This is a genomic window from Nonomuraea sp. GTA35, assembly GCF_041950525.1.
In the GTDB taxonomy this organism is placed as follows: domain Bacteria; phylum Actinomycetota; class Actinomycetes; order Streptosporangiales; family Streptosporangiaceae; genus Nonomuraea.
In genome coordinates this window covers 564,009-620,284 of record NZ_JBGNUV010000004.1, presented here as the reverse complement: position 1 = coordinate 620,284, position 56,276 = coordinate 564,009, and the positions used below count along the sequence as shown (strand labels likewise).

Genomic DNA, 56,276 nt, shown 5'->3' with positions numbered 1-56,276 from the left:
GAAGGTGTACGTGCCGCTCCGGCTGGCCTGCCCCGAATGCGGAAACACCCTCCCGGAAACGCTCGAACTCCCCGACACCGGCACGATCACCACCTTCGCCATCAACAACCTGCCCGACCCCCGGGCTCCCGAGGTGCCGTTCGTGTCGGCGTACATCCTGCTCGACGGAGCGGACATCCCCATGATCGCGCTCATCGGGGACGTGCCCGCACACGAGGTGCGCCAGGGCATGCGGGTCAGGGCGGTCTGGGTCCCCGAGAGCGAGCGCACGGCGTCCATGGCGAACATCCGCTGGTTCGCCCCCACCGGCGAGCCTGATGTGGAGCTGGCATGAGAGACGTGGCGATCGTCGCGTTCGCGCAGACGCGGCACACCGATCACGACACCGGCCTGAGCGAGCACGAGCTGATCCACCCCGTGATCAGCGAGGTCAAGGAGCTGACCGGGCTCAAGCGCTTCGGCTTCACCTGCTCGGGGAGCTGCGACTACCTGGCGGGGGCGCCGTTCTCGTTCGTGTCGGCGCTCGACGCGCTGGCCGCCTGGCCGCCGATCTCCGAGAGCCACGTCGAGATGGACGGCGCCTGGGCCCTGTACGAGGCGTGGGTGCGGCTCCAGCACGGCGACATCGACTCCGCCCTGGTCTACGGCTTCGGCAAGTCGTCGCTGGGCGACCTGCGGACGATCATGACGCTCCAGCTCGACCCGTACTACCTGGCCCCGCTCGGCCTCGACCAGCTCTCCTACGCCGCGCTCCAGGCCGCCGCGGTGGGCGCGGAGCGGCAGGAGCTGGGCGAGATCGTCCGGCGCAGCCTGGCCGACGGGCGGAGCAACCCGTACGCGTTCGACCTGCCCGAACCGGACGATTCCGAGGACTTCGCCGTACAACCGCTCAGGAAGGCGGACGTGCCGCCCATCACGGACGGCGCGGCGGCGATCGTGCTCGCGACCGGAGACCTGGCCGGAAGGCTCCACCCGAACCCCGCCTACATCAGGGGCATCGCGCACCGCACCGAGCCGCACTACCTCGGCATGCGCGACCTGGCCCGATCGGCCTCCGCGGCCGACGCCGGGCGCGCCGCCGGGGTCGGCAAGGGGCCCGTCGAGGTGGCCGAGCTGCACGCCCAGTTCCCGCACGAGGAGATCATCCTGCGCCAGGCCCTGGAGCTGGGCGGCGACACCGTGATCAACCCGTCGGGCGGCCCGCTGGCCGCCAACCCCGTCATGGCCACCGGCCTCATCCGCATCGGCGAGGCCGCGCGCCGCATCCACGACGGGACGGCGAGCCGCACGGTCGCGCACGCCGCGAGCGGCCCCTGCCTGCAGCAGAACCTCGTGACCGTCCTGGAGGCATGACCATGGGTAACCGGTGTGCGGTCATCGGCGTCGGGCAGACGCACTACACGACCAAGCGCAGGGACGTCTCGATCGCCGGCCTGGTACGGGAGGCGGCGCTGCGCGCGCTGCAGGACGCCGGGCTGACGTTCAAGGACATCGACGCCGTGGTGATCGGCAAGGCGCCCGACCTGTTCGAGGGCGTGATGATGCCGGAGGCGTACCTGGCGGACGCGCTCGGCGCGGCGGGCAAGCCGATGATGCGCGTGCACACCGCGGGCAGCGTCGGCGGTTCCACGGCGCTGGTGGGAGCGAGTCTCATCCAGGGCGGCGTGCACGAGCGGGTGCTGGTCGTCGCGTTCGAGAAGCAGTCGGAGTCCAACGCCACCTGGGCGCTGTCCACCCACCTGCCGTTCAGCGCGTCGCTGGTGGTGGGCGCGGGCGGCTACTTCGCGCCGCACATCCGCGAGTACATGCGCAGGTCCGGCGCCCCCGGCCACATCGGCACCCTGGTGGCGGTCAAGGACCGGCTGAACGCGCTGAAGAACCCGTACGCGCACCTCAAGATCCCCGGCATCGACCAGAAGATGGTCGAGTCCACGCCCATGCTCTGGGAGCCCATCCGCTACCTGGAGACCTGCCCGTCCAGCGACGGCGCCTGCGCGATCGTGCTGTCGTCGGAGTCGGCGGCCACCGGCACCCCCGCCTGGGTGCACGGCACCGCCATGCGCTCCGAGCCGATCTTCCGGGCCGGGCGCGACACGGTCAGCCCGCAGGCGGGCAAGGACTGCGCCGCCGACGTCTACCGGCAGGCCGGCATCGCCGACCCGCGGCGGCAGATCGACGTGGCCGAGGTGTACGTGCCGTTCTCCTGGTACGAGCCGATGTGGCTGGAGAACCTGGGGTTCGCGGCGGAAGGTGAGGGCTGGAAGCTCACCGAGTCGGGCGCCACCGCGCTCGACGGCGACACCCCGTGGAACGCCTCAGGCGGGGTGCTGTCGAGCAACCCGATCGGGGCGTCGGGACTGATCAGGTTCGCCGAGGCCGCGCTGCAGGTGCGCGGCATGGCGGGCGAGCACCAGGTGGACGGCGCCCGGACGGCGCTCGGCCACGCGTACGGCGGGGGAGCCCAGTTCTTCGCGATGTGGATCGTCGGACGGGAGAAACCCTGATGGAGTTCAACCACGCTGACCTGTTCGAAGGGCTCGCGGACACGATCGGGGAAAGGACGGCCGTCGTCTGCGGCCAGGAACGCCGCACCTACGCCGAGCTGGAGGCCGAGGCGAACCGGCTCGCCCACTACCTGCTCGACCTCGGGATCCAGCCCGGCCAGCACGTCGGCCTGCACCTCTACAACAGCATCGAGTACGTCACCGGCATGCTCGCCGCGCTCAAGATCCGGGCCGTCCCGATCAACGTGAACTACCGCTACGTCGAGGCCGAGCTGCTCTACCTCTACCGGGACTCCGACATCCGGGCGCTGATCTACGACGTCGCGTTCGAGCCCAGGGTGAGCGCCGTGCTGGACCGGGCGCCGCTGCTGGAGCACCTCATCGCCGCGGGCGGGCGGCCGGCGATCGGGCCGGCGGTGCCGTACGGGACGGCCCTCGAACGCGGCAAGCCGGAACGGGGCTTCGCGCCGCGCTCCGGCCAGGACGTGTACATCATCTACACCGGCGGCACCACCGGCATGCCCAAGGGCGCGATGTGGCACGTCGAGGACCTGTTCATGGGCTTCGGCGGCGGCAACCCCTACGGCGAGCCGCGCGCCACCCCGCAGGAGGTCATCGACGAGGCCGTCAAGGCCAACCCCATGGTGATGCTGGCCGCCTCGCCGCTCATGCACGGGGCCGCGCAGATGGCCATGTTCCTGACCTGGTGGATGGGCTCGACCGTCGTGTTCGTGCGCAAGTTCGACGCCGGCGCGGTGTGGCAGGCGGTCGGCCGGGAACGCGTGAACACCATCAGCATCACCGGCGACGCCATGGCCAGGCCGCTGGCCGAAGCCCTGGAGGGCGGCGAGTACGACGTCTCCTCGCTGTTCGCGATCAGCTCCACCGGGGCGATCCTGAGCGGCGCCGTCCGCGACCTCCTCCAGGAGCTGCTGCCGAACGTCATGATCATCGACAGCTTCGGCTCCACCGAGTCCGGCTACACCGCCTCGGGCCTGGCCGGCTCCTCACCCGAGAAGGGCCTGCGCTACCAGCCGAACTCCGTCGTCAAGCTGGCCGTGCTGGACGAGAAGGGCCAGGCGGTCGAGCCCGGCTCCGGTCAGCTCGGCACGGTCGCCAGGTCGGGGCGGGTGGCGTTCGGCTACTACAACGACCCCGCCAAGACCGCCCGCACGTTCCTCACGGACGAGACCGGCACCCGGTGGCTGCTCACCGGCGACCTCGCCACGGTGGACGCCGACGGCACCGTGAACGTCTTCGGGCGCGGCTCGCAGTGCATCAACACCGGCGGGGAGAAGGTGTTCCCCGAGGAGGTCGAGGCGGTGCTCAAGGGGCATCCGTCCGTGTTCGACGCGGTGGTGACCGGGGTGCCGGACGAGCGCTGGGGGAGCAGGGTGGCGGCCGTGATCGAGCCCCGGCCCGGGGTCGAGCTCACCTCCGCCGAGCTGGACGCGCACTGCAGGAAGCTGCTGTCGGGGTACAAGGTGCCGCGGACGTACGCGTTCGTCGCCCAGATGGTGCGCTCACCGGCGGGGAAGGCCGACTACCGGTGGGCCAGGGAGACGGCGGAGCAGGCGGAGGCGGAGACGGAGGCGGACGGCTGACCTGGTTGATCGACATCCGCTCCGGGTAGGGGCGAGCGGATGTTCGACGACTTCCAGAGCGGCATGATCGGCGTGGGCGAGACGGAGCTGTTCGTCCGGCACGGCGGCTCCGGCAGCCCACTGCTGCTCCTGCACGGTCACCCCCGCACGCACGCGACCTGGCACCGCGTGGCCCCGCTCCTCGCCTCGCACCACACGGTGGTCTGCCCGGACCTGCGCGGGTACGGACGCTCCGGCAAGCCGCGCACCACACCTGACCACGCGCCCTACTCCAAGCGCGCCATGGCCCGCGACATGGTGGCCCTCATGCGGGCCCTCGGACACGACCGCTTCGCCGTGGCGGGCCACGACCGCGGCTCGTACGTCGCCCACCGCCTCGCCGCCGACCACCCCGGCGCGGTCACGCACCTGGTGGTGATGGACGGCATCCCCATCGGCGAGGCGCTGGCCCGCGCCGACGCGAGGTTCGCCGCGGCGTGGTGGCACTGGTTCTTCCTCGGCCAGACCGCCAAGCCCGCCGAGCGGGTCATCAACGCCGACCCCGACGCGTGGTACCGGGGGACGGCCGAGCGGATGGGCCGGGAGAACCACGAGGACTACCGGCGGGCCATCCACGACCCGGCCACCGTCCACGCCATGTGCGAGGACTACCGCGCCGGCCTGACCGTGGACCGGGCCGCCGACGACGCCGACCGCGCCGCCGGCCGCCGCCTCACCTGCCCCACCCTGTTCCTCTGGGCGGCCCAGGACGACATGGAGGATCTCTACGGTGACCCGCTGGCGATCTGGCGCGGGTGGGCCGACGACGTGACGGGCCACGCGATCGACAGCGGGCACCACATGGCCGAGGAGGCCCCGGACGAGGTGGCGGCGGCTCTGCTGGGCTTCCTCCGTCGGTGACCGGGCTTCCGTCAGCTCAGGCGGCGCAGCTCGGCCTCCACCGCCTTCGCGTCGTGCGTCCTGCCGGTCTTCTCCAGCAGCTTCAGCCGGCCGAGCAGCACGTCACGCAGCAGGTCCGGCTCGGCCACCGGCAGCTCGCGCAGCAGGTCGGCGGAGACGCGCAGGGCGGCGTCGGCGGCGTCGTCCCTGCCCAGCTCCTGCTGGCAGAAGCCGAGCCGGGCGTGCGCCACCGCCCTGGTCAGCTCGTCCCGCGTCACCTGGGTGCTGCGGTGGAAGACGAGCCCGGCCTCCAGCGCCCGGCCCGCCTCCATCAGCGCGTCGCCCAGCATGAGCATCGCCCGCGACAGCAGCCCGCCCTGCATCGGGTTGCCCGGCGAGAACCGCTCCAGCGCCGCCACCGCCTCCCGCAGGGGCTGGATCGCCTCGGCCGCCAGGTCCCGCATCCGCAGCGCCGAGGCCAGCGTGAGGCAGGCGCCCGCGCGGCTGGTGTGCAGGGCCTGCGCGTTCATGCCCGTGGTCAGCAGCTCGTCGTAGATCGCGATGGCCTCGCGCGCCCGCGTCTCGGCCTCCGCGCCGCCGTCCAGCCGCAGCAGCGGCATCAGCTCCGAGCTCTGCGCCAGGGAGTCGGCCAGGATCGCCCGGTGCGTCAGGTCGTCCGGGGAGCGTCTGGCCAGCGGGATCAGGCTCTCGACGAGCGTGTTCGCGGCGGCCAGCTCGCCCAGCATCATGTGGCACCTGGCCAGGCGCTGGGTGGCCAGGGCGTGCTTCACGGTGCCCGGTTCGTGGCCGGTCGTGGCGATCTGCGCGTACTCGGCGGCCTCCTGCGGGCGTCCGGCGGCCAGGAGGTCGTCGGCGATCAGCGCGGCGGTCTCGGCCGTGGGCAGCGGCTCGCCCAGCTCCGTGAACAGGCGCAGGGCCTCCACCAGGTGCGCGGTCGCCTCCTGCGCCCGGCCGAACGTCCGCAGCACCCGCCCCTTGACCTGGATCGCCTGCGCCCGCACCCGTCGCGGATCGATCCCGGCCGGCACCTCGTGCCAGGCTTCCGCACCGCGCTCCCCTCGCTCCAGCTCCTCTCGCTCCAGCTCGGGGTGGCTCAGCCCGGGCCGGTCCAGCTCGGGGCGGTTTAGCCCGGCGCGGTCCACCCCGGGCCGGGCCAGCTCGGCGCGGTCCAGCTCGGCCAGTGACCAGGCGATGGCCTCCAGGGCCGCCTGCGGGCGGTCCAGGGCGGCCAGGGTGGAGCCGAGCTGCGCGTAGGTGACGGCGGCGACGGCCGGGTCCTCCAGCTCGTCGCAGAGGTCGGCGGCTCGCTCGCAGTGGGCCAGCGCCTCGACGGCGCGGCCCCGGTCGAGCAGCTCGGCCGCGTAGCGGTTCAGGGTTCCGGCGAGCAACCGGCCCAGGCGCTCACCGTCCAGGCCGGTCGCGCGGTCCTGGTGCTGGGTGAGCAGGTCGATGGCCTGTTCCAGCACGGCGAGCCCTGCCGGGCCCACAGGGAGCCCTGCCGGGCCGGCACTGTCCTGGATGCCGGGCAGGGCGCCGGGCGGAGCGGAGTACAGGGAGCCGCCCTGAGCGCCGTCCCGAGCGCCGTCCCGAGCGCCGTCCTGGGCGGCGGGCAGGGCAGTGAGCAGGGCAGTGGGCAGGGCGGCGAGCGTGGCCAGGGCCGAGGCGAGTGGCTCCCGGTAGGCGGGCGAGACGGGGGCGAGGCCGCGGTAGACGCGCACGGTCAGCTCGCCGATCCGGACGGCGCTCGCGGTGTCACCCGCCCGCGCCGCAGCGGCACCGAGCCTCGCCAGGCACCGGCCGAACCGGTCGTACGTCTCGGGCGCGCCGCTCAGCGGCACCTCTCGCTCCATCGCCTCCGTGAACGCCGTGAGCGGTCCCAGCAGCCCTGCCAGGCCCCCGGCGGGCTCCCCGGCGAGCCGGGCGCCGCCCTCGCCCGCGAACGTGGCCAGCTCGTCCACGACGGCATCGAGCACCGGCAGCCCCGGCAGCGGCCGGAGCCCCAGGATCTGGGCGTACAGGGCGGTCCCCGCGACCGGCCCCTCCTCCTCCACCCGCATCCTGGCCAGCCGCACCAGCGCCAGCAGATGCACCCCGGCAAGATCGGGCGGGACGCTCCCGAGCCGCGCCATCGCCGCGGTCCCCGCCGCCAGCCGGTCGCGGGCGGCGTCGCTCTCGTGCAGCTCCGCCAGGCACAGCCCGGCCAGCTCCAGGCAGGTCGCGGCGAGCAGCCGTTCCTGCTGCGTGGACGGGGACGGGACGAGGCCGAGCGCGCGGGTGACCGACCGGAGCGCTCCGTCCGGGTTCTGCCCGGCGAAGCGGATCCCGCCCTGGAGCCGGAGCGCGCCGGCCAGGGCCGCGGGGTGCTCGGCGTGCTCGGCCACGAGCCGCTCGTACAGCTCGACGACCCGGTCCGCGGCCTCCTCCGCGTCGGACGGGCAGGCGGCGTGCGACAGGGCGACGGTCTCCAGAACCATCAGCCGGGCCAGCTCCGTACGGAACTCCGCGCTCGCCTCGGCGTGCGGCTCGTACGACTCGATGGCCGTGAGCAGGTGCGGGATGGCCTCCTTGGGCCGTCCGAGCCCGACGAGGGAGCGCCCGAGGGCCGCGGCGACCATGCCGACGGCGATCGCGTGCGGCCCGTCGGGGGCGGCGTGCCGCTGGAGCAACTCGGCCGCCTGCACCGCCAGCGCGAACCCGTCCCCCGCCCGCCCCGCGTCCGCCCAGGCCCGGGCAAGCGTGGCCTGCGCGGACAGGTACGCATGAACCTGCTCGATCCCCGGCGTACCGGCGCTCTCGACGGCCTTCCTGCACTCGGCGAGCCGCCGCTCCGCCCGGCCCACGGCTTCCTCCCGGTCCACGGCCTCCTCCGGCTGGGCCATCGACGGTGACCACGGCGACCACGGCAACCACGGCTCCTGGGCGGGGCGGGCGGGCTGCCGGGCGGACTCCAGCCGGATGCGTGCCTCGTCGCGGTGGGCGAGGTAGGAGGAGGCGTCTTCGAGGCACAGCACGTCGTACAGCTCGGCGGCGATCTCCAGGTGCGCCAGGCCGTCCGCGGTCCTGCCCAGCTCGTCCAGGCAGAGGCCGAGCAGCCGCCTGCCCCTCGCCGTGGTGGCCGTGCGCCGCTCGGCCACCACGGCCATCGCCTCCTGCAGCGGGGCCAGCGCTTCCTCGGGGCGGTCGTCCATCAGCAGCAGCTCGCCGAGGTCGAGAAGCCGGTCGGCGAGGGCGGGGCGGTGCTCGTCCGGTTCGAGCGTGACGAGGGCGCGCAGGTTCCGTACGGCTTCAGCGGCGGAACGCGCGGCGGCGTCCAGGTCCTCCATGCGGGCGTGCAGCCTGGACAGCACGGCCGCGGCCGACGCCAGCATGGCGCGCAGCCCCGGCTCCTCGGCGGCCAGGGTCCGCAGGCGGGCGACGGCCTCGGCGGCCGGGGCGCGGGCCTCGGCCGGCCGGTCGTGCCGCTCCAGCCAGGTGGCGGCCAGGTGCAGGTGGTGAGCCACGTCCCTGCTGGTGGGGGCGGCGTTCCTGACGGCGGACACGGCGGCGGCGGCCAGACCCGCGGCCAGGTCGGGCAGCACGGCGGCGGCGCCGATGCCGTCGAACGAGGTCAGCGGCGCCGGCCGCGAGGTCTCGCCCGGGACGACGGTGACCGTGCCGGGCAGCACGGACAGAACCTCCCGCACCTGGGACGCGAACCCGGCGCTCCCGCCCGCCGTCTCGAACGCCTCCACCGCCTCGTCCAGCCGCCCGAGCTCCAGCAACGCGCAGGCGAGGTTGTAGTGAGCCCTGGCGGCGTGCTCCGCGTGGCGGGGATCCTCCTCCGCCAGGATCCGGTACCGGGCCGCCGCCTCCTGCGCGGGCTTGAACGCCCCGCCCGCCTCACCGCCGGCCAGCAGGCACGCCCCCAGTCCGAACAGCGCCTCCGCCCGCCCGGCCGCCTCCTCGTACGGGGGAGCGCCCGCGTACGTCTCCACGGCCTCGGCCGCCGCGACGACCGCCTCCCCGGTCTTGCCCACGGCCGCCAGCGCGGCCGACAGCCACGTCAACGCCCCGGCCAGCGCGAGCCGCCCACCGCCGCCGCGCCGATGCCGTACGGCCAGCTCGGCCAGCGTCACGTTGAGCGCCCGGCATCCCAGCCCGTCCTCCGGCCCGACCGACAGCCCGGCTTCCCGTCCCTCCGGCCTGACCGGCAGCCCGGCCTCTCGCTCCTCCGGCCTGACCGGCAGTCCCGCCTCTCGCTCCTCCGGCCTGACCGGCAGTCCCGCCTCCCGCACCGCTGGCCCGTCCGGCAGCCTGGCTTCCCGCCTCGTCGGCCAGCCGGGCAGCCCGGCCGCGGTCTCCGCGAGCTGCCGGTCGCCGGAGAACAGCATGAGTGCGGCGTTGAGCGCGTCGCCGAGCCCGCTGGTGGGGTTCGCCACGGCCTCGGAGACCAGCTTGCCCAGCCGGCTGGCGACGAGCGACCACAGCGCCTGCCTGACCGGTTCCCTGCCGGCCGACAGCCGCAGGGCGTCCAGCATGCGTACGAGATGGGGGACCGTGCGGCCCTCGTGGTCGTGCAGGGCCAGCACGAGCGCGCCCAGGTCTTCGGTCTCGGCCAGCAGCTCCTCGGCCACCAGATCGGGCCCGAGCGGGGCCGCCCGCCCACCGTGAGAGCCGGAAGAGCTCGGAAAGAGGCGGCCCAACCAGCGGGCCGCGGCGAGGACGCCAGGGTGGAGAGGCGGTGTGCGGTCCGAAGCGCCGGGGTGGGGAGGCGTGCGGTCCGGAGCGCTCGCGTGGAGAGGCGACGTGGGGGCGGGAGCGCCGGCGTCGCTCGGCGGGCCCGGGGCGCGGGCGCGGAGTCCCGGGACCGACGTCAGGAGAACGGGCAGTTCGGCCGGGGCCGGCGCGGTGAGCGTGAGGACCGCCACCGCCTGCCGGGCCGTCGCCTCGCTGAGACGTTCCTCGCCGTCCGGCCAGACGCGCGCCCACTGACCCCGCTCACGCGCCAGGAACCGCCCGACCAGCCCGCCACCGACCCCACCACCTGCGGCCCCGCCAGGAACCCGGCCCGCAGTCTCGCTCGCAACCTGCCTCGCGGCCCCGTCCGGAAGCCGGTCCGTTGCCCCGCCTGTCACCCCGTCCGGGAGCCGGCCTGTTGCCTCGCCCGCCACCCCGTCCGGCTCCCCGCCGGACTCCTCCTCCCCGTCGCGCAACCGCAGCAGCGCGGCCAGGTGGACGTGGAGCGGGAGGCCGTACTCCGGGTCGTCGAGACGCGGCGGGGAGGGGAGCGCGGCCCGGCTCGGCGCGAACGCCTTCATGGCCGCGAGCGCGTGCTCGGTCCGCTCGGCGAGCGTGAGTGGATGGGCGTTGAGCTGCACGGTCGTGGTGTTGAGCCGCCTGAGCCAGCCGCCCGCCGCCGTGTCCAGCCGCCGCCACCACTCGGCCTCGCCGGGCTCGCGGGCCAGCAGCAGGAGCCGTACGCGGGCGTTGTGGCCGTGCTTGGCCAGCCGTCGCACCAGCTCGCCGACCACCGGCGAGGACCGCTCGGGCCGGTCGACCACGACCAGAGTGGGCCTCAACGCCTCGAACGAGGCACGTTCGCCCGACAGCAGGGCAGTCACCGCGTCCAGGGGCAGGAACCCGGCATCCCACCCCGCTTCCACCAGCTCCACGCACAGCTCGCCCGCCAGCCGCGTCTTCCCCGTCCCGCCGCGCCCGCTCAGCACCGCGATCGACAACGGGACGGGCTCGGCGGCCCAGGCCCGCAGCGTGCCCAGCTCCTCGCTCCGCCCCAGGAACGGCACCACCGCGTGCCGAGCCATCAGCAGCACCCAGTCGGGGCAGTCCTCCGGCAGTCCCTCGCGCCCCGGCCCGAGCAGCGCGGGCAGGGCCACCGACCGGTCGCGCTCGGACACGGTCTCCAGCGGCCCCGGCGGCACGCCCGCCAGCTCGCGGAAGCGCGCGTCGCTCAGCAGCGCCGTCACGGGCACGGCCTCCAGACGGCGCCGCGCGTACCCGCCGGGGCCAGGGGTCGCCACGCCGATGAGCTGGCCGGCGGGCTCGGCGAGCAGCGCGGCTCCTGACATGCCGTGCCAGAGCGCGGGCGGCGTCGCGTCGAGCTCGGGCGAGAGCACGCTCACCGCCAGCGCCTTCGACACCGCGCCGGTCGGCGGGCTGACCAGGCCGGACAGCGTCTCCACATCCCGCAGCCCGCCCCGCTCCCCGCCACGTAGGCTGCCCAGCTCCCCGGCTCGCAGGTCGCTCAGCTCTCCGCCATGCAGCGGGCTCCGCTCCCCGACCTGCGGAAAGCCCCGGGCCACGCAGCGCACGCGATAGGAGCCGCCGCTCGCCACCCTGGCCCAGCGGTTGTGCTCGATCCCGGGCAATCCGGCCCAGGCCGCCTCCGACACCCGCAGCAGCACCACGTCCGCGCCGCCACGCCCGTGCCACACCGGCTCCGCCGCGAGCCACCGGCCGGACCACGGGGGCCGTACGTGACAGGGCACGCCGGGGTCCACCACCTGCCCGGAGGTCAGCACCAGGTCGGCACCGATCGCGTACCCGGAGCCGGTCACGCCGACGAGGTCGTCATGACCGGAAAAGACCTCGACGACCCGTTCGAGCCCGAGGCGGTGTGGTGGCGTGTCCATGGGTCCGCTACCTGTCAGCTACGTACGGAAGATAAGCCCCCGATCAGCGCCTGATCTCCTACTCACTATCGCATCAAGGACGGCAAATTTCCCGGCTTGTCAGGCCTTCTCGGTCGTGAGCCAGGCGGCCAGTCCGAGATACATGACACCGCTCCCGACGTCCAGCCGCCGCCGCGCGCGGGCCGAGTGCCGAAGGCGGCCGGCCAGGGCGGAGGCGAGCATCGCGTACGTGCCGTCCGACGCCATGCCGAGCAGCAGCCACACGAGGCCGAACACCAGGATCTGCGGCCCGACCGGCCCCACCGCGGGGTCGGTGAACTGGGGCAGGAACGCCAGGAAGAAGATCGCGGTCTTGGGGTTGAGCACGTTCACCACGAACCCCTCCCAGAACAGCCGCCGCTTCGACTGCACCTTCAGCTCGACGATCTCCTCGCCGCCGCCCTTCTGCATCAGCTTGCGGATGCCGAGCCAGAGCAGGTACGCCACACCCACGTACTTGACGATCGTGAACGCCGTGGCCGAGGCCGCCAGCAGCGCGCTGATGCCCAGCGCCGCGGCGGCGACGTGGACGATCGAGCCGGTGTGGATGCCGAGCACGGAGATCAGGCCGGCCGTGCGACCCTGGGAGACGCTTCTGGTGACGATGTAGAGCACGGCGGGGCCGGGCACGAGCAGCAGCCCGAGCGTGGCCGCACAGAAGACAGCGAGTGTCGAGATATCCGGCATGGGGCAATCGTAGGACCGGCGTCAACGGCATTACCGGCCCTCCGCGAACCCGCGGGCTCGGGCGTCAGAGGCTCTGCCGGAGGGCTGTGAGCAGGGCTTCGGTGGCGGGCGGGTAGGGCGGCTCGCCGTAGACCGCCGCGTACACGTGCCTCGTCGAGCCCGGCACCACCGCCACCTCCACGTCCGGATGCCGGTGCGCCGCCAGCGCCAGCCCGGGCAGCATGGTCAGCCCCAGCCCGGCCGCGACCAGCGCCTGCACGGCCACGATGTCGTCACTGGTGAACGCGATCCGCGGCTCGAAGCCCGCCTTGTCGCAGACGTCCAGCAGGTGGCTGCGGCACCGGTCGCACCCGGCGATCCAGGCGGACTCGGCATGGTCGGTCAGCTCGCCGGGCGCCGTGCCCGACACGAGGTAGCTGGGATCGTCGAGGAGGTGGACCATGTGGATGCCGCTGTCCTCGGGCGCGGTGTCGTCGTACCGGAACATGACCGCCACGTCCACCCGCCCGGCCCGCAGCAGCCGCAGCGCCTCCGGCGGCTCGGTCTCGGTGAGCTGCAGGCGCAGCCCGGGATGCGCGCCGGCCAGCAGGCCGGCGGCCTTCGGGATGAACGTCCCCAGCGCGGAGGGGAAGGCGGCCAGCCGCACCCGCCCGGAGCGCAGCCCGACGTGTGCCGCCAGCTCCTCGGCGGTGGCGTCGAGCCGGCCGATGATGTCGGCGGCCCGCTCGGCCAGCAGCCGGCCCGCCTCGGTGAGCCGGATGCCGCGCCCGGCGCGCTGGATGAGCTTGGCCCCGGTCTCGGCCTCCAGCCGGGCCAGATGGTGGCTGACGGAGGGCTGCGAGTAGTGCAGCTCCTTGGCCGCCGCGGTCAGCGAGCCCCTGCGGGCGACGGCCACGAGCACCCGCAGGCGCGCGACATCCAGCATTCATCAATCATATCTATTGATCGACCAGAAGACTTCTGTTGGACCTATCGGTGGAAATGCAGGACCGTGGGAGGGGAAGGCAAATTACTGATTTTTCCTAGGGGAATCCCATGGATATCGCCGCCACCACAGTCACCAGGCCGGGTCTCGAGCCGATAGTCTCGGGGGTGTCGCGGATCGTCGACCGCCGGCTCGACGGGCACGCGACCGCGCTGGCCGTCGCCGCACTGCTCCGCGAGCGCCTTCCCGGGCTCGACATCCTCACGCCGCAGGAGCGCGCGGGCTCGCCCGAGCGGTACGTCTCCCACATCCTCCACGCCGAGGAACGCTTCTCGGTCGTCGGCGTCGTCTGGCGGCCGGGCCAGGACACGGTGATCCACGACCACGTGTCGTGGTGCACGTTCGGCATCCTCAGCGGCATCGAGGGCGAGACGCTCTACCGCGACATGGGCGACCACCTGGTGCGGATCGGGCGGGCCGAGAACCGGCCGGGCGAGGTCAGCGGGTTCGCGCCGCCCGGCGACATCCACAAGGTGCGCAACACCAGCTCGGAGACGGGGGTGTCGCTGCACGTGTACGGGGCCGACGTGAGCAGGCTCGGCAGCAGCGTGCGGCGGACGTACGACCTGCCGGTCCGATGAGTTCCGCGCGCCCCGCGGGTCTGTCCCTCCGACAGCCGATGCAAGGGAGCGACCATGGAACCCACGACGGAGCTGGACGCCCGTTTCAGCGCCGAGAACGCCGCCGCCACCCCGTGGGCCGAGGCCCGCGAGCAGCTGGAGAACGCTGAGACGTACTGGCTGAGCACCGTGCGCGCCGACGGCCGCCCGCACGTCACCACGCTGCTGGCCGTCTGGCAGGACGGCGCGCTGCACTTCTGCACGGGGGCGGAGGAGCAGAAGGCCAGGAACCTGGAGACCAACCCCAACTGCGTGCTCACCACGGGTGCCAGTGCCCTGCATGAGGGCCTGGACCTGATGGTGGAGGGCGCGGCCGAACGCGTCACGGACCAGGGCACGCTCAAGCGGCTGGCCGACGCGTGGGAGGCCAAGTACACCAGCGAGTGGCACTTCGACGTGGGCGACGGGGTGTTCGTCAACGTCGCAGGGGGAGAGGCCCTGGTGTTCGCGGTGGCTCCGGCCAAGGTGCTGGGCTTCCGCAAGGGCGACTACGCCCAGACCAGGTGGCGGTTCCGCTGAAGCCGCCGACGGGGGCTTCCCCGGCCTCCGGGTGCGACGCCGCCCGTTGGCCACGGGTACCCCGGGCTGTCCATGAGGGCCGCGCGGAGCGGCGGCTGACGCGACCCGGCCTGCTCCGGTCCGTCCGGGGAGCCGTTTCGACGTGGCGCGCACGGGTACGCACGGCGTAGTTGTTGCAGCTCATCGCGGGGGTGTGAGCGGTGTTGACGGTGGTTCGGCGTGCGTCGCGGACACGGAGAGGGCCCGATGGCGGCCCGTACCGGCGACTCCGCTGAGGGCCGTGGCGGCAGGCCCGGGCCACGTCGGCAGCCGGGCTCCTCCGGCGTGCGTCCGTAAGGCCGCGGGGAGTCCGGGATGAGAGCCGCGGCACAGGGGATCGTCTGGGTCGGCGTGTTCCTGGGAGTCTGCGTGGCGCCGCTGGCGTTCGCGTTGATGGGCGTGAGCCGTCCGGGGCAGGGCTTCTGGACCGACTTCTCGGTGGCCCTCGGGTTCGTCGGACTGGCCCTGATGGGCATCGAGTTCGCCCTCGTCGCACGGGTTCGTGCCGTGGCGGAGCCGTTCGGCACCGACGCGGTGATCCAGTTCCACCGGGAGATCGGTTACGTCGGCCTGGCGTTCGTCCTGACGCATACGGCGCTGTCGGGTCCGGGCGTGTTCGCCGCCTTCCCCCTGACCGAGCTGCCGTGGAGAGCCCGGTTCGCCGTGCTCGCGGTGCTGGCTCTGCTGGTGCTGATGGTGACTTCGGTGTGGCGACGACGCCTGCGGCTGTCCTACGAGGTGTGGCAGGTCCTGCACACGGTGATGGCGACGCTCGCGGTCACGGCGGCGTTGGTTCACGTGCTGCTGGTCAACCACTACGTCGACAGCCTGTGGAAGCAGGTGCTGTGGGCGGTCATGTCGGCGGCGTTCGTGGGGCTGCTCCTCTGGATCCGGGTCGTGCGGCCACTGCGGTTGTGGCGACGTCCGTGGGTGGTCGAGCAGGTGGTCCCCGAACGTGGCCGGACCACCGTGCTCGTGCTGCGCCCGCGCGGGCACGAGGGGCTGCGCTTCCAGCCGGGACAGTTCGCCTGGATCACTGTCGGCAGGTCGCCGTTCTCGGTGACCTCGCACCCCTTCTCGTTCTCCTCCAGCGCCGAGGCGGACGGCACGGTCGCCATCGCCATCAAGGCGCTCGGCGACTTCACCTCCAGCGTCAGCGCCGTGAGGCCGGGCACCACCGTTTATGTCGACGGCCCGCACGGGGTGTTCTCCATCGACCAGTACGAGGGCGCCGGGTTCTGCCTGATCGCCGGCGGAGTCGGCATCGTCCCGGCGCTGAGCATGCTCCGGACCCTCGCCGATCGCGGCGACGCGCGGCCGGTCGTCCTGTTCTCCGCCCACCGCGATTTGGACAGCATCCCGTTCCGCGAGGAGATCGACGAACTCACCGGCCGGCTGAACCTGCGGGTCGTGCACGTGCTCGAACAACCGCCGCCCGGCTGGACGGGAGAGAGCGGCTACATCGACGCCGGCACGCTGCGCAGGCACCTGCCGTCCGCCAACCCGCGTTTCCAGTTCTTCATCTGCGGGCCGAACCCGATGCTCGACGCGATGGAGGCCGCCATCCCGGAGATCGGCATACCCGCCGACCGCATCCACACCGAACGCTTCGCATGGGTCTGAGCCGCCCGATCCGGAGGAAGCCGTGCGCCACGCCTACATGACCCGGATGACGGTCGTCGCCGGCCTGATCCTGGTGCTCGCCTGCCTGGCCTTCGCGGCCATCCAGAACTGACCGAGGAGGACCGCCCGATCTGCCCACCCTGGCCGCGGGGGACCGGCGCCAGGCCGAACGGCTGCTGTCACTCGTGAACCGGGGCTCATGAGCGGGGGACGTCGCCCGGCTTGTCCTCGATCCCGGACCTGAGCACCGACAGGCCCACGGCCCCGCCGTCGGCGTCCACCACCTTCACCCCCACGTAGTGGTGGTCGTCCGGATCCTGCTTGCCGTCATGACAGCAGTGATTGCCGCGGGCCGGGCGGCGGTTCCATGAATTTCCGATCAGGACGGTGGCCACCCGCTGAGCCGATCCCTGCGGCGGCCGATCTTGCGGCCCCGTAGGGTGTTGGGGCCACCGTGCCCGGACAAGGAGAGCGTCGTGAACGAAGGAGCCTGGTCGCTGCCGTCGCCCTGGCGGGAGGCGCGCGTCGCGGTCGTGGTGCCGACGTACAACGAGGCAGGCAACCTCGGCGAGCTGACGGAGCGGATCTTCGCGCTGGACCTGCCCAACCTCCGGCTGGTCATCGCCGACGACGACTCGCCCGACGGCACCGGCGCGCTCGCCGACGACCTCGCCAAGCACGCGAACGAGGAGCGCCCCGGTCGCATGGTGGTGCTGCACCGCAAGGTGAAGGAGGGCATCGGGCGCGCCCACATCGCCGGGATGCAGGAGGCGCTCGGGCGCGGCGACGAGTACGTGGTGCAGATGGACGGCGACCTGAGCCACCGTCCCGAGTACATCCCGCACCTGCTCGGCACGATCCTCGCCACGCAGGCCGGGGTGGTGATCGGCAGCCGGTACGTCGTGGGCGGCTCCCTGTCCACGCAGTGGGGCTGGCACCGGCGGCTGCTGAGCCGGTTCGCCGGCCTCTACGTCAACACGATCCTCCACCTGTCCGTACGCGATCCCACGGGCGGCTTCAAGATCTGGCACCGGGACGTGCTCGAAGGCATCGACCTGAACGCGATCCGCAGCGACGGCTACAGCTTCCAGGTCGAGATGAACTACCGGTGCAAGCGGCTGGGGCGGGCGATCGTCGAGATGCCGATCCATTTCGAGGAGCGCAACGCGGGCTCCAGCAAGATCAGCTTCGCGGTGCAGGTGGAGTCGATGCTCACGCCGTTCGCCCTCCGGTTCGGCAGGCAACGGCGGCGGTGACGGATCGCTGGGATTCAGCGGCTCACCGTCGTCTCCTGCCGCACCCGCGACAGCTTCTCGGGGTTGCGCACGATGTAGAGCCGGGTGACCAGCCCGTCGTCGATCTGGCCTGCACGACCCCGCTGCCACCGGCCACTTCGTGACATCCCCGGCCGGTGGCGTACCTCACAGGACCGCGCTGTCACAAGCACCGGGCGGCCGGCATCTCCATGGCGTCAGAACGCCGCGCGAACGATCCGCGTGGCGCACGAGTCCAGCAGCGAGGACGATGTCATGGAACCGCGCTTCAACCTGTTCGCCAACGAGGTCGGCACCAAGATCCTCAAGCGGATCTACAACGTCAGCACGGCGATCGAGCAGTCGTCGCTGCCCAAGACCACGCAGCACCTGGTGATGATCCGCGCCAGCCAGATCAACGGCTGCGGCTTCTGCCTCGACGCCCACACCAAGGACGCCGCGGCCGACGGCGAGAGCTCGGTCCGGCTCAACCTGGTCGCCGTCTGGCGCGAGACCACCGTGTTCACGGAGGCCGAGCGGGCCGCGCTGGCGCTCACCGAGGAGGGCACCCGGCTCGCCGACGCCCACCTCGGCGTGTCCGACGAGACCTGGGACCAGGCCCGCAAGCACTACGACGACGACCAGATCGCCGGGCTGATCGGCCTGATCGCCATGATCAACGCGGCCAACCGGCTCAACGTGATCACGCGTAACCAGGGAGGCTCCTACGAGCCCGGCATGTTCAGCGGAGCGTCGAGCTGAGCCGGCGGCGCGATCCCGGCCCAGGGTCATCCCGATCCGGGGCCGGGGCGGGCGCCGGCGGCCCGCCCCGGTAACCCCGCGAACAGCCGTGGTTACACGCCGAGGGCTGACGGGAGGCTGAGCTCCTGGAGGAACAGGGCCTCCGTGGTGGCCACCCTGCGCAGTTCCTCCAGGTCCACGCGCTCGTTGGGCGCGTGGATCGCCGCCTCCTCGTCCTCCGCCCCGAACAGCAGGATCTCGGCCGCGGGGAACTGCCGGAGCAGCGTGTTGACCAGCGGGATCGAGCCGCCGGCGCCGACGTCGCGCGGGGGGCGGCCGAAGGCGCGCTCCATGGCGCGGTTGAGCGCGGCGCGGGCCTTGCCGCCCGAGTCCGCCTGGTAGCCGGAGCCGACCGTGAAGTCGCCGAACGACACCTGCACGCCCCACGGCGCCACCTGGCGCAGGAACTCCACGACCGCGTTGACCGTCGTCTTCGGGTCGCCGGCCGGAGGGACGCGGACGGTGACGCGGGCGCGTGCCGCGGGCTGGACCGCGTTGACCGCGCCCGAGACCGTGGGCACGTCCAGGCCGGTGACGGTGATGGCGTACGAGGACCACAGCCGGTCCGCGAGCGAGCCGGAGCCGACCAGCGACACCCCTTCGAGCACCCCGGCGGTGCGCCTGAACTCCTCCTCCGACGGCCCCTGGCCGAGGAACGAGCCTCGGGGCAGGCCGGGGACGCGGATGTCGCCGTTGTCGTCGTGCAGCGAGGTCAGCATGCGCATGAGCGCGGCCAGCGCGTCGGGGGCGGCGCCGCCGAAGGAGCCGCTGTGCACGGCCTCCTTCAGGGTGCGGACCTCGATGGTGAAGGCGGCCATGCCGCGCAGCGACGTGGTGACGGACGGGTCGCCGACGCGCGGGTTGCCCGTGTCGGCCACCACGATGGCGTCGGCGCGCAGCAGGTCGGGGTTGCGCTCGACGAACGCCTCCAGCCGGTCGCCGGCGTACTCCTCCTGGCCCTCGATGATGACCTTGATGCCCACGGGGAACCGGCCCTGGAAGGTACGCAGGGCGGTGATGTGGGAGATGATGCCCGACTTGTCGTCGGCGGTGCCGCGCCCGTACAGGCGGCCGTCGATGAGCGTCGGCTCGAACGGCGGCGTACGCCACGCGGCCGGGTCCCCCGCCGGCTGCACGTCGTAGTGGGCGTACAGGAGCACCGTGGGCATGCCGGGAGGCGCGGGGGCCTCGCCGAAGACGGCCGGGAAGCTGCCCTCGACGGCCACCTGCTGCACTCGCGGCAGGCCGGTGGAGCGCAGCAGCTCCTCGGTCATGGCGGCGGCGGCGAACACGGGCTCTTCCGGGTGCCCGGGGAAGGCCACGGAGGGGATGGCGGCGAGCCGCTTCAGCTCCTCTACGGCCTGTGGCATCGCGGCGGCGACGGCGCTCTCGATCTGGTCTGGAGTCACGGAGGGTCCCCCGGGGTCGTTCTTCACCTATTCACAGCGATTCGTCCATTGGATCACAACCGGCCCTGTGCTGCGGAAACGAGATGCTGGGGCGGCCTTGACCCGCGCGCTAATCTACCTGCGGATTTCGTTGTTGTTACATACCGCTTCTGCGGATCCCGATTTTCTTGCATAGTGCTGCGACCGATTCGCTTGGCAAACTCGCAGGTGAAGCGTCACACTGTGGCTAGTTCAGACACGAGGGAAGATAACCATGACGCAGCCGGAACACGACGTCCTGAAGGCCGCGCAGGACAACCTGTGGTTGCACTTCACCAGGCACAGCGCGTACCAGCAGTCCGAGATCCCGACCATCGTGCGCGGTGAGGGGTCCTACGTCTACGACATCCACGGCAAGCGCTACCTCGACGGTCTGGCCGGCCTGTTCGTGGTCCAGGTGGGCCACGGGCGGCAGGAGCTGGCCGAGGCCGCCGCCAAGCAGGCCCAGGAACTGGCGTTCTTCCCGCTGTGGTCCTACGCTCACCCCAAGGCGGCAGAGCTGGCCCAGCGCCTGGCCGCCCACACCCCCGGCGAACTGAACCGCGTCTTCTTCACCACGGGCGGCGGCGAGGCGGTCGAGACCGCCTGGAAGCTGGCCAAGCAGTACTACAAGCTCATCGGCAAGCCGCTCAAGCACAAGGTCATCAGCCGCCAGATCGCCTACCACGGCACCCCGCAGGGCGCTCTGTCGATCACCGGCATCCCGGCCTTCAAGCAGATGTTCGAGCCGCTGGTGCCGGGCTCCGTCCGGGTCCCCAACACCAACCACTACCGCGCCGACGAGATCACCGGCGTCAAGGGCATGACGCCCGAGGAGTACGGCTTCTGGGCCGCCGAGCGGGTGGCCCGCGCCATCGAGATGGAGGGCCCCGACACCGTGGCCGCCGTCTTCGCCGAGCCCGTCCAGAACGCGGGCGGCTGCTTCCCGCCGCCCCCCGGCTACTTCCAGCGGCTGCGCGAGATCTGCGACGAGTACGACGTCCTGCTCGTCTCCGACGAGGTCATCTGCGCCTTCGGCCGGCTGGGCACCATGTTCGGCGGCCAGAAGTTCGACTACGTGCCGGACATCATCACCTGTGCCAAGGGCATGACCAGCGGTTACTCGCCGATCGGGGCGATGATCGCGCACGAGCGGCTGTTCGAGCCGTTCAAGGGGGGCGACACGATGTTCGCCCACGGTTACACGTTCGGCGGTCACCCCGTCTCCGCCGCCGTGGCGCTGGCCAACCTCGACATCTTCGAGCGCGAGGACCTCCTCGGCCACGTGACGGCGAACGAGCCGCGCTTCAAGCAGACCCTCGACGACCTGCGCGACCTGCCGATCGTCGGCGACGTGCGGGGCTCCGGCTACTTCTGGGGCATCGAGCTGGTCAAGGACAAGGCCACCAAGGAGACGTTCTCCGCCGACGAGTCGGAGCGGCTGCTGCGCGGGTTCCTGTCGAAGGCGCTGTTCGACGCCGGCCTCTACTGCCGCGCGGACGACCGCGGCGACCCCGTCATCCAGCTCGCCCCACCGCTGATCGCCGGGCAGAAGGAGTTCGACGAGATCGGAGAGATCCTCCGCGGCGTGCTCGCCGAAGCCTGGGCTCAGCTCTGACACCCCTCAATCCGGTACGACGGAGTGCCGGTTCCCGAAAGGATCCACCGCCATGAAGATCGGCGTTCCAGCCGAGGTCAAGAACCACGAGTATCGCGTCGCCGTCACCCCGGCAGGCGTGCACGAGCTGGTGCGCAACGGGCACGACGTCACCGTACAGCGGGGCGCGGGCCTGGGCTCGCAGATCACGGACGAGGAGTACCTCGCGGCCGGCGCCAAGATCCTCGACAGCGCCGACGTCGTCTGGGCCGAGGCCGACATGGTGCTCAAGGTGAAGGAGCCGATCGCCGAGGAGTACCACCGGCTGCGCGAGGGGCTGGTGCTGTTCACGTACCTGCACCTGGCCGCATCCCGGCCCTGCACCGACGCGCTGCTCAGCGCGAGGACCACCGGCATCGCCTACGAGACCGTCCAGGTGGGCAACGCGCTGCCGCTGCTCGCCCCCATGTCCGAGGTGGCCGGCCGCCTGGCGCCGCAGGTGGGCGCGTACAACCTGATGCGCTTCAACGGCGGGCGGGGCATCCTGCCCGGCGGCGTGCCGGGCGTGGCCCCCGCCAAGGTGGTCGTGATCGGCGGCGGCGTCTCCGGCCTGAACGCGGCGCAGATCGCCGTCGGCATGGGCGCCGACGTCACCGTCCTGGACACCAACATCGACCGCCTGCGCTCCATCGACGCCGTCTACCAGGGGCGGCTCAAGACGCTGGTGTCCACCGCGTACGCGATCGAGCAGGAGGTCCTGCAGGCCGACCTGGTCATCGGCGCGGTGCTGATCCCCGGCGCCAAGGCGCCGACGCTCGTCTCCAACGACCTGGTCGCGCGCATGAAGCCGGGCTCGGTGCTCGTCGACATCGCCATCGACCAGGGCGGCTGCTTCGAGGACTCGCGCCCGACCACGCACGCCGAGCCGACGTACAAGGTGCACGAGTCGGTCTTCTACTGCGTGGCGAACATGCCGGGCTCCGTGGCCAACACCTCCACGTACGCCCTGACCAACGCGACCCTCCCGTACGCGGTGAAGCTGGCCAACCTGGGCTGGCGGGACGCGGTCAAGAGCGACGCCGGCCTGGCGGGCGGGCTCAACACGCACGGCGGCAAGCTCACGAACGAGCCGGTCGCCCAGGCGCTGGGCCTGCCGTACACGCCGGTCGCCGAGGTGGTGTGATGGGGTGAGGGGCACGGCACGGTCGTGCCCCTCACCTGAGGCCACCTGAGGAGGAGCGATGACGCTCGGCATCAGCCAGGTCACCGTCTACGTCGAGGACCAGCAGCGCGCGGCGGACTTCTGGAGCCGCAAGATGGGCTTCGAGATCGTGCGCGACATGCCGTACGGCGAGCACCGCTGGATCGAGGTCGAGCCGCCCGCCGGCGGCACCCGCCTGGTCATCGCCAAGGCCGATCCCAAGTGGCCGGCGCTGGTGGAGGGCCTGCCCAACTACGTGATGTTCCACGCCGACGACATCGTCAAGACGCACCAGGAGCTGGCGGCGCGCGGCGTCGAGTTCACCCAGCCGCCGAACCGGCAGCCGTGGGGCTGGTCGGCCGTCTTCAAGGACGACGACGGCCACCTGTTCCACCTGGGGCAGCGCTAGTCAGCGGATGCCGAGCCGCCAGCGCAGGTCGCGGGCCGTCACCAGGACGTGCTGGAGCTCGCCGGGGCTGGGCCACGGCGCGCTGCCGGGCCGCACCAGGGCCCCGCGCACCGACGCCAGGTGCTCGACCGCGCTGGCGTGCGCCCCGCTCCGCTCCACCAGCCACGCCAGCACGTCCGAATGATCGTGCAGGGGCCGGGTCACCAGGTCCCACGTGGCCAGCACCTCGGCGAGGTCGGCCACCTCGAGCTGGACCCCGTCCCGCCGCCCGGTGGCCGCCGCGGCCAGCTCGGCGCGGGCGGTCAGCTCGGGTTCTGCGGGCCGGGCCCAGGAGGGCGGCGGCGGGTCGGCCAGCCACTCCTGCGCCTCCCCGTGCTCCCCTGCCACCGACAGCAGCCCGCCCAGCTCGACGGCGGCCCTGTGGTGCCCGGCCCGCGCCGCCTGCCTGAACCAGTGCTGCCCGCCCGCCAGGTCGCCGAACTCGGCGATGAGCAGCAGCCCGTAGTTGAAGGCCGACTCGGCGTCGCCGCCGGCCGCCGCCCGCCCGAACCAGTGGCTGGCCGCCGCGGTGTCGTCCAGCTCCACGCAGACGAACCCGGCCATCCGCTGGTCGTAGGCCCGGCCGGCGTTCGCGGCCTGCTCGAACCAGGCCCGCGCGGCCCGCAGGTCGCCCCTGGACAGCGCCACGCCGCCGAGCCGCGAGGCGGCGCCGGGATGCTCGCTCCTGGCGGCCAGCCGGTAGTACGCCTCGGCGCCCTCGGGGTCGCGGCTGGCGTGCAGGTAGAGGCCCAGGCAGTACGCGGAGTCGGCGTGCCCGCCCCTGGCGGCGCACTCCCACCAGTGCACGGCCTCGGCGTCCTGGCCCGCGCAGTACGCCAGGAACCCCAGGTCGTGCGCGGAGGCCGCGTCACCGCCCTCGGCCGCCCTGCGGTGCCACTCGCGGGCCACGCCGAGCTCGCCCGCGTCCTCGCACATCAGCGCCAGCCGGCGGGCGGCCGTCCTGGACCCGGCCGCGGCCGCGCTCTCGAACCAGACCCTGGCCGCCCCGACGTCGCCGCGCTGCTCCAGCAGCAGCAGGGCCAGGTTCGTGGCGGCCTCGGCGTCGCCGGCGCCGGCGGCGGCCTCGTACCAGGTGACGGCGTCCTCAAGGCTGCCGTGTTTCTCGTGCCAGATGCCCAGGTTGTAGGCGCTGTCGACGTTGCCGCCCGCGGCGGCGCGCTCCCACCAGTGGCGGGCGGCCGCGCGGTCGCCGTGCTGGGCGAAGAGCTTGCCGAGCCGGTGCGCGGCCTGGACGTCGCCCGCCTGCGCGGCGGCCATCAGCTCGGGCTCGTCTCCCACGCGCGGCGCCGGTACGGACGGCACCGCCACCTCTCCTAGCCAGGACATGGCGACAGACTGACACGTGATCGCCCGATCGCGAACCGTAATCGCCGAAGCCTCTAGGAGAAGTGGATGAAGCCCGCGTACATGCCCATGCCGCAGACGTACCGCAGGGAGCCCGCGGGCTGCGGCGGCAGCCGTACGGTGGCGGGGAGCGCCACGTCGCGCCCGCCGATCGAGACGGTGCCGGTGCACCCCCGGTCCACCAGCTCGAAGACCACCTCGACGGGCACCCCGGCCCGCGCCGTCACGATGGCGGGCCGGTAACCGTCGCGCGTGGCCCACACGGTGACCGTCTCCGCTCCCGGCCCCGCCGCGGCGGGCGTTCCGGCCTGGGCGAGCCAGCCCCCGAGGCTGACGCCGGTCCCGGCGGTCCAGAGGCCGGCGCCCACGGCCACGATCGCGGCCCACCGGGCCAGCCGGGTCCGGGAGACCCGCCGCAGCACGTACCCGAGCAGCGCGAACGCCGGCGCGGTGCCGACCACGAACCCCGCCATGGCCGCCGCGCCCGCCAGCGGTGAGCCGCTGGAGACGGCGACCATCTCGACGCCGAGCGTCACGCCGCAGGGCACCAGGATGGTGGCGGCGCCCAGCAGCGGCGCCTTGAACCGGGACGGAGCAGGCGGTTCGGGCGCCGAGCAGCCCGTACGCCGCATGAGCCGGATCGCGAAGCCGACGACCGTGACCCCGGCCACGACGAGCAGCACCGCCCTGGCCTGCGGCGGCAGGCTGACGGCCGAGCCGAGCAGCCCGAGCAGCGCCCCCGCCGCGGTGTACGAGGCCAGCCGCCCCGCCAGGAACCAGCCCACCAGAGAAGGGTCGCGCCCCCCGCGGCCGTCGGCCAGGCCCATCAGCAGCCCGCCCTGTGCCGCCGTGCACGTGGCGGTCCCCGCGAGCAGCCCGGCGGCCACCCCGCCGGCCAGCAGGGTGAGGGTCTGCACGGTCAGCGGGCGGACGCCAGGTCGTCGAGCGAGCCGCTCCTGGCGGCCTCGACGATGGAGCCGAACTGGTCGAGGCTCATCTCCACGCGCTGCCCGAAGTCGTCCACGATGACGACCTGGCGCTCGGCGGGAGCCGTCTCGTCGACGAACAGCTCGGGACATCCGCAACTGCACTGGCCGCAGAACTTGGCGATGGACCGCATCCTCGTCCTCACTCTCTCTCGGGCCGGTTACTCGCAAGGTAACGCGACCCCTTGGATGCGGCCAGTGACAGTTGTCGCACTGATAGTGATGTTTAGGATGAACCGCCCCTGAGCACAGACATCCTTTCGAAGTACTCGTCGTCGGTCATCTCGCCGCGAGCGTAGCGCTCGGCGAGGATCCGCTCGGCGGACGCGGTCGGCGAGGCCGCCGAGGCGGCGGACGCGGTCGGCGAGGCGGCGGCGTGCGCCCGGCGCGGCCCCCACCAGCCCCTCCGCCAGCTCACCACGGCCAGCGCGATGAAGCCGGCCCAGAGCAGGGCCCAGACGATCGGGAAGATCGGGGCGACGCCGCCGGCGGCGCCCCAGTGCGGGCCCGCCATGATCAGAGTGTTCATGTCTCCTCCTTGACGTGTGCCTCCAGGGTCGCCGGAGGAGCCGCGCGGCGAATCGGACGGCGGGCTCTGCTCGCGCTGCTCCCGAGGGAGTGCTTCAGGCGGGCCCGCCGTACGACAGCGGGGGTAGGGCGCCGCCCGTCAGGCCAGGCAGAACTCGTTGCCCTCGGGGTCGATCAGCACGACCCAGTCGTCATGCGTCTGCAGCAGCTCGGCCCCCAGGTCCACCAGCCGGTCGATCTCCGAGTCGACGTCGTCGGCCCGCAGGTCGAGGTGGAGCCGGTTCTTGACGATCTTGCGTTCCGGCACCCGCTGGAACCACAGCCGCACGGGCCCGCCCTCGACGAGCACCGTCGGGTCGTCCTCCGGGTCCTCGACGCCCAGCTCGCGCAGCCGGGCAAGCTCGGCCTCGTCGTACGGCGCCACGGCGTACCCGTCGAGCGCCGCCGCCCAGAACCGGGCCAGCGAGGCCGGATGCCGGCAGTCGACCACCACGTCATGCAGTCGGGCCATCGGGTTTCCTCGCCTCGATCAGGAACCGGGCGGAGTGGGCCACGAACGGCCCCTCCGCCTCGATCCGCTCGTGCAACGAGCGCAGCTTGTCAGGGAAACGCTCGACCGAGAAGCCCGGCACGATCCAGATCACCTTCCGCAGGAAGTAGATCACCGCGCCGATGTCGCGGAACTCCATCCGCAACCGCTCGGACCGCAGGTCCACGACCTCCAGCCCGGCGGCCTCGGCCTCGGCCTGGGCGTGCGCGGGTTCGCGGTGACCGCCCTCGTGCGGCCCGAGGAAGTACTCGGACAGCTCGTGGACGCTCCACGGGCCGACCTGCTGCGAGAAGTAGGAGCCGCCGGGCCGCAGCACGCGGGCGATCTCCGCCCACCACGTCGCCACGGGATGGCGGCTGCTCACCAGGTCGAAGACCGCGCCGGCGAACGGCAGGCGCGGCTCCTCGTCGTCGTGCACCACCCACGCGCCGCGCGGGCGCAGCCGGGAGGCGGCCAGCCGAAGGTTGGGCGGCCACGACTCGGTGGCGACGGTCATCGGGGGCAGGGTGGGCAGGCCGGCGAGGATCTCGCCGCCGCCGGTCTGGATGTCGAGCGCGGCCCGCGCCCGCGCCATGCGCTCACCCAGGAGCCGGGAGTAACCCCAGGACGGCCGCTCCTCGGTGGCCCGGCCGTCGAGCCAGGAGAAGTCCCAGCCGGCCACGGAAACGGTGTCGGCCTCGCGGACCAGGTCGTCGTACGTGCGCCGCATCCTCCGACCTTGTCAGCGGCCGGGCCAGGAGATCAACCACATTTCGTCAGGCGATGCGGTGGCGCACGGCCGCGCGGTCGATGCCGAGCTGGTCGATGAGCTGCGCGACGGGGTCGGGCCGCTTGCGCGCCAGCAGGTTGAGCGTCAGGTGCCGGGGCACCTCGGCGTCCCTGGTCCTCGCCTTCGTGGCCCTGATGGCGTCGTTGAGCACGGCCCTGGCGCTGGAGGTGAGCGCGGTGGCGGGGACCGCCGGGTGTTTGCGCGGCGTGTCGGGCGGCTCGCCCACCTCGAGCCCCAGCATGCGCAGCGCGGCCCGGTCGAGCTCCTCCAACGCCGCGCGGGCGGCCTCCAGCCCGACGCCGAGCGCCCGGGCCGACTCGTCGTGGTGCAGGAGGCCGAGCAGCATGTGCTCGGTGCCCAGCCGCCGGTCACCGCGCAGCCTGGCCTCCTCGAACGCGGCCTTGACGATCACCGTCACCGGGCTCTTCTGCCTGCCGAACATCGTCATCCCCCTCACTTGCCGTACTTGGCGTGCACCGACTGTCGCGACATGCCGAGCGCGTCGCCGATCTGCTCCCAGGTCCAGCCCTGCTCCCTGGCCAGCGCCACGGACACCGCCTCGACCTGCTCGGCCAGCCGGTGCAGCGCCCCGACCGCGCGGAGCCCCATCGCGGGGTCGTTGGCGCGGATCCGCTCGGTCAGCTCTGTAACGTCCACGTTGTCAGGCTAGATTGACAACGCGGATTCTGTCAATCTAGCCTGACAGACATGGAGGATGTGCTGATCGTGGGGGCGGGCCCCGTCGGGCTGATGCTCGCGTGCGAGCTGAGCCTGGCCGGCGTGCGCCCCGTCGTGCTGGAGAAGAGGGCCGAGCCGAGCGAGCTGCCCAAGGCCAACGGGCTGGGCGGGCAGATCGTCGACTTGCTCGACCACCGGGGGCTGCTGGAGCGTTTCAGCGAGGGCAGCCCGTTCGCGGGCCGGGCCGCCGGCTTCCCGTTCGCCGGGGTGCCGCTGAGCTTCGAGGGGATCGACGACATGCCGCTGCGGCTGCTGCTCATCCAGCAGCCCCGGCTGGAGCGGCTGCTGGCCGAGCGGGCGCGCGAGCTCGGCGTCGAGATCAGGCGCGGCTGCGAGGTGCGCTCGCTGGCGCAGGACGAGGAAGGGGTGACGCTCGGCGTCGCGGACACGCGGATCCGCGCCCGGTACGCCGTCGGCTGCGACGGCGCGCGCAGCCGCGTACGGGAGTGGGCCGGGATCGGCTTCCCCGGCACCACGGACGAGGAGGGGCTGCTGGTCGGCCACTTCAAGGCCGACGTCAAGGTCTTCGAGAGCCTGGAGTCGGACGGCCTCCAGCCGGGCTGGAACCGCACGCCGCACGGCCGCGTGCTGCTCACCTCCCTGCAGGACGGCGTGCTCATCGCCGGCGTACACGAGCCGGCCGTGCTGCCCGACGGCCCCGTCACCCTGGACGACTTCCGCGCGGCCGTGCGCCGCGTGCTGGGCAGGGACCTCCCGCTCGGCGAGCCGATCTGGCTGTCCAGCACGGTCGCCCAGGCCCGGCTGGCCGAACGGTACCGGGCCGGGCGGGTGTTCGTGGCGGGGGACGCCGCCCACCTGTTCCCGGCGGGCGGCTCGGCGCTCAACGTGGGCATGACGGACGCGGCCAACCTCGCCTGGAAGCTGGCCGGCGTGCTGCTGGGGCGCGTGCCGGACGAGCTGCTCGACACGTACGACGCCGAGCGCCGGCCGGTCGGGGCGCGCACGCTCATGCAGACGCGCGCGCAGGCGGCGATCGACCGCGTCGAGGGCGAGGACGGGCTGGCGCTGCGCGAGCTGCTCGGCGAGGTGTTCGCCTTCCCGGAGCCGGCGCGGCACCTGGCCCGGCTGCTGCAGGACTCCGGCGTCGCGTACGGGCCGCCGGAACGTCCGGCTGACGGCGTGTCCGGGGTGCCGGAGCATCCGCTGGCCGGGCGGTTCGTGCCCGATCTGGAGCTGGCGGGCGGAGGCCGGGTGGCCGAGCTGATGCGCGCGGCCCGCCCCGTCCTGCTCGACTTCGGCCTCGGCGCGGACCTCGGGGCGGACCTCGACGGCGGCTGGATCGACGTGGTGCGCGCCCGCTGCGACGACCCGCCCGCCGGCGCGCTGCTGATCCGCCCCGACGGCTACGTGGCCTGGGCGGGCGCCGACGGGCTGGCCGAGGCGGCCGAGCGGTGGTTCGGGGCGGGCGTCACAGCCAGCCGGGCTTGACCAGGCCCGACTCGTAGGCGATGACGACGAGCTGGGCGCGGTCGCGGGCGTGCAGCTTCATCATGGCCCGGCTCACGTGCGTCTTCGCGGTCGCCGGGGACATGAACAGCTTGGCCGCGATCTCGTCGTTCGTCATCCCGGTGCCGACCAGGGCGAGCACCTCGCGTTCGCGCTCGGTGAGCTGGTCGAGGCCGTCGGCGGCGACCGGCTCCTTGGCGCGGGAGGCGTACTCGGCGATCAGCCGCCGGGTCACGCTGGGCGACAGCAGCGCCTCGCCGGCCGCCACCACCCGCACCGCCTGGATCAGCTCGGCCGGCTCGGTGTCCTTGACCAGGAAGCCGCTGGCGCCGCCGCGCAGCGCCTCGAAGACGTACTCGTCCAGCTCGAACGTCGTCAGGATGATGATGTGCGGCCCCGGCGGCATCTGGCGGGTGGCGGTGAGGCCGTCGGTGCCCGGCATGCGGATGTCCATGAGCACGACGTCCGGCTGATGCTCGCCCGCCAGCCGGACGGCCTGCGCGCCGTCGGACGCCTCGGCCACCACGGTCATGTCAGGCTGGGCGTCGAGCAGCGCCTTGAAGCCCGCGCGGACCAGCGCTTGGTCGTCCGCCAGCAGAACCTTGATCATGACGTCTCCTCGGGTAGGGGCAGCCGGGCCTCGACCTCGAAGCCGGTGCCGGAAGGTCCGGCGACCAGCGTGCCGCCGAGCGCGGAGGCCCGCTCGCGCATGCCGGGGATGCCGTTGCCGCTGCCCGACTCGGACAGCGCGCCGGTGGTGCCGGAGCCGGAGTCGCTGACCCGCAGGATCAGCTCCTGCTCGCCGTACTCCAGCCGCACGTCCACCGCCGCGCCGGGCGCGTGCCTGGCGGCGTTCGTGAGCGACTCCTGGACGATCCGGTACGCCGCCCGCTCCACCTGCGGGGGAAGCGGCCGGGAACCGACGCGCTTGAGCGTCACGTCCACCCCGCAGCGCTCGATCAGCTCGTCGAGCCGGTCGAGCCCGGCCGTGGGGGAGCGGGGCGCGCCCTCGCGCAGCACGTTCAGCACCGAGCGCATCTCGCCGAGCACCTCCTTGGAGGCCGTCTTGATCGTGGCCAGGGCGGTCCTGGCCTGCTCGGGGTTGGCGTCGATGAGGTGCAGCGCGGTCGAGGCCTGCACGTGGATGAGCGAGATGTTGTGCGCCAGCACGTCGTGCAGCTCCTGCGCCATCGTCAGCCGCTCCTCGCTGGCCTGCCGCCTGGCCTCCTCCTCGGCGGTGCGCTCCCGCTCGGCCCTGCGCTCCCTGACGGTCCTGACCAGCTCGGCCACGACCATGAGCAACATGATGGAGGTCAGGATCCACACGCTGTGGAACAGGTCGCGGTTGCCGACCATCCAGGCGTAGGTGAGGAACGACAGCAGCGTCATCCCGGCCATCACCCAGGCCATCAGCCTCCTGCCGCGCAGCACCAGGAGGACCAGCAGGACGCCGGGGCTGATGAAGGTGGGGCCGTAGGCATACCCGCCGATCAGGAACAGGTCGCAGGCGGCCAGCGCGGCGGCGGTCGTGAGCAGCGGGAAGCGGCGGTGCAGCAGCACCGCGAGCGGGCCGATCAGCAGCAGCACGTACGCGTAGGGGTCGAGCGCCTCCCGATCCAGCCGCTGCCCCCAGGAGGCGCCCTTGGCGATCACCATCTGGGCGACCGCCACGATCAGGGCGAGATAGGGGTCGAACCCGTTCTTCCTGCGCACGCCACCCACGCTAGATCACCCCTCCTGACCAGCACATCATCCCTATGTGTGAGGAGGCCCTACCACGCGGGGCGTACCTGGGCCATGGTGGGACCATGCGCCGTGCGATCATTCCCGCAGCAGCAGTCCTCGTCTCGCTCGTGCCCGCGCCCGCCGCGCTCGCACAGCAGACTCATACACAGCAGGCCCATACACAGAAGGTCCCCGTCGCCGAAGGGTACGGCGGCGCGGTGGCCACCGTCGACCTCGACGCCAGCAAGGCCGCCATCTCCGTGCTGAGGAAGGGCGGCAACGCCATGGACGCCGCGGTCGCGGCGGGCGCGGTGCTGGGCGTCACGGAGCCGTACTCGGCCGGGCTGGCCGGCGGCGGCTTCATGGTCTACTACGACGCCAGGCGGCGCGAGGTGTTCACGATCGACGGCCGCGAGACCGCCCCGCGGGCCATGACCGCCACCTCGCTGGAGGGCATCCCGTTCGAGGAGGCCGTGACCAGCGGCCTGTCGGCGGGCGTGCCGGGCACGGTCGCGAACTGGGACCTGGCCCTGCGCAGGTTCGGCACGATCTCCCTCAAGCAGGCGCTCCAGCCGGCGATCGAGGTGGCCTCCAAGGGCTTCGTGGTGGACCAGACGTTCTACGACCAGACCGCCGCCAACGCCGGCCGCTTCAAGGACATCGCCTCCACGGCCCAGCTCTACCTCCCGAACGGCGCCCCGCCGCCCGTCGGCTCGATCTTCAGGAACCCCGAGCTCGCCGACACCTACCGCGAGCTGGGCAAGCGGGGCCCCGGCTGGCTGTACGGCGGCCGGCTCGGCCAGGAGGTCGTGGCCACGGTCAAGAACCCGCCGGTCACCCCGGGCAGCACCCGCAACGTCCGGCCGGGCCTGATGGAGCTGTCCGACCTGCGGGCCTACCGTGCCATCATGCGCGAGCCCACCAAGGTCTCCTACAAGGGCATGGACGTGTACGGCATGGCCCCGCCCTCCTCCGGCGGCTCCACGGTCGGCGAGGCGCTGAACATCCTGGAGGCGCTGCCGCAGGTCGGCCTGCACGAGTACCTGGAGGCGTCCAGGCTGGCCTTCGCCGATCGCGGCAAGTACGTCGGCGACATCCCCGGCGTGCCGCTGCGCGAGCTGCTGTCCGACGGCTTCGCCAAGGAGCGGGCCTGCCTGGTCGGCGGCGCCGCCATGCCGCATCCGGCCGCGCCCGGCGAGCCCGACGGCTCGTACGAGGGCTGCGCTCCGCCCACCGGCGCCGCCACCCCGGTCGCCCAGGAGGGCCCCGAGACCACGCACCTGGTCGTGGCCGACCGCTGGGGCAACGTGATCGCCTACAACCTGACCATCGAGTCCACCGGCGGCAACGGCATCGTGGTGCCGGGCCGTGGCGTGCTGCTCAACAACGAGCTGACCGACTTCACCTTCGGCCCCGCCCCCGGCGACCCGAACCTGCCGGGCCCCGGCAAGCGGCCGCGCTCGTCGATGGCGCCGACGCTGGTGTTCGACCACGGCAGGCCGGTGCTGGCGGCCGGTTCACCCGGCGGATCCACGATCATCACGACCGTGCTGCAGATCCTGATCAACCGGTACGAGTTCGGCATGAGCCTGCCCGACGCGCTCGCCGCGCCGCGCGCCACCCAGCGCAACACCGCGCAGACGCAGGCCGAGCAGGCGTTCCTGGACCGGCACCGCGCCGAGCTGGAGGCCAGGGGGCACAGCTTCGCGCTGAACCCGGAGATCGGGGCCGCCACGGCGCTGGAGTTCCTGAGCAGGAACCGGATCCAGGCCGTGGCCGAGCCGTCCCGCCGCGGGGGCGGCAGCGCGTTGGTGGTCGCCCCTAGTAGATGAGCTCGTAGGCGCCGGGCTTCACCCTCCGGGTACGCGCCCAGTACTCGAAGGTGAAGCCCGGCCAGATCGTCCGGTTCACCCCGTGCTCGTCCAGGTACCAGGAGCGGCAGCCGCCCGCGTTCCAGACCAGCGGGTCGAGCCGGGCCCGCAGCCGGTCGTTGAACGCCCGCTGCGCCTGCGGCCGCACGTCCACGGCCACGGCCTGGGTGCGGGAGAGCAGGCGCAGGCACTCGACGACGTAGCGCGCCTGCGACTCGATCATGAAGACGACCGAGTTGTGGCCGAGCCCGGTGTTGGGGCCGAGGAGGAAGAACAGGTTGGGGAAGCCCGCGGTGGTGATGCCGAGGTAGGCCTCGATCCCGTCGCGCCAGGCCTCCTGGAGCTTCAGGCCGCCCCTGCCGATGATCCGCTGCTCGGTGAGCGCGTCGGTCACCCTGAAGCCGGTGCCGTAGACGATCGCGTCGGCCTCGTGCTCCGTCCCCGCCACGAGGGAGTGCTCGCGGATCTCGGTGATCCCGTCGGTGACGAGCGAGACGTTCTGCCTGGTCAGGGCCGGATAGTAGTCGCTGGAGACGAGGATGCGCTTGCAGCCGATGAGGTAGTCGGGGGTGAGCGCGCGGCGCAGCTCCGGGTCGGGCACCTGGGCGCGCAGGTGCCGGAGCGCGAGCTGCTCGTGGGCCTTCATCAGGCGGGGGTCCACGGCGAAGCCCAGCGCCCTGGTCTCCAGGGCCCAGTAGATGCCGGCGCGCAGGGTTCTGGCCGCGCCGGGCAGGCGCAGGAGCCGCCGGGCGGCGGAGGGGAAGGCGAAGTCCGGCTTGGGGTGCAGCCAGGGGGCCGTGCGCTGGAAGACGGTGACGTGGCGGGCGGTGCGGGCGAGCTGGGGGACGAACTGGACGGCGGAGGCGCCGGTGCCGACGACGGCCACGCGCTTGCCGGTCAGGTCCACGGAGTGGTCCCATTCGGCGGAGTGGAAGGCGGGGCCGGCGAACGATTCGCGCCCGGGTATTTCCGGAAATTTCGGGATGTGGAGGGCGCCGATCGCGGAGATCACCGCCTTCGGGCGCAGGGTGTCGCCGTCCTCCGTGGTGACCGTCCAGGCCCGGGCGGCGTCGTCGTACTCCATCGAGACGACGTGCTTGCCGTACCGGATGTGCGGGGTGATGCCGTACCTCGCGGCGCAGGCACGCAGGTATGCCTGGATCTCCTCCTGCGGCGCGAACATCCGCGACCAGTCCGGGTTCAGCTCGAACGAGTACGAGTACATGTGCGACGGCACGTCGCACGCGCAGCCGGGATAGCTGTTGTCGCGCCAGGTGCCGCCCAGCTCCCCGGCCTTCTCCAGGATGACGAAGTCGTGGTGACCGGCCTGTTTGAGCTTGATGGCCATGCAGATCCCGGCGAATCCGGATCCGACGATCACGATCCCTGGCTCACCCACGGGCTCCTCCCGGTCTTATTGGACACTAAGTCCAATGTATCCGTTGCCGGGAACGACGAAAACCCGCCACGGCCCCCGCGGCGGGTGAAGCAGTCGGCTGTCTTACTGGAGCAGCAGGAAGGCGGCGACGCCGATGATCACGATGGCGGCGACGACCGCGATGATGGGCACGAGGGGCGACTTCTTCGGCTTGGCCGAGGCCTCCTGCTCGCGCGCGTTGGCGAACGCGCGGAAGGCCTGGGTGTTGCCCGCCGGGTCAATGTGCTGGTCAGACATGGGCAGCAGCCTAGCGTGCTCGCCTGCGACGTTTGCGTCTTTTGGCGGGATCCATAGCGATGGGCTGATTAGGGGACCACCCCACCGGCCGGATAGCTTTGAAGCATGCTCAGGACCCTGTTCTCCGCGCGCCTCATGGGGCTGCACCTGCTCACGATCGGGGTCCTCGTGGCGTTCATCCTGCTCGGCCGCTGGCAGCTCGGCGTCTTCCAGGATTCAGGAAAGCCGCGCGTCTCCACGGACCCCGAGCCCGTCGCGGTCGCCACGCTCGCCAGGCCCGGCGCTCAGCTCGACGGTGAGTTCGTGGGCCGCAGGGTCACGGCCGAGGGCGTCTACGAGGCCGATCGCCAGCTCCTGGTCGCCGACCGGCGGGCCGACGTCGACGCCCCCGGCGGCAGGGCCTCGCACGGCGACGGCTACTGGGTGCTCACCCCGATCAGGCTCGACGACGGCACGCTCGTGCCGGTCGTGCGCGGCTGGGCGGCCGAGGCCGACGACCCGGGCGTCGCGGCCGTGCCGGAGGGCCGGGTCACGGTGTCCGGGCGGCTGCGGCCGCAGCAGGGCACCGACAGCGTGCAGCGGCGCGCCGAGGGCCTGCCCGCCGGCCAGGTGCAGACGGTGTCCACAGGCGAGCTGGTCAACCTGTGGAGCGGGCAGCAGGTCCGCACCGGCTACCTCGTCGCGCAGCCGGCCTCGGGCTCGTTGACGCAGGTCAAGGTGGATCCGCCGGTGGTCGGCGGCACGCTGACGTGGCGTAACCTGGCTTACGCCGCCAACTGGTGGATCTTCGCTGGATTCGCCGTCTTCATGTGGTTCCACTTCGTGCGCGACGCCGTGCGAAGCGACCGGGACCGCGGCAAGTCGTCCCCTGAGATGGTTCTGGAAGGTTAACGGTGGAATCGGCTCTCAAGCCCTTCCGGGCGCTCGCGTACGTGGTCGGGGTCATGCTGCTCGTGCTCTGCGTGGGCATGGTCCTGAGGTACGGCTTCGGTGAGCCGTCCCTGTCGCAGACGATCGCCCCCATCCACGGCGGGCTCTACATGATCTACCTGATCGCGGTCATGAACCTGGGCATGAAGGCGCGCTGGTCGTGGCCGTACATGGCGGGCATCATGCTGGGCGGCACGGTCCCGTTCCTGTCCTTCTACGTGGAGAGAAGGGTGACCCAGCGCGTGCAGGCCGCGCTGGCCGCGGCGGAGGCCTGAGGCCCCCGCCGCGAGGGCGAGCAGGGCTCAGTGGCCGATGCCGCGCCTGCGGGCCCTCTTGAGCCGCTCACGCTGCGACGGGTCGAGCATCAGGTAACCGACCACCGGGGCGGCGATCACGCCGAGGACGACCAGCAGGGTGACCCAACCGGGCAAGATGATCCACGAGAGCAGGACCGCGACGCCTGCGCCAATCGCGTACTTCTGTATTGGCGACATCCTCAACATCCTCCGAACGCGGAGCGCGCGCCCCGCCTCTCCCACATTGTGCGTCGCCTGTCCAACGTGTGAACCCGCCACGAGGTTCCATGTCGCGATGTATCGCAATTGTTGTGCGGGTCGTCAAGCCCGCTCGCCGGCGACGGCGAGCAGCTCCCGGCGCAGCTCGTCCACGGTGGGGCGGTGCGCCGGGTCGCCCGACAGCAGCCTGAACAGCACGGGAGCCAGCGCCCCCGCCCTGGTCAGCGGGGCTCCCGGCGCGGGCGGCGAGCCCTCGACCGCGGCGAAGAGCGTGGCACCGAGCGACCACAGATCCGCGGCCCGGGTCGCGGCGCCCTCCGGAGCCGTGTAGGCCGGGAGCGTTCCCGACCTCAGCAGCGGCGTCAGCCGGGCCTGCCCCGAGCCGTCGACGAGCACGTTCCCCGGCTGCACCCCGCCGTGGAAGGCGCCGCCCGCCACCAGCCGGTCGAGCACGGCCAGCCCGATCGCGGCCACCCGCGCGGGCGGCAGCGGGCCCGACGCCTCCACCACCGCGTCCAGCGGCAGGTCCACGGCCAGCCGCTCGAGCGTCTCGCGCACCACCTCCACCGGCGGCGGCCCCGCCGGATGCAGCATCGCCCTGATCAGCGACCTGAACGGGTCGGCGCCCGCGGCCGGTACCTGACCCGGCGGCCGGCCCTCGACCGCGAAGTGCAGCGTGGCGGCCAGCGACCACAGGTCGGCCGAGGGCAGCGTGCTGAGACTGGGGGCGCCGAACCCGGCCAGCACCGCCCGCCCGGTCGCGGTGAGCAGCACGTTCCCGGGATCGACCCGGCCGTGCACGATCCCCGCCCCGTGCGCGGCGGCCAGCGCCGACAGGACGCAGACGCCGGCCCTGGCCGCCTGCGGGACCGGCAGCGGGCGGCGCGAGCGCACGGCCTGCTCCAGCGACACCCCGGAGACGAACTCCATGACCAGCCACGGCACGCCGCTCTCGATCAGCACGTCGAGCACCCGCACGATCGACGGGTGCCGCAGCCCGGTGGCCCTGCGCGCCTCGAACAGGGCGGAATCGCGCAGTTCCGGCGGCACCCGCAGCTCCCTGACCGCGACGTCGCGGTGCTCCGCCTCGTCGAAGGCCAGGCGCACGGACCCGGCGCCCAGCGGGTTCAGCAGCCGGTAGCGACCGCTCAGCTTCCTGGTCTCACCCATGGGACACGCACGCCGACATCATGCCGAGCCGCCCGCCAGCCAGCTCTCGTGCGCCTCGTACACCTTGCGCCAGAGCTTGTCCTTCTCCCCGTCGCTCACGTCGTCGAGCGGCAGCAGGAAGACGTCCGCCAGCGCCGCGTAGTAGTCGCGCGCCGTGCCCAGCGTGACCGAGTGCGCGCCCCTGCCCAGGCGCGTCAGGGACAGCCCGCGCAGGCTGTCCACGCCGTACGCGTCCCGCCGCTGCACCGTCGCCACCCGCACGAACCCCGACGTGGGGGATGTGGTCAGCTCCACATGCTTGTCGGCGAACGCCGACATCTCCACCGGGGCCATCCCGAAGTCCATGCCTTCGAACGAGCCACTCGGATCGTGGTCGAACCGCCACCCGCCGGGTGCCACCTCCGACGGCCGCAGCACGTACGTGAAGGGGCCCTGCCGGTACGTGCCCGCGACCAGAGGCAGCGGCTCGTGCAGCGCGTCGCCGAGCCCCAGGTCAGCCAGCCACTCGCCGCCCGGGTTGCCGTCGGAGGGCAGGCCGCGCACGGTGAGCACCAGGTGGTTGCCGGTGACGCCGGGATCCTTGCCGCGGCCCTGCACGCCGCCGTAGTGGCGGGTCACGTCGAAGCCGAGGGCCAGGGCGAGCTGCGAGAACGCGCCGTTCAGGTGGTAGCAGTAGCCGCCGCGGCCCCCGATGATGCGCTCGGCGGACTCCACGGGATCGACCGTCGTGGCGCGGCCGAGCCAGATCTCCAGCGCCTCGTACGAGACCCTCTCGACGTGCGCGGCGTGCAGCGCGCGCAGCGTCTCTGCGCTGATGGGGGCGTTGAGCAGGCCGGGCAGGCCGAGCCGGCGGAGGTATGCGGCGGTGTTCACCTGCCAAGTCTGCACGGTATGTGCACGAATTTGGGAGTGTCGTCTGCACAGCGTGCTTCTAGGCTGCGTACGTGGCAGAGCAGCGACGCATCCTCGTGGTCGAGGACGACGTGACGATCGCGCTGGCCGTACGCAACCGCCTGGCGGCCGAAGGCTTCGACGTCAGGGTGGCGGGCGACGGGCAGGACGCCCTCGTCCAGTACGGCAACGCGGAACCGGACCTGGTGATCCTCGACCGGCTGTTGCCCGGGCTCGACGGACTGGAAGTGTGCCGCAGGATGCAGGCCGCCAGGCCGGTGCCCGTGCTCATGCTGACCGCGCTCGGCGACGAGACGGACGTGCTCGTCGGGCTCGGCGTCGGGGCCGACGACTACCTCGCCAAGCCGTTCAGCATGCGCGAGCTGGTGGCCAGGATCCACGCGCTGCTGCGGCGGGTGGAGCGGGCGGCCCAGCTCGCCGCCGAGGACACGGTGATCAGGGTGGGCGAGGTCGAGATCGACACCGCCGCCCGCCGCGTGTTCGTGCGCGGGGCCGAGGCGCAGCTCACCAGAACCGAGTTCGACCTGCTGCGCCGCCTGGCCGAGCGGCCGGGGCAGGTCTTCGAGCGCGACCGCCTGCTGTCCGACGTCTGGGGCTTCTCCGAGGCGGCGGCCACCAGGACCGTGGACAGCCACGTCCGGGCACTGCGCCGCAAGCTGGGCTCCGACGTCGTACGCACCGTGCACGGCGTCGGCTACGCCCTGGTGAGGCGATGAACCCCCTGGACTTCCTCGGCCGGATCAAGGTCAAGCTCGGCATCGTGATCGTGCTGGCCGTGGGCACCGCGTTCGTGGTGAACGAGGTCGGCATCAACTCCGGCTTCTCCCGCGAGGTGCGGATCGCGGTCGCCGTCATCCTGGCGCTGATCATGGTGCAGGTGCTGGCCATGGGCATGACCAAGCCGCTGCGCCAGATGGCCCGCGCCGCCCAGACCATCGCCAAGGGCAGCTACACGCTGCGCGTCAGCGCCACCTCGCGGGACGAGGTGGGCGAGCTGGCCAGGGCGTTCAACGCGATGGCGGCCGACCTCGGCGAGGTGGACCGGCAGCGGCGCGAGCTCGTCGCGAACGTCAGCCACGAGCTGCGCACCCCCATCACCGGCCTGCGCGCCGTCCTGGAGAACGTCGTGGACGGCGTCTCCGCGCCCGACCCCGTCACCATGCGCACCGCGCTCGCCCAGACCGAGCGGCTCGGCCGCCTGGTCGCCCAGCTCCTCGACCTGTCGCGGCTCGACTCCGGCGCGCGCCTCATCGAGGCCGAGGCCGTCGAGTTGGCGCCGCTCATCGAGCAGGCGGTCCGCGAGGCGTCGCTGGCGCGCGAGGACGTGCTGATCCGGCGGTCGGTCCCCGGCGACCTGGTGGTCCGCGCCGACCCCGACCTGCTGGCCCAGGTCCTGGCGAACCTGCTCGACAACGCGGTACGCCACAGCCCTGCCGAGGGGGTGGTGACCATCGGCGGCGCGGCGGAGGGATCCGGGGTGCGGATCGTCGTCTCCGACCAGGGGCCCGGCATTCCCTCCTCCGCCCGGGGGCGGGTCTTCGAGCGCTTCTCCCGGCTGGACTCGGGGCGCGCGGCGGACGCGGGGGGCGCCGGGCTGGGGCTGGCCATCGTGAAGGAGATCGTCGAGCTGCACGGGGGATCCATTCGGATCGACGACTGTGCCGGGTGCCGGATGGTCGTCGACTTACCAGGAAGGATGACGATGGGGGACATGCCGCTGGAGGTCGGGCGCGGGACGGGGGACGACGGGCGGCCGGAGCGCGTGGTCGCGGACGACGCGCGCGGCGCGGGCGGTTCCGCGGACGTCGCGCCCGGGCTCGCGGCGGGGGCCTTGCCCGTCCTCGGGGCCGGCGCGACCGGCACCGCTCCGGACCCGGGCCCGGACGCGGGCCCGGCGGTGGGCCCGGCGGTGGGCCCGGCGGTGGGCTCGGTGATGGGCGGCACTGCGGGGGACCGCCTTGCGGTGGGTGGCACTGCGGTGGGCGGTAACCCGGTGACGGGTGGCGCGCCCGCCGAGACCCTCGCGGCGCAGGCGGCGTCCGGTGACGCGGCCGTGGCCGCGCGGGCGCCCGGCGAGGGCGCGGCGGGATCTCCCGCCGGGGAGGACGTCGCGGCCGGCCCGGGCGTTCCGGCCGACGCGGCGGCCGTCGCGGCGCAGGCGCCCTCCGCCGATGCGGCTGTCGCCGGTGCGGCGCCTGGCAAGAGCGGCGCGGCCCATCTGGCGGCCGGCGAGAGCGTCCCGGCCATCACAGCGACCGGCGCCGTGACGAGCGGGGGGACCGCCATCGGTGCCGGCGCGAGTGGCGCCGCGTTGGGTGGCGTCGGTGCGGCGGGCCCGGTGGCGGGTGGTGCCGGGGTGGTCGGCCAGGGAGCGGGCGGTATCGGTGTGGGTGTGCCGGGACCGGCCGGGGCCGGGGCAGGCGGGCCGGGGGCGGGGATGTACGTGCCGCCCCAGCCGCCGAGCCCCGGCAGCAACCTGGCCAGGATGCTCGGGGGTGCGGTCATCGGGCTCCTGGTCGGGTTCATGGTGGGCATGTTCGCCGCCGTGCTCGTCAGCGTGACCCTGGGCGACGGGATGGCGCTGCTGACGTTCGTCGGCTGCACCGCGGTCCTGGGAGCCGTGGGCGCGGCCATGGGCGCAGGTTCCGGACGCAGGGCGGCGGCCGCGGCGTACCAGGCGACGGTGCCGTACCGGAGCCAGTCGGGGCCGGTCCCGCCCTACGTGCCGCCCCCGCTGTTCCCCAGGCCCGAGCTGCCCGACCCGCCCGGATGGCTGCTGCCGGCCGCGGCGGGGGCCGGCGTGTTCGCCGCGGTGGCGCTGCCCGAGGCGCAGGTGGGGCTCGGGATCGTGCTGGTCGCGATGGTGGTGGGCGCGGCGGCGCTGCCGGCCGTGCTGCGGCGGATGACGCCGTGGACGGTGGCGTTCGGCGCGACGGCGTACTGGCTGATCTCGATGGCGGCGGTGCGCGACGCCGACTGGCTGGTCGGGATCCTGCTCGTGGCGGGGGCCGGGCTGGGCGCGCTGGCCGTCTCCGGCGCGGGCGCCGGCTGGCTGGGCGTGATCAGGGGCGGCATTTCCGTGCTGCTCGCGCTCGGCCCCGTGCCGTGGTTCCTGGCGAAGCCGCTCAAGCGGCTGACGGCCAGGCGGCGGGTGTTGCCGATGGTGATCGCGCTGGGCATCACGGCGGTGCTGCTGATGGTGTTCGGGCTGCTGTTCGCCTCGGCGGACGCGGTGTTCGCCTCGTACGTGGAGCGGCTGACCACCACCCCCGACTGGGCCGAGTCGGCGCCGGTACGGATCTTCCTGTTCGCGCTGTTCGCGGTGCTGCTGGCCGCGGTCGTGCTGGTCGCGCTGCGGCCCGTGGTCGACCCCGTGGGGCCGGAGACGAGGTTCAGGGTCAGCACGAGCATCTGGGCGCTGCCGCTGTCCGCGGTGAACCTGCTGTTCGCCGCGTTCGTGGCGGTGCAGATCACGGCGCTGTTCGGCGGGAACACCCTGGTGCTGAGGACGGCCGGGCTGACCTACGCCGAGTACGCCAGGCAGGGCTTCTTCCAGCTCGTGGTGGTCAGCGTGTTCGTGCTGGCCATCGTGGCGGTGGCGGCCGGGCTGCTCAGGGTGGAGCGGCGCGAGCGCTGGCTGCTGGCCGTCCTGCTCGGCGTGCTGTGCGGGCTGACGATGGTGGTGCTCGCCTCGGCCCTGCACCGCATGAACCTCTACACCGACGCCTACGGCCTGTCCCGGCTGCGGCTGTCCGTGCAGGCCACGGTGTGGTGGCTGGGGGCGCTGTTCGCGCTGGTGCTGCTGGCGGGCGCGGCGCGGCTCATGGGCCGCGGCTCCGGCTGGCTGCCCCGGACGATCGTGCTGGTCACCGGGCTCAGCCTGGGCGCGTTCGCGCTCGTCAACCCCGATCTGCGCGTCGCGCAGACGCAGGTGGAGGTGCGCGGCCCGGCGAAGATGGACTCCGACTACCTCGGTGACCTGGGCGCGGAGGCGGTGCCCGCCCTCGACCGGCTGCCGGAGCCGCAGCGCAGCTGCGTGCTGTCGGCCGTGGTGGAGGCCAACGGGCTGGACCGCCCCGACCCGTGGAACGGCTGGAACCTGGCCCGCTCGCAGGCCCGCGACGTGCTGGCCGAGCGGCCCGTGCGCGAGCAGGGCGCCTGCGGCCCCAGGGCGGTCGTTCCCGTCCCTGATTAAATCCAGGAGTGACCTTCGACATAGTGATCAGCGGTGGGCGGGTGCTCGACGGCACGGGCGCCCCGCCGTACCGGGCGGACGTGGGGATCTCGGGCGACCGGGTCGCGGCGGTCGGCAGGCTCGGCGGCGCGCGGGCGGGCACGGTGATCGACGCGACGGGCCGGTTCGTCGCCCCGGGCTTCGTGGACTGCCACGCGCACGGTGACGCGGCCGTGTTCGACGCCGGCGTGCAGCGGGCGGCGCTGCGGCAGGGGGTCACGACGTTCGTGCTGGGGCAGGACGGGCTGTCGTTCGCGCCCGGATCCGCCGCGACCGTGGCCTACGCCTCGCGGTACTTCGCGGCGGTCAACGGTGCCCTGGTGGACGGGCCGCTGACCGTCGCCGACCTGCTCTCCGGCTACGACAGGGCGGTGGCGCTGAACACCGCGTACCTGCTGCCCCACGGCACCATCCGCTACGACGTCATGGGCCCCTCGCCCGATCGGGCCGGGCCCGGCGACCTGGCGGGCATGCTGCGCCGCGTGGAGCGCGGGCTGTCCGAGGGCGCGGTCGGGCTGTCGACCGGGCTGGAGTACCTGCCGGGCCGCTACGCCGACGCGGAGGAGCTGGCCGCCCTGTGCGCGCCGCTCGGCGGCCTGCCGTACGTCACGCACATGCGGGCCTACGGCGAGCGGGCCGGCGTGGGGATGGCCGAGGTGGTGGAGATCGCCGGGCGCTCGGGCGCGGCCGTGCACGTCTCGCACCTGCACGGGCCGGCGGGCGTGCTGCTGCCGCTGGTCGAGGAGGCCCTGGGCAAGGGGGTGGACCTCACCTTCGACACCTACCCCTACCTGCGCGGCAACACGATCCTGGCGATGGTCGCGCTGCCGCCGTCCGTGCCGGGCGCCGACCAGGACGCCGCGCTGGAGATGATCGCCTCGGACGCGCTGGAGGAGTGGTGGCCGGCCCAGAGCGCGCTCTGGCCCCGGCTGACGATCTCGCACGCGCCCGGCCTGGAGTGGGCCGAAGGGCTGACGATGGTGGCCGCGGCCGAGCGGGCCGGGGCCGAGCCGGCCGCCCTCTGCCGCCGCCTCCTGACGGAGACGCGGCTGGAGGCGGGGGTCGTCATCGCCCGCCCCGACGAGGGGCCGCAGGGCGAGGAGTCCGTACGCCGGATGCTCCGCCACCCCTCGCAGACCGGCGGCTCCGACGGCATCTACGTGGGCGGCCATCCGCATCCGCGCGGGTTCGGCGCGTTCGCCAGGTTCCTGGGCAGGCACGTCAGGGAGCTGGGCGACTGGACGTGGGAGCAGGCCGCGGTGCACCTGGCCGCGCATCCCGCCAGGCGCTTCGGGCTGGCGGACCGGGGGCTGCTGCGGCGCGGGTTCGCCGCGGACGTGGTGGTGTTCGACCCGGCCACGGTGGGCGACCTGGCCACCTATCCCGCGCCGCGCACGCTCGCGGAAGGGATCGACGACGTGCTCGTGTCCGGCGTGCGCGTGCTGGCCGGCGGCGAGCTCACGGGTGCCACGCCGGGACGCGCGCTGCGGCCCTCGTGAGCGATAAGGTCGGAGCCGGAATCAGAGGGGGTGTTGTGCCGGCGATCCTCGGCCAGTCGGTCTTCGACGGCGGGCTCGAATTTCCCGCCATGGTGGTGCACCGAGACGCGCTGGAGCACAACGTCTCGACGATGGCGGGCTTCGTCCGCGACCACGGCATGGAGCTGGCGCCCCATGCCAAGACGCACATGTCCGCCGAGATCGCCGCGATGCAGCTCGCGGCCGGCGCGTGGGGGCTCACGGTCGCCACGCCCCGCCAGGCGGCGACGGTCAGGGCGTTCGGGGTGGACCGGATCCTGGTGGCGAACCAGGTCGTCGATCCCTCCGGCCTCACCTGGGCCGCCCACGAGCTGGAGCGGGATCCGGGCTTCGAGCTCCTCAGCTTCGCCGACTCCACGGCGGGGATCGACATCCTCGCCGCGCACGCCGGCTCCCGGCCGTTCAGGGTGCTGGTGGAGCTGGGGCACGAGGGCGGGCGGGCCGGCTGCCGGACCCTCGGCGAGCTGCTGGAGGTGGCCTCGTACGCGCAGTCGACGCCCGGCGTCGAGCTGGCGGGGGTGGCCGGGTACGAGGGCGGGCTGCGCTCGGGCGACGAGGTGCGCAAGTACCTGGCGGCGCTGCAGGAGGCCGTGGAGCACGTCCGCGTCAGGAACCCCGTCCTCACCGTGGGCGGCAGCCAGTGGTTCGACGTGATCGGCCGCGAGCTGGTCGCCACCCAGGCCAGGATCCTGCTGCGCAGCGGCGCCTACGTCACCCACGACGACGGCTACTACCGCGAGCGCACGCCGTTCAACCGCATCGACGGCGAGCTGCGCCCGGCCTTGGAGGTGTGGGCGCACGTGCTGTCGGTGCCCGAGCCGGGGCTGGCCATCGTGGGCATGGGCAAGCGTGACGCGCCGTACGACGAAGGGCTGCCGATCCCGCGCCGCGGCGGCGTCACGATCGTGAAGATGCAGGACCAGCACACCGTGGTCCGCGCCACTGGGCTCAAGCCCGGTGACCTGCTGGCGTTCGGCATCTCCCATCCCTGCACGGCGTTCGACAAGTGGCGAGTTCTGCCGCTGGTGGACCGGGACTACCGTGTCGTTGGCACGATAAGCACGAATTTCTAGGAGATTCAGTGAAAAAGGAGCTCCGGACCACGGAGGGCGCCGCCCCCATCGGCGCCTACTCGCAGGGACTCGTCGTGGGCGACTTCGTCTACACCTCCGGCGCGGGCCCGCTCGACCCCCAGAGCGGCGAGGTCGTCGGCGACGACGTGGCCGCCCAGACGCACCAGACCATGCGCAACCTCGGCGCCATCCTGGCCGCCCACGGGCTCGGCTTCGACGACGTGGTCAAGGCCACGGTCCACCTGCAGCACCTCAAGCGCGACTTCGCCGCGTTCAACGAGGTGTACAAGTCGTACTTCAACCAGCCCTACCCCGTGCGCACCACGGTGGGGTCCGACCTGATGGACATCCTGGTGGAGATCGACTTCGTCGCGCACAAGAGCGCTTGAGGTGCGGCTGTGGACAGTTCGGTGTACGTCTTCGTCGAGGACCTGCGCGGCGAGGGCGTCGAGCGGGTGCTCGACAGGATCAGCGGTTACGGCGTGTCCGGCATCACCGTCGGCGCAGTGCACCACGCCTCCCGCGACGTCACCCCGCACGGGCTGTCCCGGCTGACGCTGCGCCACGACGGGGCGCACTTCACCCCGCCGGCGGAGCTGTTCGACGGGCTCCGGCTGGCTCCCGTGCCCGGCTACGCGGACGCCTTCGACGGTCTTCGCGAGGCCTGCGCGAAACGGTCCATGAAGCTCCACGGCTGGACCGTCTTCCTGCGCAACGCCACGCTCGGCACCGAACATCCCGACGTGACCGTACGCGACTGCTTCGGCGACCGCGGCTCGCTCACCGACCTGTGCCCCGCCCACCCCGACGTGCGTGACTACGCCGTCGCGCTGGCCAGGGCGGTGGCCAGGCTCGGGGTCGACAGCGTGGTGGCCGAGTCGCTGCACTTCAGGCCGCTCAAGCCGCAGCGCTCGTTCGTGCCGCTGGGGCCGATGGACGCCTACCTGTTCGCGCTGTGCTTCTGCGACTACTGCATGCGCCGGGCCACCGACCTGGGCGTGAACGCCGAGGTGGCGCGCGAGGAGTGCGCGCGGATCGTGGGCGGCGTCTTCGACGGCGACCCGCCGGCGCAGGGCGAGGTCACCAGGGCGGCGCTGACCGCGTACGCGGGGCCGGACGTCGTGGCCTACGCCCGCGCCCGCTCCGAGACGGTGACGACGCTGGTGTCCGAGGTGGCCTCGGCGGTCGCCGGCGAGGGCTCGAAGCTGGTGTTCATCGACTCGACGGGGGCGGTCAAGGGCTACACCGACGGGCTGCCCACGCCCGGGCTGGCCGCGCACGACGCCTGGCAGCTCGGGGTGGACCTGGTGGCGCTGGGGGACCTCGTGCCCGCGTTCGGGGTGCTGGCCTACGCGCGTGACGCGGCGCGGGTGGCCGACGACGTGGGGGCCTACCTGCGGTCGGTGGGCAAGGACCGCGAGGTGCGGGCCGTGCTGCGGCCGGGCTACCCCGACAGCGACTCCACCGACCGGCTGGTGGCCAAGGCGCGGGGGGCCAAGGCGGCCGGGGCGCTGGCGGTGGACTTCTACGCGTACGGGCTGGTGCCGCACCCCGTCCTCGACCGCATCCCGGCCGCGCTGTCGCTCTAGCCGCTCAGGACAGGTTCTTCTGCCTGACCTGCCAAGGGCCGGAGCAGAGCCCGCAGTCCGGGCCCACGAAGGCGGCCCTGGCCGCGGCGTCGCCCTTGAGCTGCCACTTCAGCCAGAGCGCCCCGACCCGGCCGAACTCGCCGCCGTTGGGCTGGGAGTAGGTGCCGAAGTGCCCCACGTCCAGGTTGCCCATGAACGCGGGCAGCCCGGCGGGCAGGCGGTTCCAGTCGTCGAGCGCGTTCTCGTAGGCGATGTCGCTGGGGCCGCCGATGAAGTAGCCGATGGGCGCGTGCAGGCGGGCGAGCTGGGCCTTGTCCAGGGCGCTCATGATGCCGCTGTTCCAGATACCAGTTGTCGTGACGCGCGGGTCGTCCGACACCTCGTATGCTTCCAGCCCGCCGCAGGACTGGCCCATCACGGCGATCTTCGTGGTGTCGATCCGGCCGCGGAACCTGCTGGCGAGGCGGCCGTTCTCGGCGATCGCCCAGTCGATCGCGTCGATCAGCATGTCCGCGTCGGTGGAGCCGGTGCCGCCCGGGCGGCCGTTGGCGATGACCAGGAAGCCGTGGGAGGCCAGCTCCTTGAGGAAGTTCTCGAACCAGGTGCCGTCGGCGCGGCAGGCCCCGTTGCCCCAGGCCACGATGGGCAGGAGCACGCCTGCGGGCAGGGTCGCCGGCCGGTAGACCGTGTGGCGGGGCAGGCGCAGGGTGGTCTCGTAGTCGGCCGGATAGGGTCCGGAGCCTCCCGGGGCCGCGTGCGCGGGAGCGGCCGGCACGGTCAGGATCGCGCCGGCCATCACGATCCCGGCCCCGGCCGCGGTGAGGCGTCGGATGAGCTGCCCGAGCTTCATGAATCCTCCTGGGGGTCGCTCGACTCGGTGCCGCGACCTTCGCACAGGGGGTGACCGGGATCAATGGATCACGAGCATGACTGGTGATATTACCGATGCCGAGCGTCATGGAAACGGTCGGATATCAGCGGAGCTGTGGGGGCCCTGGCCGGTGGCGGGTCAGACGCCGTCGAGGAGGGCCGAGACCGCGTCGGTGGCGAAGTCGTCGTCCACCCGCGACCCGCGGAAGACCGCCCGCATCCACACGGCGCCCGCCAGCAGGTCCACGATCAGCATCGGGTCCACCGTGGCCTTCAGCTCGCCCCTGCTCACCGCGCGCTCGAAGATCTCCCGCTCCCTGGCGAACCGGTCGGCGAAGAAGCGCCGCGCGTCCAGCTCGGGATGGCGTACGGCGGCGCCGAGCGCGGCCACCGCGATGTCGCTGCCAGGAGGCTCGGTGAGCAGCCGCCTGACCCCCTCGACCAGCGCCACCAGGTCGCCGCGCAGGCTCCCCGTGTCGGGAGCGTCGAAGCCGAGCACGTCGGACTCGATCAGGGCCGCCCCCAGCAGCGCCGCCTTCGACGGCCACCACCGGTAGATCGTCGTCTTGTTGACGCCCGAACGCTCGGCGACCCCCTCCACGGTCAGCCCGTCGTAGCCCTTCTCGGCGACCAGCCGCAACGTCGCATCGAAGATCTCCTGCTGCTTCCTCGGCGCCATGCGGCTCATTGTCTCCCGGTGAACGCCGTGAGCACGCCGAGCCCGAGATAGACGACGCCGCTCACGTACCGGAGGCCGCCGGCCGCGCGGTTCAGGCGGCGGCCCAGGGCGCCGGCGGTGAGCGCGTACACGATGTCGGAGATCAGCCCCAGGAGCAGCAGCGTGCAGCCGAACAGCACCACCTGCAGCGCGGGCGAGCCCGACTCCGGGCGCACGAACTGCGGCAGGAGCGCCAGGAAGAACAGCAGGGTCTTGGGGTTGAACACGTTGACCAGCACGCCTTCGAGGAACACCTTGCGCAGCGGCTGCGGCTCCGGCCGCCCCGCCTCGGCCTGCTTGCCGGTGAACGCGCGGATCCCCAGGTACACGAGGTAGGCGACCCCCGCCCACTTGATCACCGTGTAGAGCGTGGCGGACTGGGCGATCACGTACGACAGGCCCGCGGCGGCGGCCGCGATGTGCATCAGCGTGCCGATCTCCACGCCGAGCGCGCTGACCAGGCCCGCCGCCCGGCCCTGGGAGAGCCCTCTGGCGGTGATGTAGAGGTGGTTCGGCCCGGGGATGAGCACCAGGACAGCCGAGGTTGTCAGGAAGAGGGCGAACGTGGTGGGAGATATCACGAAAGAGCAGCGTAGGATGGTCTTGGTATGTCGAAGAGGGCCAATTCCCTGCCAGTTTCCCGGACCAATGGGTTGTCACCGGGCTCTGGCATAGTTTCAGGCGTGAACGGTCTTCTCGTCGGGCGATCCGCGGAGCTGGCAGGGCTGGTGCGGGTGCTGGCCGCCGCCGGCGACGGCATGGCCGGGGTGGCGCTCGTCGGCGGTGACGCCGGGATCGGCAAGACCCGGCTGATCACCGAGCTGGCCGCCGAGGCCCGCGAGCGCGGGTTCAACGTGCTGGTCGGGCAGTGCGCCGAGCTCGGCGACGCGCTGCCGTACCTTCCGCTGGCCGACGCCCTGCGCGGCGCGGAGCCGGCCGTGCGCGAGGCGGCCGCCGGCCACCCGATGCTGGGCCAGCTCCTGCCGGGCACGGAGAGCGCGCCCTCGACCGGGCTCACCCAGCAGCGGCTGTTCGGCTCGCTGCTCGGGCTGCTCGCCGACGTGCAGCCGGTGCTGTTCGTGATCGAGGATCTCCACTGGGCCGACCGGTCCACCCGCGACCTGCTGGTCTTCCTCAGCCGCATGGTGCAGAGCGAGCGGGTCTGCGTCGTCGGCACCTACCGCACCGACGACCTGCACCGCCGCCATCCGCTGCGGTCCGTGCTGGCCGAGCTCAAGCGCCTGCCCACCGTGATGAGCCTGGAGCTGGGGCCGCTGCACCCGGGAGAGATGTCCGACTACGTCGCCACCCTGGGCGAGGTGGACGCCCAGGGGCTCGGCCTCATCGTCTCCCGCGCCGACGGCAACCCGTTCTACGCGGAGGAGCTGTTCGCGGCCATCGCCGAGGGCGACAGCCTGCCCGACGGGCTGGCGAGCCTGCTCATGTCGAGGGTCGAGGTGCTGTCGGAGGCCGGGCAGCGGGTGCTGCGGGCCGCCGCCGTGGCCGGGCGCCGCGTCGAGGACGAGCTGCTGCGCGAGGTGGCGGGGCTGCCGCTGGCCGAGTTCGAGGAGGCGGTCAGGGAGATCGTCTCGCGCGGGCTGCTCAAGGTGCGGGGGCACGGCTACGCCTTCCGCCACGCGCTGTTGCAGGAGGCCGTCTACACCGACCTGCTGCCCGGCGAGCGCACCAGGCTGCACGCCGCCTTCGCCCGCCTGCTCACCTCGCCCGCCGAGCTGGCCCACCACTACCTGGCCGGCCACGACCTGGCCGGGGCGCTGGCGGCCTCCGCCGAGGCGGGCAGGCAGGCCGAGCGGGTCGGCGCGCCCGCCGAGGCCCACAGCCACTACGACCGCGCGCTCGGCCTGTGGGACCGGGTGGACGACGCCGAGCGGCTGGCCGGGGAGAGCCGCGTGGAGCTGGCCTTCCGCAGTGCCGTCATGGCCGCCGACAGCGGCGACAAGCACCGGGCCGTGGTGCAGCTCCGCGTGCTGCCGCAGACGTCCGAGGTGAGCGAGCGGCTCGCCTACTACCTGTACGAGTCGGACGACCCTGACGGCGCGATCGCGGCGGCCGAGCGCGCGGTGGAGAGCGCCGGCGACCAGGCGACGCTCGCCCGCGCCATGGCCACCCACGCCCGCACGCTGCTGTGGAGCCCGCGGCATCACGAGGTCGAGGCCCTGGCCACCAGGGCGCTGGAGACCGCCCGCGCGGCCGGGGCCAGAGACGCCGAGGTGGGCGCCATGCTCACGCTCGCCACGCTCGTCGAGCTGCGCGGCGATCTGCACCGGGCCCACGAGCTGGTCGACGCGGCCATGTCCGAGCCCACCGGCGACCTGGCCATGGACCTGCGGGCCCGCTTCCACCACGCCCGCATCCACTACGAGCAGGGGCTGCTCGCGCACGCCGCCGAGGTGGCCGACGACGGCATCCGCATGGCGTCCGAGACCGGGCTCAAGTGGAGCACCTACGGCACCGACCTGCGGTTCCTGCGCTTCCTCATCCACTACGTGGCGGGCGAGTGGGATCAGGCGGAGGCGGTGGCGAGCGGCTTCGGCGCCCGGGTCGGCACGGTGCCGGAGGCGATCCTGTCGTCGTTCGCGCTGTTCATCGAGGTGGCGCGGGGCCTGCCCGCGGTCGAGTCCCGGCTGAGCTGGCTGCGGCCCTTCTGGTCCGACCCGCTGGCCTCCTACATGTCGAGAGGTCTGGCGGCCGAGCACGCGCTGTGGCACGGCGACCCCGCCACCGCCCTCGACCACGTACGTGCGGTCCTCGCGGGGCAGATGGACGGCGAGTCCGGCAACGTCCGGATGGCCGCCATCGGGCTGTGGGCGCTGGCCGAGCTCGGCACCACCGAGGGTGCCGACGAGCTGCGCGCCCACGCGCGCCTGGCCGTCGAGGCCGGCCCCACGGGCGACGGCGGCCACCTGGGGCCCGAGGGGCAGGCGTGGGCGCTGCGCGTGGAGGCCGAGTGGCACCGCGTGCACGGGCGGCTCGACGTGGCGTCGTGGCGCCGGGTGGTGGAGGCGTTCGGCTACGGGTTCGTGTACGAGGCCGCCCGTGCCCGGTGGCGCCTGGCCGAGGCGCTCCTGGCGGCGGGCGAGCGGGACGCGGCGCAGACGGAGTGGGAGCTGGCCAGGGAGGTGGCGGGCAAGCTGCGCGCCGTGCCCCTGGAGAACGCGCTGCTCGACTTCGGCCGCCGCGCCCGCTTCGGCGGCACCTCCGGCTCCGGCGGTCACGGAGACGGCGGGCTGACGGCGCGGGAGGTCGAGGTGCTGCGGCTGGTGGCGGAGGGGCTGACCAACCGGGAGATCGCGGAGCGGCTGTTCATCGCGCAGAAGACGGTGAGCGTGCACGTGTCCAACATCCTCGGCAAGCTCGACGTCTCCACCCGCACCCAGGCAGCGGCCGCCGCCCGCCGGCTGGGGCTGCTGGGCTAGCCGCCGGCGGCGGGCGGGGCGGACGAAGGTCAGCCGGAGGCGCCTTCGGCCACGATCGAGGCCACGTCGAACTTCTGCTTCAGGTAGCCGAACTCGAGCATGAGGTCCGCCACCCGCTGCACCCGTGCCGGGTCCACGGCCGTGGAGAAGCCGCCGAGCTTCATCGTCGAGGCAGTGGCCTGGTCGATCTTGGTGTACTTCTGCAGCGCGGCGGTGACCTCGGCGGAATCCGAGCGGGCCAGCTCGGCCGCCTTGCGCAGGGCCCGCTGGAAGGCGGCGACGGCCTTCGGGTGCTGCTGGGCGAAGGTCTCCGTGACCAGGTAACCGGCGATCGGGAAGTCGGCCAGCGGCCCGGTGAACAGGTCGCTGAGGGTGACCGCGCCGAGCGTCTTCGCCGCGGCCTGGTGGAACGGCTCGGGCAGGAGCGCGACGTCCACCTGGCCGCTCTCCAGCGCCCCGGCCATCTCCGGGAACGGCCGCTCGACGAACTTGACGTCCTCCGGCCGCAGCCCGGCGGGCTTGAGCAGGGCGCTCACGGAGAGGGTGGAGATGTTGTTGAGGGTGTTCACGCCGATCGTCCTGCCCCTGAGGTCGGCGATCTCGGTGATCGGCGAGTCCTTCTTCGTCATGAGCAGGAAGTTGCCGGGCTGGGCGGCGTACGCGTCGCCGACGACCTTGATCTTGACGGTGCCGCTGGCCGAGGCGAGCAGGGCGGAGACGTAGTTGCTGTGCAGGATGTCGATCTTGCCGGAGACCAGGTCGGGCATCGCCGCCGCTCCGCCCGAGATCAGCTCCGTCTGGACGGTGAGCCCTTCAGCGGCGAAATACCCCTTGTCGATGGCGAGCTGAATGGGCGCCACCTCCGGGAGCGGCAACATCCCGATCCTGATTTCGGTCTTTTCCGGGCCGTTGGATGGCGGGGCCGAATCGCCTCCTCCGCCACAAGCGGTGATGAGTAATGCCGCGATACAGAGGACGGACAAACGCCGGAAACCTAACATGAACGCTCCTCATGGAGTAAATGCGTCCGATAAGGCCGATCTGCGAGCTTAACTCGTAGCGCGTGCCAGATTCGCTACATTTTTGCGTCATGCCAGGTGAGCACCCTTTTCTCTAGGAGCAGAAAGGCCTGGTTCAGCACATAGCCGAGAATTCCGAGCAGGACGATCGCTCCCCACACGCCCGGCAGGTCGAACGCCCGCTGCGCGGCCCGGAGCTGGAACCCGATGCCCTCGGTGCTGAAGAACTCGGCGATGACCATGAGGATCAGCGCCAGCGACAGGCTGAGCCGCAGCCCCGCGAAGATCTTGGGCGCCGCCGACGGCAGGACGATCCGCAGCAGCCGCTGCCCGCGCGTGAGCCCGAACACCCGCGCTGTCTCCAGATGCAGCGGCTCGATGCTGCGCGCCCCGTCGGCCGCGTTGAACAGCACCGGCCACACGATCCCGAACGTGATCGTGGCGATCTGCATGCGCGTGCCCGTCGAGAACAGCGCCAGGAACATCGGCAGCAGCGCCGGCGCGGGCAGCGCCCGGCCGAACTGGATGATCGGGTCGAGGAAGCGGTAGAGCAGCGGGGAGCGCCCGATCGCCACGCCGATCACCACCCCGCCCACCCCGGCCAGCACCCATCCCGCCAGCAGCCGCCCGAGGCTCTGCGGGAAGTTGGCCAGGGCGGTGTCGTTCAGCCAGAGCCGGGCCGGGGAGCCGGTGAACCACAGATCGCGCATGTGGACGACGATGACCGACGGGGGCGGGAAGAACGGGTGCTCCATGGCCCGCGTGGCGAGCTCCCACACCAGGAGCACGACCGGCACCACCCACAGCCTGGCCAGCCGGGCCGGCACGTGCCGGATCACGGTCATGTGGCCGTTCCCGGGTGCCAGTGGAACAGGCGCCGCTCGACCCGGACGAACGCGCCGTTCGTGGCGATGCCGAGCAGCCCGGCCCAGACGGTGGCGGCCACGGTCAGCGTGAGCCCGTCAGGGCTGCTGCCGGCCAGGATGATGAACGCGCCGATCCCGTCGGAGCCGCCCGCGAGCAGCTCCGTGCTGATGGCCAGGATGAGCGCGATCGTGGCGGCGACCCGCACCCCGGTCGCGATGAACGGGGCCGTGCTCGGCAACGAGACCCGCAGCAGCACCGCCGTCCGGCCGAACCCGAACGCCCGCAGGGTCTCCTTGGCCAGGGGATCGACCTCTCTCAGGCCGTACATGGTGTTGATCAGGATCGGCCACGTGGACGCGTACATGATCATCGCGATCTTCATGTCCAGCCGCTCGGTGAACACGAACGCCGCGAGCGGGATGAGCGCCACGGACGGGATCGGCCGCAGGAACTCGATCACCGGCCGCAGCGCCCGCTCCACCGCCGGCACGCTGCCGAGCAGCAGCCCGGCCGGCACGGCGAACGCCACGGTCAGCGACAACCCCAGCGCCCACGCCGCGAAGGTGGCGCCGACGTCCAGCAGGAATTCCTGGTCGGCCGCCAGCCCCGCCGCGGTCACCAGCACGGTGGAGGCGAGCGGGAATTGCACGGTGGAAACGAGCCCGAGCCGGCCGGCCGCCTCCGCGAGCAGGAGCAGACCGGCCACACCGAGAAACCCGCAGAATAACGCGCTGTCGAAGGGGCGGGAAAACAGCCGGGGGATCAAAAGATCGCCCCGGTGAGGAGAAACGCCATGAAGCTCTCCATATTCCTCCGAGACGGCGAATATGGAGCCAGCGTAACGATCAATTACGGGGATCGGCGAGCGAGGCCCGCAGCAGCAGGTCGGGATCGCCGAAGTTGCCGGACTTCAGCAGCAACGCCGGCCCGGACGGGGTGAAGATCCACGGGACGCCGCGCGCCGCCTCGGCCCCGATCACGCCGCCGGGCACGCCGAGCGCGCTCACGACCGCGCCGGACGTCTCGCCGCCCGCCGTGACCAGCCGGGTGACGCCCCGCTCCACCAGCCCCCGGGCGATGCGGCCGATGGCCGTCTCCAGGATCGCGGCCGACCGCTCGACACCCAGGGCCTCCTGGACGCGGCGCAGCTTCGCAGGCTCCAGCGACGAGTAGATCAAGGGGGCGCCGGTGTCCCGGCGCAGCGAGTCGTACCAGGCCAGAGCGCCGCTGGCGAGCGAGTCGGCGTCCTGGTCGGCCAGCGCGTCCAGCCGGTAGGCCGGCATGCCCGCCTCGATCATGGCGTGGACCTGCTGGAGCGTACGGGCCGAGCAACTGCCCGCCAGCACGGCGGCCGGCCCGGAAGGCTCGGGCGCCGGCGCCTGGCCGTGCCCGGCCCCCGCACGGGCCGCGGCCAGCCCGCCCGCGAGCCCCGCCGCCCCCGCCACCAGCGGCGCGCCGGCCAGCGCGCGACCGGCCGTCATCAGGTCGTCGTCCTCCAGCGCGTCCACGAACGCGTACCGCACCCCCTGCTCGCGCAGCTCGGCCAGCCGCCGCTCGATCCCCTGCCCGCGTACGTGAGGCAGCGTCACGACCCCCGACCGGTACGCGCTCTGGGCCTCCAGCAGGCGCGGCAGGTAGGAGTCGGTCATCGGGGTGAGCGGGTGGTGGCGCATGTGGGACTCACCGAGCAGCACGTCCCCGACGAAGAGGTAGCCGTTGTACTGGGTGCGGCCGTGCTCGGGCGAGCTCGGCGTCATGGGGACGATGGGCGCCTCCATGGCGTCGGCCAGCGCGTCCAGCACCGGGCCGATGTTGCCGTCGGGGGTGGAGTCGAAGGTGGAGCAGTACTTGAAGTAGACCTGCTCGGCGGCGCCGTGCGCGCGCAGCCAGCGCAGCGCCCGCAGGGAACGGGCCACCGCGTCGGCCTTGTGGACCGTGCGGGTCTTGAGCGCGATCACGACGGCGTCGTGCTCGGGGGCCTCGGCGCCCTGGCGCGGGAGCCCGAAGTACAGCAGGGTGCGGATGCCCCGGCGGCGCAGCGCCACGGCCACGTCGGTCGCGCCGGTGAAGTCGTCCGCGATGGCGCCGATCATCTGTGCCCCGCTGAGCTGGTCTCGATGCTGTCGTGGTGCGAGTCGAACATGATGCCGACGTTATCGGCGTCAGGTCACAGGCGTTTCGCGCCCCCTGTGACGGTTCAGCTCGTGATGGTCTGGTCGCGCAGCTCGAAGTAGCTGGTGTGGTCGGTCTGCAGGTAGGCGTGGAAGTTCGGGGCCTTGGCGCCGGCGGACTTGTCGGCGGTGACGATGGTGACGACCACGTAGTTCTTGGACGCCCCCGAGAGGATCTTGCCGTAGGTGTAGCGGGTGAGCGCCTTGTCCTGGCGCCACTTGACGGCCTCCGACGTCAGCTTCGCCAGCCGGTCGGCCGTGGTCTTGGCGGCCCGGTCGCTGGGGAAGGACATCAGGATCTGGACGGCCTTGAGATGGCCGCTGTAGGCGGAGTAGGCGAGCTGCACGGCCCGCTGGCACTTGTTCTTGACCAGCACGCCCTGGCCGTCCACCGGGGTGCACGAGCTGTAGGTCCAGCCGCCGACCTTGTCGGCCTTGAACTTGATGCCGCCCAGGGCGAAGTTCCAGTCGTCGAACTCCTGGTGGGTGATCGGCGAGCCGGGCTGGGCCTGCTTGGAGGTCGCGGGGGTGTCGTCGGGGGTCGCGGAGGGGTCGGGCGCGGGTTCGTCCGACGTGTCCGGGGTGGCCGACGGTACGGGCGCGGAGGTGGTCGGGGCGCTGCTGGGCATGGCGATCTTGGGGGCCGGGCCGGGGGAGCTCAGGTACGCGTACGCGGCCCAGCC

General features: G+C 72.8%; 53 protein-coding genes (2 of these 53 cut by a window edge). 24 read left to right on the top strand and 29 right to left on the bottom strand.

Annotated features, from left to right (window positions below):
* The 5 genes in view from ACBJ32_RS21370 to ACBJ32_RS21350 are tightly spaced (at most 39 nt apart) and all read left to right on the top strand, a layout consistent with a single transcriptional unit that may run on beyond the window.
* Positions 1–334, top strand: the end of a protein-coding gene (locus ACBJ32_RS21370) for an OB-fold domain-containing protein (RefSeq protein ID WP_357873973.1). 566 nt of this gene lie to the left of the window's left edge; only the last 334 of its 900 coding nucleotides appear in the window; its start codon lies off the left edge, out of view; it ends in the stop codon at positions 332–334.
* The gene (locus tag ACBJ32_RS21365; RefSeq protein WP_375128190.1) at positions 331–1,353 is read left to right on the top strand and encodes a thiolase domain-containing protein; all 1,023 of its coding nucleotides are present in this window, start codon (positions 331–333) and stop codon (positions 1,351–1,353) included. The genes ACBJ32_RS21370 and ACBJ32_RS21365 overlap by 4 nt, the downstream gene beginning before the upstream one ends.
* A 2-nt stretch (positions 1,354–1,355) precedes the next feature.
* Positions 1,356–2,504, top strand: coding sequence for a thiolase domain-containing protein (locus tag ACBJ32_RS21360; RefSeq protein ID WP_357874279.1), 1,149 nt, complete (start codon positions 1,356–1,358; stop codon positions 2,502–2,504).
* Positions 2,504–4,108 (top strand): acyl-CoA synthetase, encoded by a 1,605-nt coding sequence (locus tag ACBJ32_RS21355; protein ID WP_375128189.1) that lies wholly within the window; start codon positions 2,504–2,506, stop codon positions 4,106–4,108. Before ACBJ32_RS21360 ends, ACBJ32_RS21355 begins: the two co-directional genes overlap by 1 nt.
* A 39-nt stretch (positions 4,109–4,147) precedes the next feature.
* Positions 4,148–5,008: an alpha/beta fold hydrolase gene (locus ACBJ32_RS21350; protein ID WP_375128188.1), complete on the top strand. Its 861-nt coding sequence runs from the start codon at positions 4,148–4,150 to the stop codon at positions 5,006–5,008.
* Between the two features lie 11 nt (positions 5,009–5,019).
* Here the strand turns inward: ACBJ32_RS21350 and ACBJ32_RS21345 are convergent, their stop codons facing one another.
* The 3 genes from ACBJ32_RS21345 to ACBJ32_RS21335 form a co-directional block, all read right to left on the bottom strand.
* Positions 5,020–11,637, bottom strand: coding sequence for a hypothetical protein (locus ACBJ32_RS21345; RefSeq protein ID WP_375128187.1), 6,618 nt, complete (start codon positions 11,635–11,637; stop codon positions 5,020–5,022).
* Between the two features lie 99 nt (positions 11,638–11,736).
* Positions 11,737–12,363, bottom strand: a complete 627-nt coding sequence (locus ACBJ32_RS21340) for a LysE family translocator (RefSeq protein WP_375128186.1) — start codon at positions 12,361–12,363, stop codon at positions 11,737–11,739.
* 64 nt (positions 12,364–12,427) lie between these two features.
* Positions 12,428–13,288 (bottom strand): LysR family transcriptional regulator, encoded by an 861-nt coding sequence (locus ACBJ32_RS21335; RefSeq protein WP_357873991.1) that lies wholly within the window; start codon positions 13,286–13,288, stop codon positions 12,428–12,430.
* A gap of 167 nt (positions 13,289–13,455) precedes the next feature.
* Between ACBJ32_RS21335 and ACBJ32_RS21330 the strand changes: the two genes are divergently transcribed.
* From ACBJ32_RS21330 to ACBJ32_RS21320, 3 genes are all read left to right on the top strand, one after another.
* Entirely contained in the window at positions 13,456–13,929 is a 474-nt protein-coding gene (locus ACBJ32_RS21330) for a cysteine dioxygenase (RefSeq protein WP_375128185.1), read from the top strand.
* 54 nt (positions 13,930–13,983) lie between these two features.
* Positions 13,984–14,487, top strand: a complete 504-nt coding sequence (locus tag ACBJ32_RS21325) for a pyridoxamine 5'-phosphate oxidase family protein (protein ID WP_375128184.1) — start codon at positions 13,984–13,986, stop codon at positions 14,485–14,487.
* Between the two features lie 354 nt (positions 14,488–14,841).
* Positions 14,842–16,149, top strand: coding sequence for a ferric reductase-like transmembrane domain-containing protein (locus ACBJ32_RS21320; RefSeq protein WP_375128183.1), 1,308 nt, complete (start codon positions 14,842–14,844; stop codon positions 16,147–16,149).
* A gap of 197 nt (positions 16,150–16,346) precedes the next feature.
* On the opposite strand, the gene ACBJ32_RS21315 is transcribed toward ACBJ32_RS21320, so the two are convergent.
* On the bottom strand, positions 16,347–16,544 hold the full coding sequence (locus ACBJ32_RS21315; protein ID WP_375128182.1) for a hypothetical protein: 198 nt from the start codon (positions 16,542–16,544) through the stop codon (positions 16,347–16,349).
* 81 nt (positions 16,545–16,625) lie between these two features.
* Between ACBJ32_RS21315 and ACBJ32_RS21310 the strand changes: the two genes are divergently transcribed.
* Complete coding sequence (locus ACBJ32_RS21310) at positions 16,626–17,405, top strand: polyprenol monophosphomannose synthase (protein WP_375128181.1); 780 nt, start codon at positions 16,626–16,628, stop codon at positions 17,403–17,405.
* Positions 17,406–17,419: 14 nt separating this feature from the next.
* Here the strand turns inward: ACBJ32_RS21310 and ACBJ32_RS21305 are convergent, their stop codons facing one another.
* Positions 17,420–17,551 carry a hypothetical protein gene (locus tag ACBJ32_RS21305; protein ID WP_375128180.1) on the bottom strand — a complete coding sequence of 44 codons (132 nt, stop codon included), beginning with the start codon at positions 17,549–17,551 and terminating at the stop codon, positions 17,420–17,422.
* Positions 17,552–17,678: 127 nt separating this feature from the next.
* On the opposite strand from ACBJ32_RS21305, the gene ACBJ32_RS21300 reads away from it, so the two are divergent.
* Positions 17,679–18,164 (top strand): carboxymuconolactone decarboxylase family protein, encoded by a 486-nt coding sequence (locus ACBJ32_RS21300; protein WP_375128179.1) that lies wholly within the window; start codon positions 17,679–17,681, stop codon positions 18,162–18,164.
* 92 nt (positions 18,165–18,256) lie between these two features.
* Here the strand turns inward: ACBJ32_RS21300 and ACBJ32_RS21295 are convergent, their stop codons facing one another.
* A complete protein-coding gene (locus ACBJ32_RS21295) occupies positions 18,257–19,612 on the bottom strand; it encodes a dipeptidase (RefSeq protein ID WP_375128178.1) in 1,356 nt (451 codons plus the stop codon).
* A gap of 253 nt (positions 19,613–19,865) precedes the next feature.
* On the opposite strand from ACBJ32_RS21295, the gene ACBJ32_RS21290 reads away from it, so the two are divergent.
* Genes ACBJ32_RS21290 through ACBJ32_RS21280 form a run of 3 tightly spaced genes read left to right on the top strand, consistent with a single transcriptional unit; the run spans position 19,866 to position 22,837 of the window.
* Complete coding sequence (locus ACBJ32_RS21290) at positions 19,866–21,248, top strand: aspartate aminotransferase family protein (protein ID WP_357874023.1); 1,383 nt, start codon at positions 19,866–19,868, stop codon at positions 21,246–21,248.
* 52 nt (positions 21,249–21,300) lie between these two features.
* The gene (gene ald, locus ACBJ32_RS21285) at positions 21,301–22,410 is read left to right on the top strand and encodes an alanine dehydrogenase (protein ID WP_375128177.1); all 1,110 of its coding nucleotides are present in this window, start codon (positions 21,301–21,303) and stop codon (positions 22,408–22,410) included.
* Positions 22,411–22,468: 58 nt separating this feature from the next.
* A complete protein-coding gene (locus ACBJ32_RS21280) occupies positions 22,469–22,837 on the top strand; it encodes a VOC family protein (protein WP_375128176.1) in 369 nt (122 codons plus the stop codon).
* On the opposite strand, the gene ACBJ32_RS21275 is transcribed toward ACBJ32_RS21280, so the two are convergent.
* From ACBJ32_RS21275 to ACBJ32_RS21240, 8 genes are all read right to left on the bottom strand, one after another.
* Complete coding sequence (locus tag ACBJ32_RS21275) at positions 22,838–24,223, bottom strand: tetratricopeptide repeat protein (RefSeq protein WP_375128175.1); 1,386 nt, start codon at positions 24,221–24,223, stop codon at positions 22,838–22,840.
* A gap of 53 nt (positions 24,224–24,276) precedes the next feature.
* On the bottom strand, positions 24,277–25,158 hold the full coding sequence (locus ACBJ32_RS21270) for a sulfite exporter TauE/SafE family protein (protein WP_375128174.1): 882 nt from the start codon (positions 25,156–25,158) through the stop codon (positions 24,277–24,279).
* Positions 25,159–25,160: 2 nt separating this feature from the next.
* Positions 25,161–25,361 (bottom strand): hypothetical protein, encoded by a 201-nt coding sequence (locus ACBJ32_RS21265; protein WP_357874038.1) that lies wholly within the window; start codon positions 25,359–25,361, stop codon positions 25,161–25,163.
* Between the two features lie 92 nt (positions 25,362–25,453).
* Positions 25,454–25,756, bottom strand: coding sequence for a hypothetical protein (locus tag ACBJ32_RS21260; protein WP_375128173.1), 303 nt, complete (start codon positions 25,754–25,756; stop codon positions 25,454–25,456).
* A 138-nt stretch (positions 25,757–25,894) separates the two neighbouring features.
* Positions 25,895–26,266, bottom strand: coding sequence for a VOC family protein (locus ACBJ32_RS21255; RefSeq protein ID WP_357874044.1), 372 nt, complete (start codon positions 26,264–26,266; stop codon positions 25,895–25,897).
* Positions 26,250–27,014 carry a class I SAM-dependent methyltransferase gene (locus ACBJ32_RS21250; RefSeq protein WP_375128172.1) on the bottom strand — a complete coding sequence of 255 codons (765 nt, stop codon included), beginning with the start codon at positions 27,012–27,014 and terminating at the stop codon, positions 26,250–26,252. The genes ACBJ32_RS21255 and ACBJ32_RS21250 overlap by 17 nt, the downstream gene beginning before the upstream one ends.
* A gap of 46 nt (positions 27,015–27,060) precedes the next feature.
* Positions 27,061–27,522, bottom strand: a complete 462-nt coding sequence (locus ACBJ32_RS21245) for a Clp protease N-terminal domain-containing protein (protein ID WP_375128171.1) — start codon at positions 27,520–27,522, stop codon at positions 27,061–27,063.
* A gap of 5 nt (positions 27,523–27,527) precedes the next feature.
* Positions 27,528–27,731, bottom strand: coding sequence for a helix-turn-helix domain-containing protein (locus ACBJ32_RS21240; RefSeq protein ID WP_080042755.1), 204 nt, complete (start codon positions 27,729–27,731; stop codon positions 27,528–27,530).
* A gap of 51 nt (positions 27,732–27,782) precedes the next feature.
* On the opposite strand from ACBJ32_RS21240, the gene ACBJ32_RS21235 reads away from it, so the two are divergent.
* Entirely contained in the window at positions 27,783–29,261 is a 1,479-nt protein-coding gene (locus ACBJ32_RS21235) for an FAD-dependent monooxygenase (protein WP_375128170.1), read from the top strand.
* Here the strand turns inward: ACBJ32_RS21235 and ACBJ32_RS21230 are convergent.
* Together ACBJ32_RS21230 and ACBJ32_RS21225 are read right to left on the bottom strand one after the other, a co-directional pair.
* Entirely contained in the window at positions 29,242–29,889 is a 648-nt protein-coding gene (locus ACBJ32_RS21230) for a response regulator transcription factor (RefSeq protein WP_185109860.1), read from the bottom strand. The genes ACBJ32_RS21235 and ACBJ32_RS21230 overlap by 20 nt on opposite strands.
* Entirely contained in the window at positions 29,886–30,992 is a 1,107-nt protein-coding gene (locus ACBJ32_RS21225) for a sensor histidine kinase (protein WP_375128169.1), read from the bottom strand. The genes ACBJ32_RS21230 and ACBJ32_RS21225 overlap by 4 nt, the downstream gene beginning before the upstream one ends.
* Before the next feature lie 95 nt (positions 30,993–31,087).
* Here ACBJ32_RS21225 and ACBJ32_RS21220 point away from each other — a divergent pair, with 95 nt between their 5' ends.
* A complete protein-coding gene (locus ACBJ32_RS21220) occupies positions 31,088–32,836 on the top strand; it encodes a gamma-glutamyltransferase family protein (protein WP_375128168.1) in 1,749 nt (582 codons plus the stop codon).
* Here ACBJ32_RS21220 and ACBJ32_RS21215 read toward each other — a convergent pair.
* On the bottom strand, positions 32,826–34,274 hold the full coding sequence (locus tag ACBJ32_RS21215; RefSeq protein WP_375128167.1) for a flavin-containing monooxygenase: 1,449 nt from the start codon (positions 34,272–34,274) through the stop codon (positions 32,826–32,828). The genes ACBJ32_RS21220 and ACBJ32_RS21215 overlap by 11 nt on opposite strands.
* Before the next feature lie 102 nt (positions 34,275–34,376).
* The gene (locus ACBJ32_RS21210) at positions 34,377–34,550 is read right to left on the bottom strand and encodes a hypothetical protein (protein WP_357874068.1); all 174 of its coding nucleotides are present in this window, start codon (positions 34,548–34,550) and stop codon (positions 34,377–34,379) included.
* 105 nt (positions 34,551–34,655) lie between these two features.
* Here ACBJ32_RS21210 and ACBJ32_RS21205 point away from each other — a divergent pair, with 105 nt between their 5' ends.
* The gene (locus ACBJ32_RS21205; protein WP_375128166.1) at positions 34,656–35,441 is read left to right on the top strand and encodes an SURF1 family protein; all 786 of its coding nucleotides are present in this window, start codon (positions 34,656–34,658) and stop codon (positions 35,439–35,441) included.
* 2 nt (positions 35,442–35,443) lie between these two features.
* Positions 35,444–35,755, top strand: coding sequence for a DUF3817 domain-containing protein (locus tag ACBJ32_RS21200; protein WP_225271828.1), 312 nt, complete (start codon positions 35,444–35,446; stop codon positions 35,753–35,755).
* A gap of 27 nt (positions 35,756–35,782) precedes the next feature.
* Here the strand turns inward: ACBJ32_RS21200 and ACBJ32_RS21195 are convergent, their stop codons facing one another.
* From ACBJ32_RS21195 to ACBJ32_RS21185, 3 genes are all read right to left on the bottom strand, one after another.
* On the bottom strand, positions 35,783–35,974 hold the full coding sequence (locus ACBJ32_RS21195) for a hypothetical protein (RefSeq protein ID WP_357874074.1): 192 nt from the start codon (positions 35,972–35,974) through the stop codon (positions 35,783–35,785).
* A gap of 123 nt (positions 35,975–36,097) precedes the next feature.
* The gene (locus ACBJ32_RS21190; RefSeq protein ID WP_375128165.1) at positions 36,098–37,165 is read right to left on the bottom strand and encodes a protein kinase; all 1,068 of its coding nucleotides are present in this window, start codon (positions 37,163–37,165) and stop codon (positions 36,098–36,100) included.
* An 18-nt stretch (positions 37,166–37,183) separates the two neighbouring features.
* Positions 37,184–38,038, bottom strand: a complete 855-nt coding sequence (locus ACBJ32_RS21185; protein ID WP_375128164.1) for an arylamine N-acetyltransferase — start codon at positions 38,036–38,038, stop codon at positions 37,184–37,186.
* 71 nt (positions 38,039–38,109) lie between these two features.
* On the opposite strand from ACBJ32_RS21185, the gene ACBJ32_RS21180 reads away from it, so the two are divergent.
* The 6 genes from ACBJ32_RS21180 to ACBJ32_RS21155 are packed head-to-tail and all read left to right on the top strand — an operon-like array spanning position 38,110 to position 46,511.
* A complete protein-coding gene (locus ACBJ32_RS21180) occupies positions 38,110–38,793 on the top strand; it encodes a response regulator transcription factor (RefSeq protein ID WP_168008205.1) in 684 nt (227 codons plus the stop codon).
* Positions 38,790–42,272 (top strand): DUF4153 domain-containing protein, encoded by a 3,483-nt coding sequence (locus tag ACBJ32_RS21175; protein WP_375128163.1) that lies wholly within the window; start codon positions 38,790–38,792, stop codon positions 42,270–42,272. The genes ACBJ32_RS21180 and ACBJ32_RS21175 overlap by 4 nt, the downstream gene beginning before the upstream one ends.
* Positions 42,273–42,280: 8 nt before the next feature.
* Positions 42,281–43,810, top strand: coding sequence for an amidohydrolase family protein (locus tag ACBJ32_RS21170; protein ID WP_375128162.1), 1,530 nt, complete (start codon positions 42,281–42,283; stop codon positions 43,808–43,810).
* Between the two features lie 35 nt (positions 43,811–43,845).
* Positions 43,846–44,922 (top strand): alanine racemase, encoded by a 1,077-nt coding sequence (locus tag ACBJ32_RS21165; RefSeq protein WP_375128161.1) that lies wholly within the window; start codon positions 43,846–43,848, stop codon positions 44,920–44,922.
* An 8-nt stretch (positions 44,923–44,930) separates the two neighbouring features.
* The gene (locus ACBJ32_RS21160; protein ID WP_357874096.1) at positions 44,931–45,311 is read left to right on the top strand and encodes a Rid family detoxifying hydrolase; all 381 of its coding nucleotides are present in this window, start codon (positions 44,931–44,933) and stop codon (positions 45,309–45,311) included.
* A gap of 9 nt (positions 45,312–45,320) precedes the next feature.
* Positions 45,321–46,511, top strand: coding sequence for a hypothetical protein (locus tag ACBJ32_RS21155; protein WP_375128160.1), 1,191 nt, complete (start codon positions 45,321–45,323; stop codon positions 46,509–46,511).
* Between the two features lie 4 nt (positions 46,512–46,515).
* On the opposite strand, the gene ACBJ32_RS21150 is transcribed toward ACBJ32_RS21155, so the two are convergent.
* The 3 genes from ACBJ32_RS21150 to ACBJ32_RS21140 form a co-directional block, all read right to left on the bottom strand.
* Positions 46,516–47,361 carry an alpha/beta hydrolase gene (locus tag ACBJ32_RS21150; protein ID WP_375128159.1) on the bottom strand — a complete coding sequence of 282 codons (846 nt, stop codon included), beginning with the start codon at positions 47,359–47,361 and terminating at the stop codon, positions 46,516–46,518.
* A gap of 159 nt (positions 47,362–47,520) precedes the next feature.
* Positions 47,521–48,060, bottom strand: coding sequence for a TetR/AcrR family transcriptional regulator (locus ACBJ32_RS21145; RefSeq protein WP_375128158.1), 540 nt, complete (start codon positions 48,058–48,060; stop codon positions 47,521–47,523).
* A gap of 5 nt (positions 48,061–48,065) precedes the next feature.
* Positions 48,066–48,680 (bottom strand): LysE family translocator, encoded by a 615-nt coding sequence (locus ACBJ32_RS21140; RefSeq protein WP_357874108.1) that lies wholly within the window; start codon positions 48,678–48,680, stop codon positions 48,066–48,068.
* Positions 48,681–48,782: 102 nt separating this feature from the next.
* On the opposite strand from ACBJ32_RS21140, the gene ACBJ32_RS21135 reads away from it, so the two are divergent.
* Positions 48,783–51,536: an AAA family ATPase gene (locus ACBJ32_RS21135; RefSeq protein ID WP_375128157.1), complete on the top strand. Its 2,754-nt coding sequence runs from the start codon at positions 48,783–48,785 to the stop codon at positions 51,534–51,536.
* 29 nt (positions 51,537–51,565) lie between these two features.
* On the opposite strand, the gene ACBJ32_RS21130 is transcribed toward ACBJ32_RS21135, so the two are convergent.
* From ACBJ32_RS21130 to ACBJ32_RS21110, 5 genes are all read right to left on the bottom strand, one after another.
* Positions 51,566–52,489: an ABC transporter substrate-binding protein gene (locus ACBJ32_RS21130; RefSeq protein ID WP_375128462.1), complete on the bottom strand. Its 924-nt coding sequence runs from the start codon at positions 52,487–52,489 to the stop codon at positions 51,566–51,568.
* Between the two features lie 122 nt (positions 52,490–52,611).
* Positions 52,612–53,400 carry an ABC transporter permease gene (locus ACBJ32_RS21125; RefSeq protein ID WP_375128156.1) on the bottom strand — a complete coding sequence of 263 codons (789 nt, stop codon included), beginning with the start codon at positions 53,398–53,400 and terminating at the stop codon, positions 52,612–52,614.
* Entirely contained in the window at positions 53,397–54,128 is a 732-nt protein-coding gene (locus tag ACBJ32_RS21120) for an ABC transporter permease (RefSeq protein ID WP_375128155.1), read from the bottom strand. The genes ACBJ32_RS21125 and ACBJ32_RS21120 overlap by 4 nt, the downstream gene beginning before the upstream one ends.
* A gap of 139 nt (positions 54,129–54,267) precedes the next feature.
* Complete coding sequence (otnK, locus tag ACBJ32_RS21115) at positions 54,268–55,515, bottom strand: 3-oxo-tetronate kinase (protein ID WP_375128154.1); 1,248 nt, start codon at positions 55,513–55,515, stop codon at positions 54,268–54,270.
* Positions 55,516–55,619: 104 nt separating this feature from the next.
* A protein-coding gene (locus tag ACBJ32_RS21110) for a hypothetical protein (RefSeq protein ID WP_375128153.1) crosses the window boundary here: on the bottom strand, positions 55,620–56,276 show its 3' portion. The gene runs 36 nt beyond the window's last position; the window shows 657 of its 693 coding nt (coding positions 37–693); its start codon lies off the right edge, out of view; it ends in the stop codon at positions 55,620–55,622.

Bases quoted from the DNA above. Each gene is read 5' to 3' on its own strand.
- ACBJ32_RS21365 (WP_375128190.1), top strand. From the start codon at position 331: ATGAGAGACGTGGCGATCGTCGCGTTCGCGCAGACGCGGCACACCGAT.
- ACBJ32_RS21360 (WP_357874279.1), top strand. From the start codon at position 1,356: ATGGGTAACCGGTGTGCGGTCATCGGCGTCGGGCAGACGCACTACACG.
- ACBJ32_RS21355 (WP_375128189.1), top strand. From the start codon at position 2,504: ATGGAGTTCAACCACGCTGACCTGTTCGAAGGGCTCGCGGACACGATC.
- ACBJ32_RS21350 (WP_375128188.1), top strand. From the start codon at position 4,148: ATGTTCGACGACTTCCAGAGCGGCATGATCGGCGTGGGCGAGACGGAG.
- ACBJ32_RS21345 (WP_375128187.1), bottom strand. From the start codon at position 11,637: ATGGACACGCCACCACACCGCCTCGGGCTCGAACGGGTCGTCGAGGTC.
- ACBJ32_RS21340 (WP_375128186.1), bottom strand. From the start codon at position 12,363: ATGCCGGATATCTCGACACTCGCTGTCTTCTGTGCGGCCACGCTCGGG.
- ACBJ32_RS21335 (WP_357873991.1), bottom strand. From the start codon at position 13,288: ATGCTGGATGTCGCGCGCCTGCGGGTGCTCGTGGCCGTCGCCCGCAGG.
- ACBJ32_RS21325 (WP_375128184.1), top strand. From the start codon at position 13,984: ATGGAACCCACGACGGAGCTGGACGCCCGTTTCAGCGCCGAGAACGCC.
- ACBJ32_RS21320 (WP_375128183.1), top strand. From the start codon at position 14,842: ATGAGAGCCGCGGCACAGGGGATCGTCTGGGTCGGCGTGTTCCTGGGA.
- ACBJ32_RS21305 (WP_375128180.1), bottom strand. From the start codon at position 17,551: ATGTCACGAAGTGGCCGGTGGCAGCGGGGTCGTGCAGGCCAGATCGAC.
- ACBJ32_RS21300 (WP_375128179.1), top strand. From the start codon at position 17,679: ATGGAACCGCGCTTCAACCTGTTCGCCAACGAGGTCGGCACCAAGATC.
- ACBJ32_RS21290 (WP_357874023.1), top strand. From the start codon at position 19,866: ATGACGCAGCCGGAACACGACGTCCTGAAGGCCGCGCAGGACAACCTG.
- ald (WP_375128177.1), top strand. From the start codon at position 21,301: ATGAAGATCGGCGTTCCAGCCGAGGTCAAGAACCACGAGTATCGCGTC.
- ACBJ32_RS21280 (WP_375128176.1), top strand. From the start codon at position 22,469: ATGACGCTCGGCATCAGCCAGGTCACCGTCTACGTCGAGGACCAGCAG.
- ACBJ32_RS21275 (WP_375128175.1), bottom strand. From the start codon at position 24,223: ATGTCCTGGCTAGGAGAGGTGGCGGTGCCGTCCGTACCGGCGCCGCGC.
- ACBJ32_RS21265 (WP_357874038.1), bottom strand. From the start codon at position 25,361: ATGCGGTCCATCGCCAAGTTCTGCGGCCAGTGCAGTTGCGGATGTCCC.
- ACBJ32_RS21260 (WP_375128173.1), bottom strand. From the start codon at position 25,756: ATGAACACTCTGATCATGGCGGGCCCGCACTGGGGCGCCGCCGGCGGC.
- ACBJ32_RS21255 (WP_357874044.1), bottom strand. From the start codon at position 26,266: ATGGCCCGACTGCATGACGTGGTGGTCGACTGCCGGCATCCGGCCTCG.
- ACBJ32_RS21250 (WP_375128172.1), bottom strand. From the start codon at position 27,014: ATGCGGCGCACGTACGACGACCTGGTCCGCGAGGCCGACACCGTTTCC.
- ACBJ32_RS21245 (WP_375128171.1), bottom strand. From the start codon at position 27,522: ATGACGATGTTCGGCAGGCAGAAGAGCCCGGTGACGGTGATCGTCAAG.
- ACBJ32_RS21235 (WP_375128170.1), top strand. From the start codon at position 27,783: ATGGAGGATGTGCTGATCGTGGGGGCGGGCCCCGTCGGGCTGATGCTC.
- ACBJ32_RS21230 (WP_185109860.1), bottom strand. From the start codon at position 29,889: ATGATCAAGGTTCTGCTGGCGGACGACCAAGCGCTGGTCCGCGCGGGC.
- ACBJ32_RS21220 (WP_375128168.1), top strand. From the start codon at position 31,088: ATGCGCCGTGCGATCATTCCCGCAGCAGCAGTCCTCGTCTCGCTCGTG.
- ACBJ32_RS21210 (WP_357874068.1), bottom strand. From the start codon at position 34,550: ATGTCTGACCAGCACATTGACCCGGCGGGCAACACCCAGGCCTTCCGC.
- ACBJ32_RS21205 (WP_375128166.1), top strand. From the start codon at position 34,656: ATGCTCAGGACCCTGTTCTCCGCGCGCCTCATGGGGCTGCACCTGCTC.
- ACBJ32_RS21195 (WP_357874074.1), bottom strand. From the start codon at position 35,974: ATGTCGCCAATACAGAAGTACGCGATTGGCGCAGGCGTCGCGGTCCTG.
- ACBJ32_RS21190 (WP_375128165.1), bottom strand. From the start codon at position 37,165: ATGGGTGAGACCAGGAAGCTGAGCGGTCGCTACCGGCTGCTGAACCCG.
- ACBJ32_RS21175 (WP_375128163.1), top strand. From the start codon at position 38,790: ATGAACCCCCTGGACTTCCTCGGCCGGATCAAGGTCAAGCTCGGCATC.
- ACBJ32_RS21150 (WP_375128159.1), bottom strand. From the start codon at position 47,361: ATGAAGCTCGGGCAGCTCATCCGACGCCTCACCGCGGCCGGGGCCGGG.
- ACBJ32_RS21145 (WP_375128158.1), bottom strand. From the start codon at position 48,060: ATGGCGCCGAGGAAGCAGCAGGAGATCTTCGATGCGACGTTGCGGCTG.
- ACBJ32_RS21125 (WP_375128156.1), bottom strand. From the start codon at position 53,400: ATGACCGTGATCCGGCACGTGCCGGCCCGGCTGGCCAGGCTGTGGGTG.
- otnK (WP_375128154.1), bottom strand. From the start codon at position 55,515: ATGATCGGCGCCATCGCGGACGACTTCACCGGCGCGACCGACGTGGCC.